This is a genomic window from Desulfovibrio sp. JC022, assembly GCF_010470665.1.
In the GTDB taxonomy this organism is placed as follows: Bacteria; Desulfobacterota; Desulfovibrionia; order Desulfovibrionales; family Desulfovibrionaceae; genus Maridesulfovibrio.
The window spans coordinates 403,700-461,370 of record NZ_VOPZ01000001.1 but is presented as its reverse complement, the minus strand read 5'-3'; the positions used below and the strand labels follow the sequence as shown (position 1 = coordinate 461,370).

The following is a 57,671-nucleotide window of genomic DNA, read 5'->3' as shown; positions in this document are numbered from 1 at the left end:
CAAAATCCAATCCTTCAAGGAGGGCGATTTTGTAGGAGCACTTTCACTCATCGGGGATTCCAAACGTTTATTCACCCTCAAGGCTACTTCCGATTGCGTATGCTTTCGGCTGACCAGCGACAAATTCAAGAAGGCTCAGGAACAATATCCTGTAATCAGCAATAAATTCTTGAAAGCCACTGTTGACATGATAAGTAATTGGGAAGAAAGATTCATTGCAAACTACAACTCAGGATGCTCCGGTTGCACTACCGGAATAGGACTGACTCTCATTTAGATACGGCCATCGGCCTGACAGGAATGATTATATGAAAAAAGCTTTATCTTTAATGTTACTGCTCTGCCTGCTGGGAGCATCAAGTGCTCTGGCTGCGCAGAACGCCCCTGAATCCGTAGCCGGGATTACCATTGGAAACAATGTTTCCACTGTCCGTTCTCTCCTTGAGATGAACTCCGAAACCTCCCCCTGGCAGGAGGAATACATCAGACGGATCGGTCTAAAAGACATGGAAGGCTATAAAGGCGGATATATTGTGGTGGGTAATTGCAAACGCAAGGACATTATCCTGCGCATGAAACTCAAATACGCTGATGGCAGCATGTCATTTTTCAACAAGCTTTACGGCAAAATTGAAAAACAATTCGGAAAGCCTAACGACTGGCGCGGAAACCCATTCGGCACCCTCAAGGTATGGAAATGGTCCCTCGGTGATGCAGACGGCAACGTAAGCCTCATTCTGCAACACTTCAGCGGGGAGGACGACTCCATCACCAGAGGAAACTCCATTCGCCTTTCGCGTCCATCATGGATCGAACAGGAAATGGAATGCTGGGACATGACCCACCCACCAGTGAAAGAAAAGCCTATTCCTGCCAAAATGGAAGGCATGAAGTGGTTTATGCCTTACTAGTTTGAACTTTGATATTGTGAAATAGAAAGCCTCCCTGCGCCAGCGGGGAGGCTTTTTTGATTCAAATATCTTAAAAATTAATTGTCAGCTTTCAATGCTAGTCAACGCTGTAAGGAAACAAGCTCATTTTCAATAACTTTTTGATCCACTGAATCCTCTCTTCAAATTTGAACGCACCAAACGATTCCTTAAAGGCTCATAATCTGCCTGTTCCAAAAGCATACGGTTTGCAGTTTTTGCAAGAATGCTTGAGGACTGACCAATTAAAATTTCACCCTTTGTTAATATCTGTTGAAAAAGCAATCCATGACAAGTCGTAAGGTCAATCAGGTCTACTTCGCGCCCTAAGTTACGACTTAAAAAAGCACGAAGCTCCATCCTTCGCTCAAAAGAAAGAGGGGCAGAACCTTGCACAGCAATATCAATATCACTATCAGTCCTAATGTTACCAGACACCATTGAGCCGAAAACAATACCGACTATCAAGTCTTCTTGCTCGCTCAATAAACTGAAAAGTTTCTCTTAAATCCTTATCCATACTCATAATAATTCTAACATACCAGCCAGCATTATGATTTTCCAGCGTTAAATCCTATACGAAAACCTCACTTCCCAAACACCAAAGAAAAGGCCCCACTCTTACGAGCGGGGCCTTTTAACTTACTTTAGCAACCAGCTAAATACTACTTCTTGTTCAGCTTGAGTTCCTGAGGGAACATAGGCAGATAGCGGTAGCAGAGGCTGAGCACCAGAGCACCGTATGCGCAGATCATGAGCGAAGTTGCCCATTCTGCCCAGTTGGGTACATAGATTTCCCAGTTATCGAAAGGCATAACAGGGATAGCGATGGTCTGAACGGTGAAGACGTAACGGTTGATGGATACGCCGATGCAGTCCAGAATCGCTGCGGTGTACAGCAGGCTGGGGTTGTTCCTGATGGACGGAGTGATCAGCATGATAGCGGGAACGATGCCGCAAAGCACGAGCTCAGTCCAGAGCAGCCACTGACCATAGACGTTGCCGTAGAACATCTGGTCGAAGGTCAGGCCGACGGTGGGCAGGTAACCTACAGCCCAGGCCCAGGTGTCAATGATCTTGAAGAACATGTACACGCAAAGCATGGTACCGGCGATTTTACCCATCAGGGCTTTAACTTTGTATTCCACCAGCTTTCTACCAGTCATTTTCTCCATGAGGGTACAAACCAGAACTGTGAAAACAGGACCGGAACCCACAGCGGAGAGAACAAAGAGGAAGAAAGTCCAGGGCCAGATGAAGAAACCTTCACGGAAAGCGTAAGGACGGCCGAACATAACGCCGTACATACCACCGAGAGAACCCTGGTGAAAGGTGGACAGGAAGGTTCCGATACCTGCGAACAATGCCATATTCACGTGCAGGTGATGGGCAAAGTGGTGCAGGAAAGGAATCTTGTTCAGCTGCTTCTGCTCGAGAATCAGCGGAATGAATTCAATGATCAGAACAGTGCAGTAACAGGTAATACAGAAGATAACTTCTGTGAGCATGGAGTGCACGTTGGGGTGCCAGTAACCGAACCATGCGCGGATAGGCTGCCCGATGTCCATGGTCAGAATGAGCATGGCGCCGGAGTAGCACAGGAATCCTAAGACTACTGCAAGGTTGATGATATTTTTAAGTTGATCGATCTTGAGGATATACTTGAGGAAACCGGTGAAAAAAGCACCGGCACCAAGCGCGATAACCGCAAGGTCAAAAGTAATCCAGAGGCCGAACCCGAAGTAGTTATCAAGGCCGGTAACGCCGATGCCGTAGTAGAAAATCTGTCCGGCAGCGTAGGCTCCCCAGAGCAGAATAGCGGCAGGAAATGCCATCCACAGCAGGAACTTGGGAAGTCCGCAGCGTTTTACGCCTTCGGGGAAGAGATTGCTATCCATTGTAAACCTCCCTCCTAGTGCTTGTCTTCAGCGACGTGGTTATCACTCTGCTCACGAACCCAGTCACGACGGCTGATGTAGTAAACCTGAGGATCCATACCGATAGATTCCAGAATGCGGAAGGCATTGGGACTCTTGATCAGTTCATGGACTTTGTGTTCAGGGTTCTTTGCATCACCGAAGGAAATTGCCCCGGTGGGGCAAGCTTCCAGACAGGCAGGCTGATACCAGCCGTCGGGCAGCTTGTTGGGGTCCAGACCTTCGTTACGGGCACGCTGGCGTGCATCAAGCAGTCTGGAATGACAGAAGTTACACTTCTCAACAACACCGCGAGGACGGGTGGAAGTTGAGGGAGATAACGCCTTGTCCATACCGCCGGGCCATACCGGATCGAGCCAGCCGAAGTAGCGGGCGTGGTAAGGACATGCCGCCATACAATACCTGCAACCGATGCAACGGGGGTAAATCTGGCTGACGATTCCGCCTTCTTCGTCCTTGGTAGTAGCAACTACGGGACAGACGGGAACGCAGGCAGGATGTCCGCACTGCATGCAGGGTCTGGGCAGGTAGGCAACTTCCCTGTTGGGGAATTCCTTACCATTGTTGAGTTCGTATACAAGCATCCAGGTGAGGGTCTTAAGCTTGTTGGACCCTTCTTCCATGGGAGCTATGTTATTTTCTGCCTGGCAGGACACCATACAAGCACCGCAACCGGTACACTTGTCGACATCTACTACCATGGTCCATTTAGTATCAAATTCCAATTGTTGCATAACGTGAATCCCCTGACTTTAATTTAGGCGATGCTCACGAAAGAACTGGTCCACACGGACAAACCGGTGCCGGACTCAGTACCAACGGTGAGAAGTTTGGAGATGTTTTCGCCCTTACCGCTGGAGTAAGCATCCCATGCGGTGTGACCGAATCCAAGAGGTGCGGCGATAACATCGTTCATTACGCCTTCATTAATGTGGATTCTTACAGCGCACTCTCCACCTGCTCCGGCCAGCTTGACCTTGGAACCTTCAGACACGCCGAGTTTCTTGGCGGTCTTGGAGTTAACCTGAACCATAAGGTCTTTACCCAGAAGCTCATATTTACTGATAGCAACCACGTTCATGGGCGGAATAGCCACAGTGGGTGTACCAAAAATAAGCTTGGAATAGGGAGCGAGAGCAATTTCGCCGCCCTTGGGCATGGCCACAGCCTTGGACAGAACAGATGCAGCAAACTTGATGGATCCGGATTCAGTAGAATCGGAAACATAAGCAGCACCTTCTACAAGGGAATCCCAGTCTGCGCCTGCTTTTTCGGCTTTAGCCTGATAAACAGCGTCAGCGGATTCGTATCCAAGGTCAATACCCAGTCCGGAAGCCACGCCGAGAACTACGTCTACAGTGGGCTTGCTGTTGTAGAGAGGCTCTGCAACAGGAGCACTGGCTGCGAGCATTGCAGAGCCGACACCGTAAGGAGTCTGTGCATCTTCAAAACGCTCGTAGCTGGTGGGGTTGGGCATAATCAGGTCAGCTTTGGAAGCTGTTTCATCCATGAAAGTGCTGAAACTTACGAGGAAACCAGCTTTTTCGAACGCCGGTGCCAGAACTGTGTTCTGAGGCAGTGCGAAAACCGGGTTGGCTTCGTAAGCCATCATAACTTCAGGAGCTGCAACCTTACCTGCGGCAATACCTGCGAGGTAACCGACAAAGTCTTTAGCTGCGAGTTCTGAACGTCCTTCAGCTGCATCAACAGCCTTGGGCAGTTCAGGGAGAATCTTCATTCCGCCGTCTTTATTTACACGCCCGAGCAGCATGTTGACTGCGGCAGCGGCAATAACGTCAGCTGCGCCTGCGCCCTGAGCGAACTCGGAACCGGCAACAACAACGGGAGCTGAAGATTTCATGATGCGCTTGGCAATAGCGGCCATTTCCGCTCCTGCAACGCCGGTGGCTTTCTCCACTTTATCGGGAGAGAATCTGGACATAACCAGAGTCTTAAAGTCGGCGAAATCGGAGGCGGAAGCGGAAGCTCCGGCCTTAAGCATATGATAGGCGAGACCGAGGCAGAAGATTGCGCCGGTGCCGGGAGCAACCGGAACCCACTTGTCTGCGGCGGCTGCCGTACTGTTCTGGAAAGGACCGGCGTAGACATAAGTAGTCTTGATTTCTTCACCGGTGGGACGGCTTGCGGAGTAAACACACTGGTTTCTCACAACCGATCCCCATGAATCCATGGCATCCGCGCCTACGAAAAGCACGAAATCGGAATTTTCCAGATCATAACCGATCTGGCCTTTTCCGCCCATGCTTGCAAGAGCTGCGGCTGCGCCCTGCTCATCGCCGGGCATGAGGTAGCATTCAGCACCCATGCCGGCAGCAAAACCGGACAGAACTTCGGTAGCAGTACCGGTGGCGTCACCGGAAACAACTGCGAGTTTGCCTTTCTGTCCTTTAACTGCGGCGAGTTTCTCGGAAAGAATCTTTTCAGCTTCTTCCCAGGAGATGGATTCGTATTTGCCTTCCGCGGTCTTTTTCATAGGACCGTTCACGCGGGAAGGACTGTACATGAGCTGGGGACCACTGGCGCTGACAGGATCAACACCGCCCTTGCTCATTTCGTTTTCTGCGTTTCCTCTGGTGAGATAAGGACTTCCACCTACGGACTTAACAATCTCCGTACAGGGAGCTGCGCCAAATTTGGCAACAGAAGCCTGCTCGGTGATTGCACCGTATTTCAGTCGGGGAATCCAAGACCAGTTCTGCGACCAGATAGCTGCATCATCCAGAGATTTCCAAATTACAGGGGTGAAGAGTGAACCAACAACACCACCTGTTACCAATTGAATAAAAGTTCTGCGATCAATACCCATTGCAGTCCCTCACTTACTTATGGCAGACGTAACATGCGTTGCTGGTACCAACTTCCGCATGACAGCGTTCACACTGCCACATCTTCATGGTCTGCTTGCTGTAACCGCTGATTCTGTTTTCGTAATACGTCGGCAGCGTGTCGCTGTTGCCTACGTCGGGATGGCAATCTGTACACTCGAAGCCTTGGTGTGCCATGTGCGAAAAGTAAACGTTATCAGGCTGGTACTGATAAACCAACCAGGGAACTTCCACACCCTTCTGCAGGTACTCGGTCACGTAAATTTCTTCGGCTTCTGATTCACCGAGGACATCTTCGTGACACTCAGCACACTGCTCGTTGGAAGGCAGTCCTGCAAAGGAGCCATCTTCCAAAAACATGTGACATGACTCACAGTCCATACCCTCATCTTCAACATGGACCTTGTGACTGAAATCGATCGGCTGAGTCTTCTGGCTATAAATAACCTGCGGGAAAACCCACCAGCCGACGATCAGGCTCGCAAGGACACCGATGAAGAAAGGAAGAACTCCTCCACACTGCTTCGATGTTCTTTTTTCCTCCATAACCTCGCCCCACTACTCCTTAAGTTTTGTGAAACATAAACAACCAATTAACGCCATTTCTTCTAAAATAGAGTATCTTTCCATGTCAAGAGAATATGAAACTTTTCACAAACTCCTCAGCACAGAAAAAACCCTACTTCTAAACAAAGGGGTGCGAAAAAGCATCAACAGACCGCTTTCCGCAATTCATCTTAAAACTCGAACGGCGAGTCAAACTCGGCCAACAACGGAAGCTCACGATCCTTATCGGAAAGTACCGGATTTCCGGTCTTCCAATCGATTTCAAGCTCCGGGTCATCCCATCTGATCCCAGCCTCACTACCGGGAGAATAGCCGGAATCAACCTTATACATGAACTCGTTTTCATCGGTCAGAGTCTCATATCCATGCGCGAATCCCTTGGGAATGAACAGCCTGCGAAAGTTCTCCGCAGATAGTTCAATTTTGAACGATCTCTGATAAGTCGGAGACCCTTTACGCAAATCAACCACTACATCGTTTACTGCGCCCCTTGTAACCCAGACAAGCTTTGCCTGAGCATACGGGGGCATCTGTAGGTGAAGACCACGGATAACGCCTACACCGGATGAATACGCATGATTATCTTGAACAAAATCAGTAGGCAATCCATTTTCCGCAAAAACTTTTTTATTAAAGCTCTCCAGAAAAAAACCGCGCCTGTCTCGGAAAACCTTGGGCTCTACAACCACAAGTCCGGGAAATTCCGTCTCGATCAATTTCACGCATACACTCCAGACATGAACAAATAGGTCCTGACAAGTTAAAACATTTTCCCCCAAAATTAATCGAGAATTACCTGAGATCAGCAAATGACACAACCTCATTTTTCACTTCATTGTCATATTTTTTATTATTTTCAAGGTGATTCACGATATTCACTTTTCCTCTGGGGTCTGCTACTCTCCCACTATATCTTTATTTAATAAGGCTTCATGCGGAGTTCGCGCATTTTTTCACAAACATCAATATTTAACGGATTTCAGTATGCAAACAGCAGGTTTAGCCCTTAATGCGCTGGATATAATCTTGATAGTGATTGCCGGAGGCCTGATTTTCAGGGGATTACTACGCGGAATAGTCCGGGAGGCTATTTCCGTTTTCTCTTTAATCTTCGGCTTTTATCTGGCAGCCAAGTATCATCATGAACTGGCCCCGTATTTCCAGACTTTTTTTGACGGCCCCGGAACAGTCAAAGCGTTCAGCTATCTTTCAATAATTGTAGCCACCCTTTTTGTGGCCTTTCTTGTCGGGGTTACCATCAAAAAGGTACTCACCGTTTCCATGCTCAGCTGGGCGGATCAAGTCCTTGGCGGAATACTCGGATTTGTTGAAGCGATCATTGTCGGCGGTATTATTATAGTAGTGCTGAACAGCTTCACCCCCAACTCGGAATTTCTGACCAAATCAAAACTGGCTCCGAAAGTAATGTCCACAGCAAGCTTCTTTATCAGCTTTGCGCCCGAAGACGTCCTCGATTCATTGGATATCCAATCCATGTTTCCTGATCATTCTGAACTCACCAACCCTTTAAGCGATACAATTTAAAATGAGCGCAAAATCTATTGAAAAACTCAAAAATGTAATTTCCAACCTGACCGCACCTGATGGCTGCCCTTGGGACAAAGAACAAACCGCTAAAACACTTTGCGATTCTGTTATTGAAGAAGCTTTCGAGCTGGTGGAAGCAATTCGCGCTGACGATAAACAGGAAGCAATGGAAGAGCTTGGCGATGTCATGTTCCTGCTGCTCTTCATAGCCCAACGCTACGAAGAAGAAGGTGCTTTCACTTTTGCTGATGCCGTGGAATCCGGTGCAGCAAAAATGATCCGCCGCCACCCTCACGTTTTTGCTGATGTAAAAATTGAAGATCAGGAAGAACTGCTTCGCAATTGGGAAAAGATTAAAAGAAGCGAAAAAAAGGACAGCAAAGGAATTTTTGATTCTCTACCCAAGGGACTGCCGCCGATGCTCAAGGCTTACCGCATCAATTCAAAATCCGCTCGGAGCGGATTTACCTTTGAATCCGATGAACAATGCCTCGGACAACTCGAAAGTGAATGGAAGGAATGGAACAGCGCGCTGGAATCCGGCGACAAAGATGCCATAGCCGAAGAATTCGGGGACTATCTTTTCACTCTCATTGAACTGGGACGCAGAAAAGGTATCAAAGCCAACAGCGCACTGGATATCACCAACAACAAGTTCCTTGAAAGATTCGCAAAAATGGAAGCCCTCGCCAAAGAACAAGGTAAGGACATCTCCGAAATGAATCTCATTGAGCAGAACGAACTATGGGAACAGGTTAAGAAATAAACCTCCCCGGCTGAGCCGACAAAGTCCCCGCTTTCATCTACTGATTGCGGGGACTTTTTTATTTTTTTATTAAGTATTATCAGCAGTTAATTAATCAGGATTAATTTTTCTTATTTTTACTCTAAAGTTTTTTAGATATCTACCGATTCGACAGATAGGCGCGTATATTGCCCTTTTTCGGGAGGGGTTTTATGGACGTATCAGCAATCAGTTCAGCCATTAATACCGCGCAAGTGGTAAGTGACAAGCAGCTTTTCGGAGCTCAGGTTGTAACCAAGACACTTGATTACATGAACTCCGATCAGTCCGGTTCTTCAACCAACAATGATTATGATTTCCAAAAAAGCGTACTCAGTGCCGCTTATTCCGGCGTTGGGACTATAGCTAACACGAAAGCCTAAACGGGCAGTCCGTGCGCCTGAAAAGTAAAACCCGGCCATTTAAGCCGGGTTTTATTATGTGCTAAAACTTCCAGCCTGACGATCTTTAACTGACACCTCTTCTCTACAATTTATTCTCCATCCTTCATCGCATTCAATATTTCCACAGCACGAGTATTTCCGTTTTCCGAAGCCCTTTCCAGAAGACGAATCGCCTCTGATTTATTTTTATCTGCATCCTCATATAAAAGTTTTCTGGCGAAATCGACTTGGGCAACTGAGACATTTAACTCATCCAACTCTGCATAAAGTTCTTTTGCTTTACTCCTATCCTGCTCAACCCCTATTCCACGGTAATAGTAATCTGCTAAAACCAATCTCCCGCCCAAATTACCATTCATAGAAGCTCGTTCTGCCCAATCAAAAGCTTGGCTATAATCCTTTTCACTACACTCTCCCAAATAGTAGTAAGCAGAAAGAACCGTCATTGCAGCGGCATATTTTTTATCTGCGGACTTTTTAAACAATGTGAAAGACAAAGAACAATCTTTTGGTACGCCTAGACCTTGCAAATATAGTACTCCCAATTCAAATGCTGCCTTTGCGCTACGTTGCTTTTCTGCAAGTGCATACCACTCTGCTGACTTCACATAATCAATATCTCCTCCAATGCCTTTTTCATACATAGCTCCCAAACGGAGTTGTGCGTAAATATTCCCTTCTCCCGCTATTCCGGATAAAGACTCACGCTTAGCAGAATAATCCTTCATTATATTATAGAAACTGTCGTAGACATAAAACTCAACTAAATCATATTTTACTTGTGATGCACCAACAGTAGACAGAATAATTAAAACACAAGAAACAACGAAGTTAGGTAAAAACTGATTATTTCTAGGAACAGTAAAGTCCATATCAAAAAAAAGATGAAATGAAGTCTTCAACTTCTTCGCTAGTTCTCTTCTATAAGTACTTATTTTACACCCAGAAAATTCATCGCAAAGCAACCTTAATACGAAAACAAAATAATCAAACAAAAAAAGCACAGGAAAGACGACAAATACAAATACCGTTGTATGAGAGCCAACATTCCAACAAAGATAACATAATGTAAAAACTAAAGACAAAATTGAAAACAACAATCTAGATAACACTTTAGGGATATTCATCTTTATAACTCCACCACAGCAGCAAAACGACCACTTTTAACTTTCATCCCCTCGCAAAACGACAAAAGAAAGAAGACAAGCATGAGCCTACCTCCTTCCTCTTATTCATCAAGACAAACTTCACAGGACCAATCCTCGACCTTCTTTAGATTTTCTAGCCCCTCAGCGGAACCGTCTATTCCAAAGTAAATCCAAACTCACCCTGCCCTTCCTGCTTCTTAACAACCTTGGCAGTCCCGTCAGCACCTTTAACCTTGCCGTAGACGCTCATGGCAGTACCGACCATGGAGGCAACGTTTCCGGCTTCTGCGGGCAGAATCAGGGTTGTTGATTCCTTGGCAAGCCCTTCAAAAGCTTCTACGTAACGTTCAGCCACCCTGAGCGATGCTGCATCTGCGCCGCCTGAAGTATTCAGGGTTGCACCGACGGTATGCAAGGCCTTGGCAGTGGCGTCAGCGACCGTGGTTATGGCTTCGGCTTTACCTCTGGCTTCGTTCATGAGCCTTTCACGTTCACCCTCACTTTTAAGGACTTCATCGAGCTTTGCCGCCTCAGCCTTATTGATTGTAGCCTGCTTTTCACCTTCACTGCGGGCAATGTCCGCGCGCTTCTTGCGTTCGGCAATCATCTGGGTTTCCATGGCCGCCTTCACGCTTTCAGGCGGGGTGATATCCTTGATTTCATAGCGCAAAACCTTAATTCCCCAAGAAGTTGCAGCGGCGTCAATAGCCTCAACAACCTGCGCATTAATAGAATCACGTTCTTCAAAAGTCTTATCCAATGCAAGTTTACCGACGCAGGAACGAAGTGCTGTCTGAGCCAGCTGAGATGCTGCAAATCGATAATTGTCGATCCCATAAGCCGCAGCCTTGGAATCCTGAACTTCTATAAAGATGAGACCGTCCACCACCACACTTACGTTATCACTGGTGATACAGGTTTGCGGCAAAGTATCGAGAGCCTCTTCCTTAAGCGAAAATTCGTATGCCACTCGGTCGATAAATGGAAAAAGAAAATGAAATCCAGCACCCAGGGTTACCCGATACTTACCGAGTCGTTCCACGATGGCCTCTGTCTTCTGGGGAACGATGCGTATGGATTTTATTATTATTACGACCAGAACCAGCGCAATGAAAATTACAGCAATCAAACCGGGAGCCATATCTTTACCTCATCTGTCAAAGTTTTTTAACGAAAAACGAAGTCTTACTTTTGTCAGTCCATGAAACAATCCTGACCTTGTCACCAACGCTAAACTTGTGACCATTTTCCGAAACAGCCTTCCAGAATGAGCCCCGATACCTTATCTGGCCATAACCGTCTGAAGTAAAGTCCTTGCAAACTTCCGCAAGAGCACCTTCAGGAGAACTATCGTACCCGTCATCGACAATGTCAGTGACTTGACCCTGAAACCAGCCCATTAATGTTTTACGCAAGATCAGTAGTGAGCCAGCCGAGACAAGGCAAAAAACAAGAATCTGCAAAACCAACGCATCACGAAGAAAATACGCGGTTGCCGCTGACAGTAGACAACCGAGGCTGAAGAAAATCAGAATCATTCCTGGCACAGCAAGCTCAAGCAATGCCAGAACAAGCCCCGCACCCAGCCAAATCAACCAAAGTGGAAGTCCCTCCACACTCAACTCCTTGGATTCAAATACATTTTGACATTCAATCAACGCAAACCTATATAGATCAATTATCACAAGATAAACACTTCATTCAACAAAAAACAATTATTTATATCATTGTGCTCTTTCCGAAAAAAAACAAAGGATCAATATTCATAGAGACTCCGTTGAGTTTCATAAATTAAATTTAAGCGGACTTTGGAACAAAGTTTGCTTATATACTTTATTATTGCCATTTGATTGACATGAGATCTGTTATGCATGATCTCAATCTGGCAACAGGAAGTGGACAACTAAAAGGTGCATCACATGAAAAGCGTAATCTGGATTGTAATCGACTCCCTCAGATCGGATATGCTGGCTTCCTGCCTTTCCGATACAGCCGTATATAATGAAATTGACGAAGTTATTGAACAGGGTGCTCTGTTCACAGATGTCATGACCAGCGGTGGCTCAACACGCATATCAGCTCCATCCTATTTTTCAGGTTTGCGCCCCGGTCTAACCGGAATGATTACCCATGAAGTACAGTCCATCCGCAACCTTAAAGACGATGTTCTAACAATAACTGACTACTTCAAACACCACGGTTACCAAACCTTCCGCTGGGCCGACAGCAGCTTAGATTCCTGCCAGCCCAAACACGGTTTTGACGTATTTGAAGCTGGGTATCCGACTCTCATGCATACTCCAAACCTGGATTATAATAATAAGAAACGGAATAATTTCATAAAACGGGTCCGCCAAAGCAAAAAACCATTTTTCGTAAATTTCCACCTTTACCATATCCATGACTTTGGCGGAACCAAGAAAGACCGCTGGACGACTGATGAATACCTGAAAGTCGTTGCCAAGCAGGCCATTGACTTCAAAGCTCTTTGGGACAAACTCGCACCCGGCCCGGATGATATTGTCGTTATTACTTCCGACCACGGCTGCATCCTCAATGAAAACTACATTGAATACGACAAAAGCATGCCTTGGGGATTTGCCAATAACAAGACCCGCGTCTTCGCATCTTTTCTTGGAGAAGGAATTGCTCCAAGCAAAAAACATGAACTGATCAGGGCAATGGATATAGCACCAACCCTTCTCGATCTTGCTCTTGGTAAAGACATGAAAGCACAAGGCATCAGCCTTAAATCTGTCCTTGAAGGCAAACCTGTACCTGAATTGATCGGGATTTCTGAACGTAATGTAGGGCTGGAAGTAAAAAGCATCCCCGACTACGCTTGTGTAAGGAAAGATAATTGGTCCTTGTACTTTCATCATGGTGCCACCATGGCCCTCTATGATAATGCTGAAGGAACAAATGTCACCGACCACTTGGGCAAGGGCTTAAATATTGAGGAAGAACTGCATCATTTTTACAGAGAACTGGCCCTGCAAGGACCTCAGACTGCGACTGAATTTTATGAACATGCAGGACTGTCCATTGATGAAATAAGAGGTAAGATTGAAATCAGTATCCTGCTCCCTGTCTATAAATGGAATGATGAAACCAGACTATGTATTGAAGCTCTCATTGACCAGATCCTGCACACTGAGCTTATCCTGCTCGATGCTGATGAAAGCGGCGAAGTTGCATCAAACATAAAAGAAAAATACAAGGACCGCCTGTACATACGCCACGTGGATGCTAAACAGCTTTCGCTTCACGAAATGTTGAACAAAGGCCTTGAACTCGCAGCAGGTCCATTCACAGCTACAGCCACGCCGGACTGCCAGTACACGGAAAATTTCTGCTACAGCCTGCGGGACATTTTTCTGACCAAGAAAGACACTGTACTCAGCTACCCAAACCTGAAAAGACTTATCAGCGACAACCGGGAAATGGAATATATCGGCAACGATGATTGCTTTGATGAGATTATGTTTTCCCGCCTCGGCTCCGGATTTGAACATAAGGCAAATACAGCTGCATACTCCCTGCCCCATTTCAACGAGGTTGGTGCCTGCGCCATGTTTGAAACTGAGACCTTGCGCAATGCCGGGGGATTTGCTCACAGCATAGCCGACATAATGGGCAAGACATGGCATAAACTGAACAAACATGGCAGGATAAGACATGTGAACAAAGGATTGGTTATTTCCAAAGATAAAACCATCCTCAGACCGATCATGCCCCAGCCTGAGAGAAATCACGACTTCAAAATAAGCGTCCTCGTTCCTCTGAAAGAAGCTGCTGAGCTAAAAATGCTGCCCATATTTCTGAACATGCTCTCCAAGCAAACCGAAAAATCTTTTGAACTGCTGCTACTTAATCAAAGCGGACAAACAGATTTTATCAATGCACTTGCGGATGGTTTCCCCACCCTCAAGATCAGATCCATAAACCGTTCAAGCGAGTTTCATGAACTGCTCAACAGCGGTCTTTTCGCAGCCCGTGGAGAATATATCTTCTGGGCGGACATTTCAGATAAACTTCTGCCGCACTGCCTTTCGACCTTACTGAAACAAGTTGAAGGCAAAGACGATATTACGGCAGTCAAATGCGGTCATTTCCTGCATGACGCGGACAGCACAGCAAAAACAGTACAACCCATTGCACAAGTCCGGGAAATGTTCTGTCAGATCTGCGATCTCAGAGGGCTGCTCTATAAACGCAGAATGCACAACGATGTGGGCATTTTCAGATCACCCAACGAAAATGAACATGGCTGGGATATGTGCGTACGGCTGGCCCTTGTGGAGCCTTTTACAATCATTGAAGAGCCGCTGATAATTGCCGGCAGGACGTATCAATTCAACATGCTGCCCAGCATGGAATCCTACCACCGAATTCTACGCAGCTCCATTAATTCCATGGGCAATGCGGTCGATCTGGTCAGACTGTATGAAGATGATTTCCGCAGACACAAAGCTGACCGGGCCCGTTACATCCTTGAGGATGAGATGATGGTCACCCTGAAGCTGATTAACCAGAGCGGCATCAATTCCGGTGCCCTGCTGAGAGTGCCCAAGACCCATCTCATGAAATAGACCGTCCCTGAAAGATTTACATAAAAACAAAATCCCGGATCAGCTTATATGCCGATCCGGGATTCAAATATGCTTAACGTGGAATCTCCTTCCCATCCTTATGGACAGGGTACTTGTACCCGCCTTTCAGGAAATCAACCTTTGTTTTCAGAAGCTCTTTATAAAGTTCAGGCCTGCGGTCTTTCAGGTAATAGTAATCCTGTTCAGGATGGGTCGCACCATAATATTCAGGAATTACGTCAGCAATGAGCATGGTATCCTGCTGGTGTCCGGCCTTGACGATCACATCACCGTGGGGACCGATAATGATGCTGTTACCCCGATAATGCCATTCCCCGGTTTCCCGTTTTTCATATCCGGCGCGATTGCTATAGGCATAAAAGACATTATTGGCATAGGCGAATGCAGGCAGGAGCAAGGTTGAAATATCAGGATAGGGAACATCACTGCGCTTGCCGTTGGGCATGGTATAGTAGCAGTCTGCGGCAGTAGGACCCACAATCAGCTTGGCACCCTGCAAAGCGAGTGAACGCACCAGTTCGGGAAATTCATTTTCATAACAATTCAGCACTCCCACCGGAAAACCTTGAACATCTTGGGCGGAGTATCTCCGAATGCCCAGTTCGCCCGTTCCTGCCCGGCATAAAGCTGGACCTTGCGGTAACTGTCCAAAAGTTCGCCATGCTCATTGATAATGGCAATGGAATCAAAATACTGCATACCTACTTTGGTTTTCGCCTTTTCAGCATAAGGAACAATCAGGGCCATGTTCAGTTTTTTTGCAATGGCACAAGCACGGCTGATGCTGGGGCCATCCTTAAATTCTGCGACCTTCTTAGCCTGCTCCGGGCTTAAGGTGTATCCGGTCACGTATAGTTCAGGAAAGGAAAGCAGCTGCACGCCGCGTTTCTTGGCCAGTCCGGCAACCTTTTCCAGCCGGTCCATATTCTTGACAGAAGCACCGGGACCGCAATCCGCCTGTGCCTGATAGACACCCAGCCGTATCCCCTTGCCGGCTTCCGGAAGCTCCCCATAAACCGAATCTTTAAACATCAGCTTACGGTAGCTGTCCATAACTGTATTCCCATATTCCGGGGAACAGCAGTCAGGGCAGGGCGGCCCCGCCCATACGGAAGAAGCCAGAACAAACAGAATCAACAGACTGAAACTAAATATCTTTCTCATTTCATCCCCCTTTAAATAAATTCACTGCCCTTAGAAGTTCCGGGCAGCTCAGAAAGGAGGATAACAGAAATAAGATACCGGGGCACGGGGAAAGATAAGTTGGGACTAGCACACGAAAAAAGGCCCTGACTTTTCAGTCAGGGCCTCATAGCATTCTGGCGGAGAGGGAGGGATTCGAACCCCCGGAGGGCTCGCACCCTCAATAGTTTTCAAGACTACCGCGTTCAACCGGACTCTGCCACCTCTCCAAAACGTGAGAAAAGAACTTTCCCGAACTTGCCTCGAATGTCAATCTTTTTTTGAAAATAATTCATGAAATTTTGTATTCAAAACATGCGTATCACTAACGGACCTTACTCAGAACCTTATAAAGCTGCGTTCCCGACTCGAAATCCGCCCGGCAGCCCTTTTTAGAGATATATACCATTATCCTTGAGTTCTTCACCGTAAGCCTTAAGTTCCGTCTTAGAACGCAGACCGAGCTTCCTCATGAAGTTGGAACGGTGCTTCTCTACAGTCTTAATACTGATAACCAGCAGGTCTGCTATTTCCCGGTTCTTGTACCCGGCAAGAACCTGCTTCAGAATCTCACGTTCGCGTTCCGTAAGAGAATCCAAGCTGTCGTTACTTTTGGTTCTTTTCTTTTGCAGGAACCCTTTGGCTACTTCAGCGGAAATATCCGGGGCAAGATAAACCTTACCTTCCATAACCGTTTCAATAGCCATGACCAGTTCCTTGCTCGATGAAGTCTTAAGTACATAGCCGCTGGCCCCGGCATCAAGTGCTGAAAAGACATGGTCAGACTCTATATGCGCAGTTAGAGCCAAAAATTTTGTCCTGCCTTCACCGGAGAGTTCCTGAATGGCCTGTACTCCGCTTTTAACAGGCATGGAAAGATCCATGAGGGCCACATCCGGATTCAAACGCCTGCACAGACGTACAGCCTCCTCACCATTCTCAGCTGTACCGAGCACACTTATTCCCGGCTCAGACATAAGTATTGTCTTCAGCCCTTCCCTGACCAGCGCATGGTCATCAGCAATGACAACTTTTACCGAATTTAGCATTAAGCACCCGAAAAACAACTGGTAATAAAAAAAAATCCATTACAGCAACGGAAAATAATTATTAGCAGGAAAACAAGCTAAATAGCAACCTGCCCCCCACCGACAAACATCAGTATCATTACGCATAACTGCGAAACGCATATAAGCAAAAAGGCAGCCGGATAACTCCAGCTGCCTTTAGACTTTCATGTGGCGGAGAGGGAGGGATTTGAACCCTCGATAGAGTTTTAAGCCCTATACTCGCTTAGCAGGCGAGCGCCTTCAGCCGTGCTCGGCCACCTCTCCGTATATGTGGTGAAGAAGCGTGACCCGCTTCACTCACTCAGGAAGCGTTGTAATATCTCCGCCCCCTTGGATTGTCAACAAGAATTTTAACTTTTCTACAATTATTTATGAACTATGTCTTCTTTCTTTCTAAAAGTTGAGCGGAAGACGACATTAAGCGGTGCATTCTTCACATTCAGAAGCTTTCTGAGCCTGTTTTCCAGAAAACGGTGGTAAGTAGGCTTGATCAGCTTCTCATCGTTAATAAAGAAAATAAAGGTTGGCGGCTCTTCATCCGCCTGAGTGATATACTTAAACTTGGCTCTTCTTCGTTTCACGACAGGAGGCTGATGCTTCTCTACAATATCTTTCATTATCCGGTTCAACTGCCCGGTAGAGATACGGATGGAGCATTCTTTTTTCAACCGACTGGCAAGAGCCAGAATCCCGCCCAGACCGGACTTGGAAATACAGGAAGTATAAACAACAGGGACGTGATGAGCCATACGCAGTGCACGCTCGAAACCTTCACGCAATGCGGTCCGTTCCTGCTTGGAAACAAGGTCAATCTTATTCACGGTGATAATAAAAGGAACAGCTTCGCGCAGCAGATACTCAAGCAGACGCTTGTCCTGCTTGGTAATCCCGGCAATCGCGTCCACGACCATGATGGTGATATCGGCCTTGGTACTGCTCCTCAACGCACGGACAACACTGAATCGCTCGATAGTATCGGTGATATTTGTCCGGCGGCGAACACCGGCAGTATCTACAAATGTATAAACCTTGCCGCCGCTCTCAAAAGTTACGTCCACGCTGTCACGCGTAGTCCCGGCAATATCACTTACAATAACTCTGGTTTCACCAGTAAGCGCATTGACCATGGATGATTTACCGGCATTGGGACGACCAAGCATGGCAATCTTGAGGCCTTTGGCTTCCTCATCTTCCTCGTCTTCGGGTTCAATCCCGGTGGCAAGGGCCATGTCGGCTACTTTTTCACGCAGTTCAAGAAGGTTAAAACCATGTTCTGCGGAAACAGGCATGATTTCAAAACCGAGGCAATGGAAATCCGCAGTGCACTGCGCTTCAATTTCAGCACCGTCAACCTTGTTGACCAGCAAAAGGATAGGCTTGTTACTCTGGCGGATATAAGCAGCAACCTGCTCATCAAGAGGAGTCATCCCGGTCCGTCCATCAACTACAAGGATAAGAGCGTGGGATTCCTCAATGGCCTCGCGAGCCTGATCGAAAATATCACCCTGAAATTCTTCTGAATCATTATCGCTTTCCATGACCAGACCGCCGGTATCGATCAAGGCGTACTGCACGCCGTTGAAATTACCTTCAGCGTAAATACGGTCACGGGTAATGCCGGGCATATCGTGGGTGATTGCCCTTTTCTTTCTCAATAACCTGTTAAATAAAGTGGACTTTCCTACATTAGGTCGTCCGATAAGTGCAATAGTTGGCAGCATGGCTGGCCTCCGAAAAAATATGAGCATGCGGTCCGCTGGAATTCCAGTCTCCGTGAACAGCACTATATATCAAAAAAAGCGGGAAGACATCCGCTTCCCGCTAATAAAATCTTCTTAAAGGAGTCCTATGTCACAAGGTTTAGGGGCTGTAAAGGTTTTATTAGGGGTTATTAGCAGCCATATAAAAAAACGCAGCATCTTCCGACACTGCGTTTTTATTTTTATAACAAACTACTCTTCTTCAAAAAGCTTCTTAATAGCCTCAGTGTAAGGAGGTCTCAGAACGCCCTTTTCGGTGATGATCCCGGCGATGAGTTCGTTGGGAGTCGGATCGAAAGCGAAGTTGAAAACTTCCACGCCCTCGGGGGTGATGCGGTGATCGCCCACGTGGGTAACTTCGGTGGGGGTGCGGTCTTCGATGGGAACATCGTCACCGGTGGGTGTTTCGGGATCGATAGTATAGACCGGGGCAGCAACATAGAACGGGATACCGAATTCACGGGCCAGCAGAGCTACGCCGTAGGTTCCGATTTTGTTCACCGCGTCACCGTTGGCGGTAACACGGTCCGCGCCGACAACTACCTTCTGTACCAGCCCCTTCTTCATCAGCAGTGCGCAAGCGTTATCGCAGGCAACCTTTACCGGGATGCCATCACGATGCAGCTCATACGCGGTGAGGCGTGCACCCTGAAGAAAAGGACGGGTTTCGTTGGCAATAACGGAAACCTTCTTGCCCTGATCAACCGCGCCGCGCACAACACCAAGTGCAGTACCGTAACCGGCGGTAGCCAGCGCACCGGCATTGCAGTGGGTCATGATGGTGTCGCCGTCATCCATGAGTTCGCCGCCGAACTTACCGATGTCTTCACACATGCGGATGTCATCCACATGAATTTCCTTGGCCCGCTTCAGCCAGATAGCGCAAAGCTCATCAAGTGAAACATCTCCGGCTTCTTTCCAGATACGTCTCATTTCACGCACAGCCCAGCGCAGGTTTACTGCGGTAGGACGGGCATTTTCGATCTTATCGAGATTCTTTTCCAGATCGGCTTTCCAGTCCGCACTTCCGGTAACTTCACGACCGGCAAGGTAGCAGCCGTAAGCAGCAGTCACGCCGATAGCAGGAGCACCGCGCACAACCATAACGATAAGTGCTTCAACTATATCGTCGGTGGTTTTGCAGTCGAACCAGTCCTCGCGGGTGGGCAGGTAACGCTGGTCCAGCAGTACGAGGGCATCTTTCTCAGATGAAAATTGAATATGTTCGGTCATCTATTCTCTCGCTTGGTTAGGAAAGTTTTTCGGAAATCATCTTGCTGACCATACCGGGGTTGGCCTTACCCTTGGTATCGCGCATGATCTGGCCCATGAAGAAACTCATCAGCTTTTTCTTGCCGCCCTTGAAAGCTTCAACCTCATCCGGGTTATCAGCCAGAACTTTATCGACCACAGCCTCAAGGGAGGAGCTGTCGGAAATCTGAACAAGACCTTTGTCTTTGACGTACTTTTCAGGATCAAGACCTTCGCTGAATACATCGCTGAAAATGTCCTTACCGATCTTAATGCTGATGGTATCTTTATCTACAAGCTGAATCAGCTTAGCCATCATTTCCGGCTTAAACCTACACTCAGCCACAGTCATTTCAGACTGGTGAAGTTCGCGTAAAAAGTCCCCCTTGATCCAGTTGACGACCTTCTTGGGAGCATCATGGGTCTCAAGAACAGCTTCAAAATAATCTGCCACATCTTTTTCAGAACTGATAAGTTCCGCGTCATCTTCGCTGAGTTCCATATCATCGATGAAACGGGCTTTACGTTCTGCGGGCAGTTCGGGAAGAGAAGCCTGCCACTCGGCCATCCATTCGTCAGCAATGACCAACGGTACGAGATCCGGGTCCGGGAAGTAGCGGTAATCGTGTGCTTCTTCCTTGCCGCGCATGGAGTGCGTGGTGCCTTTGTCCGCATCGTAAAGGCGGGTTTCCTGAACAACCTTCTCGCCGTCTTCGATGAGATCGATCTGGCGGGCAACTTCATAGCGGATGGCTTTATGAATGTTGCGGAAGGAGTTGATGTTCTTAATCTCCGCGCGGGTACCGAATTCTTCCTGACCCACGGGACGAACGGAAATGTTTGCATCACAACGAAAGGAACCTTCTTCAAGGTTACCGTCACAAATGCCGAGGTAAAGCAGGATGGAGCGCAGGGCCTTGAGGTAAGCAACAGCTTCATCAGCATTGCGCATATCCGGCTCACTTACGATCTCGATGAGGGGCACGCCAGTACGGTTCAAGTCCACGAAACTGGCATTTTCCGCAGCGGAGTGAATATTTTTACCGGCATCTTCTTCCATGTGGATACGGGTAATGCCGATGCGCTTTGCAAATTTTTCGCCGTCAGCATCTTCATAAGCGATATCGAGATGACCATGCTCGCAGATGGGCAGGTCAAACTGGGAAATCTGGTACCCTTTGGGCAGGTCAGGGTAAAAATAGTTTTTACGGGCGAAGATGGATTTCTGGTTCACGGTGCAATTGGTAGCCAGCCCCATCTTAGCGGCATATTCCATGACCTTTTCATTAAGAACCGGAAGCACACCGGGCATGCCGGAACAGACTTCACACACATTCTCGTTAGGGTCTTTACCGAACTGGGTGGAACAACCGCAGAAAATTTTAGTCTTTGTCTTAAGCTGGGCGTGAACCTCAAGACCGATTACTGTTTCAAACATAGTCATTATATATAAGCTCCTTATGAGATGCCTTCGGCGACCCTGCCGGGGCCTTAAACTCTTTTGCAAAAGGGTTTAAGAATCCCAAAACCTTTTATTACGGCTTCGCCGGGGTTGGCGTAATATTTTCTGTTAAATATGATTTATCTGCGCAGGGCAGATTTACTTATCAATAAATATACAGGCACATGGGTTTTCAAATGATGCGCCGGATACTTAAATTGGTTCCCGGTCCCGATGTAGTAGTCGAGCCGTGCCCCTTTGATTGCCTTCCCGGTATCCTGTGCCAGCCCTACACCATTAACTCGGCGGGAGGGGCGGCCCCGTTTTGGATAGATATCCGTACGAAAGCCCACAATGGAACCGAGCGGAATCAGCTTAGGGTCCGTGGCAAGGCTGACCATTGATTTGAGTGACTTGCCGATGGCGGCCTGCGGCTGCCCACGGGTCACCTTAAAAAAGATATAACTCTCGTTCTTGGCCATCAGCTCCCACATCTGCTTGGGATGCTTAAGCAACCATGCCTTGATTTTTTCACGGGACAATTGACTCTTCTTGAGCACTCCGCTGTGAAGCATGATACTGCCCAGTCCCTTGAAAGACCTGCCGTTGCTGCCGCTGAAAACAGCGGTACGCAACCTTCCGTCGGGAAGACGCAAAACACCGCCCCCCTGCACATGCATATAGAACAGATCCACGGGGTCTTTGAGCCATGCGACTTCAAGTCCACGCCCGGCGAGAACCTTATTCACATCAATTGCCCGGCGGGAATGATACGGGAGTATCTTGCCGTTTTCAACCCGGTAAGCCTTGCGTAATTGCTCCGACCACGGATGAGTCTGCCCCGGACGCGCTTTACGCAAATCGGGAGGAAGCCTGTATACCGGATATTTATATGGGCCTTTTTTGGTCAGGCTGGCCTCAATAACCGGGGTATAATAACCGGTCATCTCGGCGCCGGACTGGAGTTCATACCAGACAAAATACTTGCCAAGCAACTCCGGGTTTCGGTCCAGACGGGGCAACAACCTTTCAAGATCTTCCAATGACTTACGCAGCTGTCCCCAAGTGAGCCTGAGTTCTTTACGCCTAAGGGCCAGACCGCCGGAAGGATTGCGCTGCACATATTCAATAGACTTACGAATCTGCGGACCGAGATCGCGCCATGTACGCATACTCTGGCTTTTTATGGATAACCTGCGTGCAGCCAAGGTTGAAGACTGCTCCGGCAATTTGGAATAGCGCACCGGCCCGGCGACAAATTTTCCGCTGTCCTTTTTGCTTTTCCAAACCTTGGTTTTTGTACGCTGTGAAACAACCCGCTTTTTAGGAAGAGTGCTGACCTTGGTCGCGCACCCGCAAAGCAATGCTGAAAACAGGCAAAAAACCACCAGTAACCTAATGATGGAAATATTTTTTTTCATTTTGATTTAAGACTCGATGACCACGTCGCTGAATCTTCCGACTCCGTATTCGCGTCGTCTCAGAAATTTATCAGAACCGGGACCGATAATCTGTAACTCGCGGTGTCTGCGCTGGACATCCTGCGCAATATGCATTTCCTTGGTGCACCCGGTGGAATATGTTGAATCCTTGCCCGCCCATACCGGGGGAACTTTTTCGCCCATAAGTTCAAAGCTCTTCTCGATATCAGCATAGGTCTGGAAACGCCAGATAGTTATAAAGCCGCTACGCTGAACTTTTTCCCACATGAACATGAGATCATCGGCGTCCATGCCTTCTTCAAAATGTTCCGCCGGATTGATGATATAAGTATCGGCAAGCCGGTCACGCAGATGGCCCACAAAAGTATTCAAAACCTTAATGGCCGTATCAACCTGACCGGGAATGCTGCCCACGATGGCACTATAAAACATTACCGCTTTGCGTTCACTGCGGGCCTGCTGCATTTCGGCAATTATTTCATTGGCCTTGGCGGAAATACCCGCCTCGGTAAATTTATTGACCTTAGGCGACTTGGCCTTGAATTCAAGCTTGAATTCGCCTTCAAGGTTGCGATAATAGCAAATAATATCACGGGTAAAAAGATGGGTATTACCGATAAGTCTGCGCCTGTTGCCCCACCCTTTGGCAATAATCAGGTCGGATTCCTTCCATGCCCTGGCAAAAGTAACGCTGCACCGGATCAGGTTAAGCCGCTCCCGCGTGCCGTCAGATATGACCACAAACGGATTCTCCCGCAAACTGGCAAGTAGATCATTCTTGGAGATTCGCTCTTCAGAAATAAACCGGGCATCCTTGAGGGCTTCTGCCAACTGGTGATTACTCTCACGATCCCAGAATGTAGGTGAATCAAACCAGAAACCTTCTTTCAGGGACAGAATAACGCTATGTCCCTGCCGCAGTAAAGATTTGATCATCAGCAGGTCGGCCATCAAGCCCCCGGTTTCATCCGGGACAAAAAGAATTTTCAGACCGCCTTCGTTACCGTGAAAAACCTGACGCACCGGAGAAAAATCAATCTTATCCCGCGAATACATCTTTGAATAAAGCTTGTAATCTTCCCCAAACAGGGCCTGACTCCACTGGTCAGGAAGACTGGAAAGCCGGAAAACCCGTTCCAGTTCAATCATATCCAGCTCAAAGCGCATATCCGCGAGATTTTCGCATTCCGGCACCGGGTAAGGGCAGGATTCCATGGCCTGTTTGAAAAAGTCACTCTCAACAAAAGCCTTGCCCCGGCTGAAGAGCAATTCCTTGCGGTTACGGTAAGGATCATCCAGACCGCTGCGTGAAAGAAAAATAGTGATCATGTTCTTGAGCAGGCGCAGAGGAATCATGATGGATGAATCAAGGGCCTGCCTGAACTTGTGGCGGCAAAGATTAAGAATCAGCCTGCGCTGGTAACGGTCGGAAACATGATTTTTGACCAGCTTGACCAAAGCCCGCCAGACAAAAACATACACATCAAGCAAATCCTCTTCCAGCCCCGGAGTGACCAGCCTGTTGAACTGCCAGTCCGAGCAGGGGGCAAAAACCTGATTATCATCAAGGGCAACCATAAAGCGCAATTGTTCCGGAGATGCGTTTTTAACCGGATCAATAATGGATTCCAAGTGGTTGGCGGTCATAAAATGAAGAAGCCAGGCATCAAAAACCGGATCTTCCCCGTACTCGAGATCTTTAATAGATGTAAAATCAGGCAGGATACTCACTGATGGGTTACTCCGTAAGAAAGCCTTTGCTTCTCAATTTTTCAAAAAAAGTGTTGCTGCGAATACGGGCCAGTATGAGGTCTTTCTTATGTTTGGAAATAATCACCCGGTATCCCACACTCAACGGGTAAGGCACACGTCCGTCCTCGGTCAGGTAGACGTCACCGGATGTTTCCCCGATGTCAATGGTCAACGGGGTATCCACAGGCAGGACCATGGGCCGGATACCATTAAGAAATGGACAAACCGGGGTAACACACATGGCTGCAAGTTCCGGGTGAACAAGCGGCCCCCCGGCGGATACGTTGTATGCTGTAGACCCTGTCGGTGTAGAAACAATCAGCCCGTCAGCGCGCAGATTCCTGATCCACTGCCCCTTCTGACCGATATCAAGAGAAATAATTCTAGCTACAGCACCACGGGAAATCACCAGATCATTGATGGCTACCCCGCGGGCAACAATACCGTTTCCACGCTGGACTTCGTAATCAAAGGCGGTTCGCGGAGAAATATCCAGTTCATTGCTGAAAAATCTTTCCAGCGCGGTTTCCCAATCTTCAGGAAGGACCTCGGCAAGAAATCCCACCCGGCCATGATTGATGCCCAATACCGGAACTTCCCAATCAATAACATTACCGGCAACGCTGATAAAAGTGCCGTCTCCGCCAAGAACCAGCACCAGCATGGTATTTTCCCGGTATGCGGAAACATTGATCCGTGCCGGGGGGTAAGGATGTTCGACAATATCGGAATCCACACCACGCAAACTGAGCCAGCGTGCGATTTCCCCACCCAGTTCAGCTGCGGAGCCTCCGCCGGACTTGGTAACTATTAATACAGAACCTTGACTATCTGACATAGATAACTCTCCTATTAGAAAGAGGCCCAAGATTCAACTGTTTGCTGCTTTTTAAAAAACAAAGAAAATAATCAGCCCCCACTATACTTTTTCTGGGACCAATTTTAAGCTTATTTTTCTATCCACTCATAACTATCTGAAAAATGTATAAAATATATTTATTTTTTTTCCTAAACTCCCCTAAAGAATATATTGAAACCAGCCGATAAAGGGTATGAGGAGGATTATGTACAGTGGCTCAATACCCTGCTGAAATACGAAATATGCTGCGCACCTATGGAAAGCAGCTGACCAGTGCCAAGCGACTGGCCCGATTCAGGCGTGCCCTGAAGAGGTCCGAGTCTCCTGACACGGTCACTATTTCACGGCAGGCAAGGCGTCGCGAGCTGGTAGAGAAAGTTTCCCGGGAAATTATCGAAAATCTCATCGTCTCGGGTAATGAAAATCCGGTAGTGTCCGATATATTAGAACAGCTGGAACTTGATTTCGGTGATCGCTATGTTTTCGAGTACCCTCTCGACGGTAGCGATGTGCAAGTTCTAAAAGAAACCCCGGAAGGTGTTTTTGATTTACCGCGCGATGAAAAAGCGCAGGTCATGAACAGACTCTGGGAGATCACACTGGACAAGGTAGACCGGACCATGCTCTGATGCATCCCGCTCAACATAACCTCAAACAATTGTAAATTTGGTAACCCCGGGGGGGATTATGAAGATTAACCAGTATAGCCAAACCCCTCTCAAGGCCTACTCTGACAACCGGGCAAAGGATGTTGCTGGCAAGACCCAGAACCAGCAGCAGAGTTCCACCGCCACCCGTGACGTGGTGAATGTCTCGTCGCAGGCAAAGCTTCTCGGCACAGCACGTCAAGCTGCCACCGACAGCCCGGACACCAGAGAACAAAAGGTAAGAGAACTGAGAGAACAGGTACGCTCAGGTACATACAAGCCGGATATCCGCAAGACGGCCATGAACCTTGTACGTGATGAAGTTGATTTTTTAAGATAAAAAGAAACGGTGAAACCCGTTTAAGGATTCCACCGCTCAAGTGTTTTAAATATATGGGAACTTCCCCACACAGCTGCCCCGGCAACGTTTCTACGCAGATTAATCGTTCGCCGGGCGGAAGTGTGTCGGATACTTGGAGTCCACCTGCGGAATCTGCATGCCGCGCCTTGCCTCGGAGTTAATGACAATCGGTCCACCGAGATTAAGAGTCGTTTCGTTGGGTCTTCCCGGAGGAATGGTAACTGTTACCAACACAGCAACCTGACGAACATTTTCCACTCTTAAAATTCTTTTCTCCGCTTCGTTTAAACGAACTTCGTAATCGTCCATGAAGCTATAGGGATCAGCCACCAGCAGCCCAAGGCCCGGATCTTCGAGACTCTGCAACAGGAGAAAGGGAGAGTCCTCGCTAAGCTGAATCAAAGCGAAATCCCTCTTATCGTCAAAGCCGATCAATCCACGGGAAAAGTAAATGATACCTTCTTCGGTAATCTCTCTTTCCCCGATACGGGTCCTGATTATTTTTTGTCTTTCTTTTGCCATAACTCGGTCGCAGCAAGAAGGTCCTGCTCTGTGTTTTCAAGCGCCAAACGGTTCTGTTCTTTAATCTTGAGGTAAACCTCTTCCCTGTAGACAGTAGTTTCAGCCGGTATTTCAAGGCCCAGCTTAACCTGACGGCCTTGCACGCTTAATACCGTGATCTTTATGTTGTCATCCAGGTAAAGGGCTTCCCCCGGTCTCCGGGTCAAAATAAGCATATCAATATGTGTGTAAATAATCCTTTTGGATCGTTTCTGCTTTAATCGAAAACATCCGCCACCATGGAAAACATTTTCAGCACTTGGTAACTAGTAGCGCAAGATAGCCCCTGCGGGCAAGCACAACTATCTACATTTAAATAAATTTTTTATACATAATTGAGCAGGTTCATCTTCATGATCATGGAAGAGCTCTTAAGCACAGCCTCGTATACGATCTGCTGCTGGGAAAGCTTGGTCATGAGTTCTCCCACATCCACATCCTCAATATGCGAGATACGTTCCTTTTCGTTCAGTTCAAGACCGGAAAGGACCTGATCCGCGACCGCAAGCCTGTTCTCCCTGCCACCCACATCAGCAGCCTTGGTCAATACGTGCTTATGGGCTAAATTCAAACTGTCAATACACTCCTGTACGCCGCTCTGGTTGTTTGTCTCCAGAAAGGCCACAAGATTACCCATGGTTTCAAGCAGGTTCTGTGTAGACGAGCTGCCATCACCCGTGAGCGTACTGTTATTGTTAAAAACAACACTGGCCCCGGTTGCGCCGGGCTGCTGGTAAACACCGCCGAAAATATCCTTACCGACATCGTTGATACGCACAAATTCATTTTCCTGAATCTGCACATCCATTGCCGCAGTATCAGGATGAACCAGAAACTGTGCCCCTGATCCTAAAGCATTTGAGCCACCATTTGAGTGGATGGTCAGGGTTCCGCCGGGAATGGTTAATACCGCATTGGAAGTAACACCGTCAGCAGGCTTAACATTACCGCCGACCCAGCTGACTCCACCATCGAGACTGTAGGAATACTCTATCTGGCTGGCCAGATCAGTGGTATTATCAATACGGACAACCACATCTTTGGTAAAATCACCTTCAGCCTGATTCAAAGGACCGTTCAGGGCGGTATTCAATCCGACAACATTAGTTTCGTCTGCATCATCCCCCATGTACTGGGCTGTGGGACGGACCCACATCCATGTACCGGAAGAATCGTTGGTATTGTCAGCTGCGTTGGCAACCACCGGAATATTGACCGCAGGAGTACCGAGATCAAAATCCATGGTCACGCCGTCAAAATCCAAAGAAGTCGCACCTGCCGCCAAAGTCTTGGTGGTGAAAGTCTTTCCGCCGTCCTTGGAATAGCGGTAATCAAGATCAGCACCGCCGCCGATATCGCCGGAGTCAAGAAACTGGACAACTATGGTCTTATCCGCACTTCCGGTAATGCTGAAATTACGCGAAGAAACATTGGAATCATTGGTGGTCATCCAGAGCTTTTCAACAAAGGCATTGTCTTCCACCTTGTGCCCGGCATAAATACTCTTGCCTTCGTATTCTGTGTTAGCAAGAGACACCAGCTGCTGAAAGAGCTGCCTGGCTTCGTAACTGATCTGTTCCCTGTTGTCAGCGGTGATGGTTCCTGAAGCACCCTGCTCCGCCAATCCCTTGACCCGGGTAATAATAGTTGAGACCTGAGTCAGAGTGGAGTCTGAAAGAGAAAGCCAACCTTTGGCAGTATCAATATTATCCCGGTACTGCTTAACTGTAGCCAGAGTTTCGCGATGATCAAGAATACGGGCCATGCCCACAGGATCATCCGAAGGCCTGTTCACCTTCTTCTGAGTCTGTGCCTGAATATTGGTATCCACCAGATCGGTCAATGACCTGTTCATATTGGACACATATGTGTTGAAAAGCATTTGCTGCGATACTCTCATAGCCTTTCTCCCTCAGCCTTTTAAAATAAACCTTAGTTCTTCATCCCAAGCAGGGTCTGAAGCATCTGGTCAGCGGTTGTGATCAGCTTTGCAGCAGCAGTATATGAGTGCTGGAACTTGATCAGGTTACTCATCTCTTCATCAATATTCACACCCGACACAGCCTGCTGCTTATCATTAAGATCCGATGCGAGTGTTGTTTGAAAATTCTTATTGAACTTTGCAGTTCCGGTATCAGCACCTACAACAGCCACTGTGCCGTCGTAATACTCAACCAGAGTCTGCTTGGTGGTACCGTCAAATGATGTGGTGATATCCAGATCGGTCATCCCCATTTGCTTCATCTTAAGGGCATTGGTGTTGTCACCTTCGTTAGCCTCACCAGCACCGTTAACATGCCCGGCATTGATAAAATCGATATCTCCGTTGACTCCGCCGTTAACCGCAATGTCCGATGCTTGAGAACCGGTGAAGTAGGTGTTCAAGCCAAGAGCCGCAGCCAGACCGGAGGTATCGGTTCCCATCTGAAAATTATATCCGTTTTTAGCGGTAATATGCAGTTTATGGTTCACGATGGAAGCATCCACATAAGTACCGAAACTATCATTGATAGCCTGCTCAACATCCTCAAGAGAATGGGTTGCAGGATCAAAAGGCTGCACCCCGGCAGTACCGGAATCAAAATCGATTGGGCCGGAAGTTTCCATGGCTCCGGTAGTGGAGTTATAAAAATACATCATGCAGTTACCGGACTGGAGCCTGTCCGCAAAAGGAAGACCGGAGGTACCGCTGCCAAGGGCCGCGCTATCTGTGGTGACCCCGTAGGTTCCTTCCAAAGAAGTATGGGCCTTGAGTCCGGCACCCTGTGAGTGGATACGGTTGGTCTGCCAGACGAGTTCCTTGGTCAGGGCGTCCATGCGTTCCTTGTATCTGCCCACTGCGTTATCACGGAAGTTGAAATATCCGGACAATGAACCGCCGGTAACTCTTCTGGTGTTGTCCTGCCCTGCGAAGTTGATCTGCGGAGTGATATTCTCCTTGGTGGAGGTATTTTCAACCCAGTACAAAGCACTCTTGGGCACGATGTTAAACTTATCACCCACGGACATATTGTTAGCGGGCGTAGCAGCAGCGTCTGAACCGGTTCCGAACCAGATCTTAAGATCGTCGACCTGAAGGGCTCCGGTCTCAGCATTGGCGGCAAAAGTTTTTACGGTACCGTCGTCATTTTTAAGCCAGGTTGTTCCGCCGTCAAGGGAGACCCTGTATTCAGCAGGGGTTGCACCGCCGACACCACCCGCTGTGACACATTCCAAAGTGTATTCAAACTCGCTGGTGCCGTCGAAATATGCCTTACCGTCAAAATTGGAAGCCGGGGTCAGGTTATTCTGGCTCTGCGGTCCGTCGTAAGAAAGACTGAAGTGCTTATCGCCGTCCACCAGAGTCTGTCCAGCTCCGGTGGTGATGGTGATATCGCCCCTTCCGTTATCGATCATCTTGGTATCCATGATCTCGGAAAGATCACGGATCAAAGTGGCCCTTTCATCATAAAGGGCATTGGGATTGTTCTGCCCGTCAACCTGCTCCACATTGATGCGCTGGTTGATCTCGGCGATACGAGTCATAATATCATTAGCCTTGCTCACATCCTGCTTGATGTAATCCTCGACCTGCTGCTGATAGCGGGTCATGTCGTTCTGCATGGAGTGCAGGGAATTGACAAGGTTAGTGGTATCACTAAGCAATTGCTGACGGGAAGCAGCATCGTTAGGACGCTGACTGAGCTCCTGCCAGTCATTGAAAAATTTGGTCATGCTTGAGTTAAGGCCGTATCCTTTGGATTCATTAAAAAGGGATTCCACACTGCTCAAAGTGTTATAAAGGGTATCCCAGCGTTCACGCTTGGTGGCCTTATCATTGTAGCTGTTCTCTACAAACTGGTCGAAGTTGCGGTAAATTTCAGCAGCACGAACACCGGTGCCGATCTGGCCCGGATTGTAGTTGATGCTGACCCCTTCCTCAAGGCGCACATTACGGCGGGAGTAACCTTTGGTGTTAACATTGGAAATGTTATCACCGGTTACTGAGATAGCCGACTGCGAGGCAAAAAGGGCCCCTGTGCCCAAATTCAGAAGAGAGTTAACACCGGGCATTACAGCCTCCCGTTAATTAATGTAGCCTGAGGCTTGGGATTGGAGTAGCGACCACGTGCCGAGTAAACATTCTTTTCCTTGGGAGTTATTTCCTTATGCAGAAAATCCAGCATGGAAGAAGACTGTTCAAGCAGGGCCTGAGCCAGCTGATGATTCTTGGTGGCCTGAATGCCGCATTTCTGTTCGTGATCATCAATCTTGGCAAGTAACTTTTCAATATCTTTACGCTGCCCATCCTCGATGGCGGGGAGAATCTGACCGAGCCTTTGAGCCGAAGGGTCAAATTTTTGAACAAAAGATCTCATGGACATGCGCTCTGCGGAGATCTGTCTCATAAGCTCCTGAATTACCAGTTCAACTCCGGTAACCCCGTGCGGATCTTTGTTCATAAGCAGGGAAAATTCTTCCTGAAGAAGCATAGAGAGCAGCAGGACCGCCTTTGACTGCCTGTCAAGATTTGCCTGTATAAGCTTGATCATTTCCCTCTCCTCCCTACTTAATAACCTGATATTTATTGAATTTTATACTTTTCTAAGACTTCTTAACAAAACTTTAATTATATACCAGCAAGTTTCCTGCCAATTTCCTCAGCAGTTACGCCCTGCACATAAACTTTTTTGTCATGTTCCTGCTCAATCTTACGGGCCAACTCTTCAATCTTAGCCATAGCCTCGGTCCTGCTGATGGGAGCGGATGGCGCAGAAGTAGCGGAACTGGTAGGATTCTCACGGGCTGCTTTACGTTCCACACGCTGCTCGAAACCGAAATCCTCATCTTCAAGAGATATTCCGGGTTTAGGCAGAGGAATCCCAGGAACTCCGTTCGCACCACCAGCGTTAACGGCAGCCAGATGAGTACCGCGGACGGACCCCTGACGCCCTACCTCATCAAGAGTTTTCAATGCAGTGGAATTACCTGTTCCCGGCAGGGTGGCTTTGCTGGCATTTTCAAGCTTGGCGCGCAACTGGTCATAGAGCATGTCGCCCAGTCCTATACCGCCGCCCTCAGCCAGTTTTTCAGAGAAATCCTTATCGAACATGGCAGTGTACTGCTGCTCGTAACGATTGCTAAGGTAACCGCTCTTGGGTACGTTTTTACGCATCTGCTGCCAGATCTTACCCATAAAGACTGCTTCGAATTTCTTACACGCATCGCGCAGGGCCTTTTCCTGATCATCACCACCTGAAAGGCGGTCATTCAGGGAATTAAGCTTACGCTTGAATCCCTGCAATTCCTTGCTTTCTGCTTTGGCCTGTGCGTTGGCAGTATTCATTGTGCTGTCTATCATCTAAAACAACCTCCAGTTAATACACGGCCTGAGTCCTAACGACTGTCGCAACCGCTTTGAATCCATTTTTGCAAATTGCGCACCACATACAACATACAACTGAAAACATTGACTTAAACACTCATCCCACAAACCTAAATTCTTATAAAAAGTCGACCTTCACCCTGCCAAGTCAGGACTTTGACTGGACTGCTGTAAATTAAATCTTTTCTAAATAAAAAAGCCCGGCAGGTTAATGCCGGGCTTAAAGTTGATCGGTAATGCCGTTTTAATTAAAAACCGAATTTTCTAAAAACAACAACACTTTGCTTTTTTGCATCATGCGCCAACTCTGCTGAATGTTCTTTGTAATGACTGATCCCTTTCACTTGTAACGCATTATACTCCCGGAGCGTTGCGTCTAGTTCCTTTGAGACATATTCTGTCAAGGCTTTCCCTATCTCTGCTTTGTCGCCGGTAAGCTTAGCAGCGTATTCTTTTACCTTCATCATAGTTTTAAATTCCCGCACAATCTGTTCCATTCTGGAGACATCTTCCATACCAGAATAGGAAGTCTGCACTTTAGACCCCTGAGATGTTAATCCAATTGAACTTGGAGTGTATGTTGTGCCGACGACATAACAATCTACACCTTCTTTAATGCCATTAACAGGCTCTGCGCTTCCTATAGAAACAACATCGAAAGAAAAATACGAAGAATCTTTCATTACAGACCCTGAATAAATATTTCTAAGATTAGGAGTTCCATCCTTTTCAAAATACCCGGAACTATGAGCACCGTCATCTTCTGTTGATTCTTCACCCAGATCAGACCTTTCATCTCCGTCAGGACCACCTACTTCAGATCTAAAGGAACCGTCATCGCTAAAAGAACCATCCCAATCAGCAGGAACATCTCCATAAGATTCAGTCACCCAAGCACTCTTGCTAAACCCCTTCAACTCTTCCAAGCTTGGGTCACGCTGAAATAAGGCTCTATATAAAGATCTCAACTTTTCAAGTTCTAACGTTTTTAAACCATCGGCAACGAGATCCTCTTTATCGTCCTTTGTCACTTCGTCCCAAGGCAGGCCATCGTAATAATCATCGCCTTCATCAAAAACCTTATCCTGAATATTTACTTCACCCTTTGTGCTGACAACAACAGTTGTAGCAGTCAGCGACTTATCAAGTCTTTCAACTTCACTTTTGAGTATCTCATCCATAACTTCATAATACTTTTCTTCGGACATCGGCTCCTTGCCGACAGTTTCAAAGTTATAGCTCGGCTGCTCACCTTCATACTCTTCAGCAGAAAACTCATGACCCTGAAGCGAAATCAACAGAACCGCTCCCGAGATATCGTCAGTGAAAGAACTGTATATATCCGCCAAAGCGACTTTGGGATCAGCTTTGGTCATGGACGGGAGAGCCAGAAAAACACTCAGACACAAGCATACAACGAATATTATTTTTTTCATGGCGAGACCTCCTTCTTCAGCACTGCCTCAAACTCGGCAATGCGAATGTTGGTAAGCCCCACAAGCAAAGCTATCTGATCATGAAGATTTTGCTGCAATACCTTCTTTGAACGACGGACTACCGTTGACTTGAGACTTCGCCATCTGCGCTTACGTTTCACGTCATTCTGGACCTTCCTGAAATACGAGTTGAAAAGATCACTATGCTCATCCTGAGCGTATGTGACCGCTTCCGAAACGGTCTTGAAATCATATGTTCCGCCGAATTTTTCCACGGCCGTATCCATTACCGCATTAATGTAAGCGGCCAGCTTTTCTTCCCGCGCATCACTGGCATTCGCCATTCCGAACGCCAATAAAAGCACGGATACGACTGCCAACATTAAGACAACTCTTTTCATGGCTCATCCTCCTTGTATTTCAATACAAAACCCACAAGACCAGATTTCCTGTCAGGATCTTTCACAACCGCCGCACCTTGACTTAGATACATAATCACCATTAAGTCATTTCAATAATATTTCCAATTAAAAATTGACCCTGAAGAAAAGTAAGATCAAACAAAAACCCGGAGAACACTTCTGCTCTCCGGGTCGGTTGATTCAATTTGCAGTCCGTTAGGACTTTACGAACAAGATGCCTTATCTAGATCACCTCGAGTTCTGCGTGCAGTGCTCCTGCTACCTTCATTGTTCTCAGGATAGAGATCAGATCGCGCGGAGTGGCACCGATGGCATTAAGGCCGTCAACCAGCTCCTGCAAGGTTGCGCCTTCAACAAGCATCAGCCTGTTGTTGTCTTCCTCAACCTGAAGGTCGGTTTCGGGAGAGGCCACAGTCTCTGCACTTTCAGGAGCAAAAGGACCGGGCTGGCTGACGTCCACGCTTTCTGCGATGACGACCTGCAAGTTACCGTGGGCAATGGCAACCTTGGTGAGGCGCACATTGCGACCGAGGACAACGGTTCCGGTTTTCTCATCGACTACGACCTTGGCCTTGGTATCGGGGGCAATTTCAATATTCTCAAGAGAGGCCATAAGTGGAACCATATTGCCTCTGAAATGTTCAGGAATAGCCAGATCAACCGTGGAAGCATCAATTGCAGTGGCATAAGAACCGCCGACCACATTATTTATTCTCTTCACAACCTGCATGGTCGTTCCAAAATCGGAAAGACCGAGATTGATGGTAATTTTTTGCTGGCGGTTGAAACTAAAAGGAACAGATCTTTCAATGGTAGCACCGGAAGGAATACGGGCCACGGTAACCACGTTCTTGGATGCACTTGCAGCTTCTCCGCCTGCGGAAAAACCACCTACGGTAAGCGCGCCCTGAGCAAGGGCATAAACCTTACCGTCAATACCTTTAAGAGGAGTCATCAGCAGTACGCCGCCGAACAGAGACTTACTGTCCCCGATGGATGAAACAGTAACATCAAGGGGAGCACCGGGCCGGGCTGAAACAGGCATCTTTGCGGTAACCATAACTGCGGCAACGTTCTTCGGCTTGATGGAAGCACGGTCAACCTGAACACCCATTTTTTCCAGCATGTTGATCATGGAGGTGATTGTAAATGCGGAGTTGGTTCCGTCACCTGTTCCCGAAAGACCGACAACCAGACCGTAACCGACCAGATCGTTGTCACGGACGCCGCTGAAAGAGGAGATATCCTTCAGCCTGACCGCTTCAGCGGGCTGCGCGCTCATGAGTACGATGAACAACAGCAATGCGGCTGCCGCAAGCCCTGCTGTTGTGATGTTCATCCTGTTAACGAATTTCATTATTACCTCCATGTATGCCTCCGGCGGCCCTTTCGGGGAGTCTACCGACGGTCCCTCCGGGGGCTTAAACCCTTTTTGTAAAAGGGTTTAAGAATCCCAAAAACTTTTATTATGGCTTCGCCGTTTGAATTTATTAATCTTCTACAACAACTACTTTCTATCTTAGAAGGGCCAGACATTATCAAGAATTCTGGAAAGCCATCCGGGTCTCTGCTTGTCGGCAAGAATACCGCGCCCGTAGACTTCGATGTGTGCATCAGCAAGATAGCTTGATGCCACGGTGTTGCTGGGACCGATATCACGATGACGAAGCAGGCCGCGTACGACCAGCACCTGTGTTTCATCGTTAATGCGCACCTGACGCGCCCCTTCAACCTGCATTACATTACCGGGAAGAACCCTGACTACCCTGCAAGCAACCGAAGCAGTAAGGGTCGATTCATTCTTGGTTTCACCGGTACTTTTAAATTTGTTGGACTGTGCGGAACCGATAAGCGGCGTATTCCCGGCACCACCTTTCATATTAAAAGGATCAACGGCAGTGGCAAGACCGGCACTGAAATTGGACACGCTCAAGTTCGTGGTGTTCTCTTTTTCAGCCTTTGAGTTCGAGGTATGCTTACCTTTACTGGTCTCGGTCACAGTAACCACGACGATATCGCCGATGCGCCGCGCCCTGTTGTCATCAAAAAGATATTCAGAATCTGTAGACGCAAAAAGAGAACCGGGATTATTCATGGGTTCCGGTTCGTACTGGGCAGGCGGAGTCATAACCGGCATGGGAGTCGGTGCCTGTTTGGCAGGAGAACACCCAGCGCATATGGCTGAAAGAAACATAATTGCCAGCATTGATTTTTTCATTTTATTCATTCCTCCGCTTAATTACTTAACCTGAACTGTCTGGGCATTGACAACCGTCGCAACCACTTTACGTTTACTTTGCAAATTACGTACCGTGATTGTCTGACCGACACCGCCATCTTCAAGAGCTTCCACCGGAACAGTAAGCTTCAGGTGTTTGCTTCTAAATAAAAGAGTAACCTTGTCACCCCTTGCGATAACGGGTGCGGGCTCAATGGATGAACGCATGATGGGCTGCCCGGTCCCTATGGGAATTTTAACGCGCCAAGGCCCGCCCTTTCCATCCCAGACCCGATTGCCCAGATGAGCCATATTCTTACTCTTCCAAGTAATTAAATCAGGGGTCACTATCTCTTTCCGATTCAAAGGACGAACCGGACAGGGAACAGGCTTCCAGATATCCACGAAAACGGAACCGGACAATTGCCGCAACACCCGTCCGTCCACACTGACCACCTCCATCCTGAAACTATTGCTACCCGGTTTGAGGGCCCGGGGGATTTGAACCCTCAAACTATCCATAGAATCATTAAAAAATAGGTGGGTGGGAATTCTGAATTCCCTGAACTTCTGATCTCCACCCAAGGCTGCTGCCTGGGGAGTCAAGACTTTGACAACCGCTCTTTTAAGCTGCTCCTGGGTCATGACCTTACCGCCGGTCTGCATAGTCAGAGTGGCGGGGATAATACAATTACCGACCAGCTCACCGAGATAGTGCTGCAAGATAACCCTCAGCTTACTACGGTTCACTGTGACCGGCTTGCGCCCTCTGGCAGGGGCATTCCATAGTTCAACCTGTGAAAGGTCGGCCTTGGTCTGTGCCGGGAGGTCTCCGTAAAATTCGGCAACATCGCCAAGCACAACTCTCGGACCTTTGACCACGGCGGCAGACTTGATCTTGATCCGCCAGTTGGTGTTCTGCTTTGTAGCCGAAGCCGGAGCAGCAGCAAAAACAGCCACTCCTGCCGCAACAACAAACATCAGCGCAAACCTGCGAACCATATTTACAAAATCTGCCTTAGTCATGATAAACCCGTCCTGTCAGCTACTTGCTATCGTTTCACGTTAATGGCGGTCTGAAGCATGGAATCTGAAGTGGTGATGGCTTTGGAGTTAGTCTCATAAGCCCTCTGCCCGACAATAAGTCCGACCATTTCATCCACCAGCTCAACGTTGGAGCCTTCAAGATAACCCTGGGCAAGAGTACCGAAACGGTCATCACCGGGAGTTCCTTCGACAGGAGCACCGGAAGCTTCGGTTTCCAGATAAAGGTTTTTACCTGCGGCATTGAGCCCGGCTTCGTTAATGAAATCATAAATGGGAATATCAACAGCAGCCAGCTCAATACCGTTTTTATCCAGAGCGGCGAAATGGCCGTTTTCAGAGATAACTACGTTCACGGCTTCCGGCGGAACAATAAACTCAGGCTGCAAAGCATAACCATTTGAAGTAACTACGCGACCTTCGTTGTCGAGCTTGAACGCACCGGCGCGGGTGTATGCTTCTTCGCCGTTACGGTCGATGCGGAAAAAGCCCTGTCCTTCAATGGCGACATCAAGAGGGTTCCCGGTACTTTCAAAAGAGCCCTGACTGAAGAATTTATGAATGCTGACCTCTTTTACACCCATACCGATCTGCATACCTGTGGGCAGCTTGTTACCGCCTTCGGTTTCAGAGCCGGCAATTCTCATGGTCTGGTACATGAGGTCTTCAAATTCCACCCTGCTTTTTTTGAACCCCTGAGTGTTCACGTTGGCAAGGTTGTTGGAAAGAACATCGATGTGAGACTGCTGGGCAACCATACCTGTGGCCGCGGTCCAGAGTGAGCGCATCATAATAGTATCCCCCTATTTTAATTTATTACATCATTGCACGACCAACCTGCTGGATAACCTTCTGGTCAAGCTGGTCGGTGGTGGTAATCATTTTCTGGTACATTTCAAAGCTGCGCTGACACTCGATCATCGCAACCATTTCATTGACGACTTCAACATTTGATTTCTCAATGTAGCCCTGCACAACCTCGCCTTCAGCGGGAATTTCGCCCCCTTCATTCACGAAAAGATTTTCCCCGTTCTTTTTAAGATCACGGTAGTCTGCGGGCTGTACGAAATCGAGTTTGGCAACTTCCTGACCGTCAGCGTAAATCACACCTTCCCCGTCAACCACGACATTGGAACGCGGAGGAAGATTCACTTCTCCACCGTTTGCCATGATCGGGTAACCCTGCTCGGTTATCAGTGTTCCTTCAGGAGTAAGGGTAAAGGCACCGCTTCTGGTAAGATAGGTTCCGTCGCCTTTTTGGACCTTGAAAAAACCGTCACCACGGATGGCGAGATCCAGAGGATTCTCGGTTTTCTGAAAAGATCCCTGAGACATGTCGATCACTTCTTCGGAAAGTCTGGGACGGGCCATGATTTTGGCTTCCGGCAGCATATCTTTATCTCTAAGATAAGTTTTGGCATCGACGGCGCTGTCATGGGCGAACCTGATAAACGTGTCCTGAAAAGCGCAGTTGTCACGTTTAAAACCAGTAGTATTGACGTTCGCCAAATTATTGGCGCTGATATCAATCCTGTGTTCGTTGGACATGGCCCCGAATAGGGCACTGAAAATACTGGATCGCATGTCTTTTTCTCCTGAAAGAGGATTTACTCTGCATTAGTTGCTGCACCTACCTTTGCAAAGTACAGGCCAAAAGACATGGAGACAAAAAAAGAATCCCGGTCAAGCAGCAACTTGACCGGGACATATTCAATTATATCGGTATTTAAAAACTAAGCAGTATGATGCACCACTACTCCAACCCTGAGCTCAGGGACAATCCCCTGGGTCACATCAGGAGAGACATAACCAATTGTGGCATCCTCAACCTCAAAAGCAACAGTTGCATCAAGGCTGCGTATTCCCTGAGTCGCAGTGCTTATCTCTACATGCCCGGCCGGACCGGGAACAGTAGACCCCGCCGGACCGGCACTGAAGGTCGCCGCCGGAGCAGCCTGAACGTGCCCTGCGGGTCCTGCAACTATATTGTCAGTAAGTACCGGCATTTTCTTTATCCTGTTTTAATGTTCCGTATAATTAAATGATAATTCCGGAACGTGATAAGTCAAATCTACCTGTATGAGCAGGCAAAGTCAAAGCTTACCGAGCTTGCGGGTGTTATAATATAATGATACTCATTTATGAATCCGTGACCGAAATCAGTTGCGAATCGTTTTACCCTTTCCCATCTCAAACACTCATTCAGCACTTGACATTGATTCTGGTTACGCCTAAGTTGCTGAACTCGGTGCGGGTGTATCTCAGTGTTCCCAACGGGTATACATCTTGACTTTATGAAGTTTCAGGCGAGCCTCATACATTCGCATCAGCCTCAATTTGCAACCTTTCGTTGGGTTAAGATGCTGAGGTGGGCCTTTTTCGGGTCCACTTTTTTTTATTTTGTCCGCCTGAAAACCAGAAACACGGGGTAAGTCGTGGAACAGGGCTCATTAGCCAAAAAAGTTAGCCAGTTCGTGGAACCTACCATTGAATCAATGGGGCTGACCCTCTGGGGCGTGGAAGTGACTTCCGCCAACCGTCCCGCTGTCATCATTTATATTGATGGTGAAAAAGGCGTAAGCATCGACCAATGCGCAGAAGTAAGCAGGGACGTAGGTCTCATGCTTGAAGTCGAGGAAGTAATCGACAGCGCATACGTTCTTGAAGTTTCCTCTCCCGGACTGGAAAGAAAATTTTTCAAACCGGAGCAGATGTCCGCTTACATCGGTAAGAAAATGGACATCACCCTCGTATTTTCCATTGAAGGCCGTAAAAAATTCAAAGGCCTCCTTCAGGAGACTGACGAGGAAGGGCTCCTGCTCAAGCTGGAAGATCAGGAAGATCCCATCAAAATAGAATGGGATAGAATTAAGAAAGCAAAACTCATCCACGAGTTTAAATAAATTAATAAGGCAGTCATTCGGCTAGCCGGCACAGATTATGTGCCATGGAAATTGTGCCGAAGCGGAGGAGCGATATGGGTTCTGAACTCAAAAAAGCGATTGACCAGATCAGCAAGGACCGTGGGATCGACAGAGACCTGCTCATCGATACCCTTGAAGAAGCGGTACGTTCTTCAGTGGCCCGCAAATATGGCGACGCCATGGATATCGAAGTCAACTTCAATGAAGATGCCGGTGAAATAGAAGTATACCAGTTCAAGGTAGTTGCCGAGGAAGTTGAAGACGAGATCAGTGAGATCACCCTCGAAGAAGCAAAGGCGCATGATCCCAACGTGCAGCTTGATGATGAGATGGGCTTCAAGCTCAAGATCGAAGATCTGGGCAGAATCGCCGCCCAGTCTGCAAAACAGGTTATCATCCAGCGTATGCGCGATGCGGAACAGGAAATCATCTACGATGAATTCAAAAACCGCATGCATGAGATCGTCAGCGGCATCATCCAGCGTCGCGACCGCACCGGTTGGATCATCAACCTCGGACGCACTGAGGCTGTCCTGCCCAAGGGTGAACAGATTCCCCGCGAAAGATACAAACGTGGCGACCGGGTTCAGGCTTTCATCATTGATGTACAGAAAGAATCCCGTGGACCTCAGATCACAGTATCCCGCTCCCACCCTGACTACATGAGCTCACTTTTCAAACGTGAAGTTCCCGAAGTGGATGACGCAACCGTAAAAATTATGGGTGTTGCCCGTGATCCGGGACTGCGCGCCAAAGTGGCAGTTAACTCCGTTGACCGTGATGTCGATCCTGTCGGCGCATGTGTCGGTATCCGCGGCTCCCGCATCCAGAACATTGTTCAGGAACTGCGCGGCGAACGCATCGATATCGTTGTCTGGAGTCAGGACATCGCCATGTATGCCCAGAATGCACTCTCCCCTGCGGTCATAACCAGAATCGCAGTGGATGAAGACGAGAAAACCCTTGAAGTAGTTGTTCCCGACGATCAGCTCACCGTTGCAATCGGGCGCAAGGGACAGAACGTAAAGCTCGCTTCAAGACTGCTGGGTTGGAAAATCGACGTATTTACTGAAAGCCGTTACGGCGAAATGAACGCCGCAAGCAAAGGCCTTGACCAGCTGGCAAGTGTTGCTGAAATTCCGGTGGACAACTTTTTCTCCGCCGGCTTTGAAACCGTCAGTCAGGTAGCCAACGCTTCTGAGGAAATTCTCATGTCCATTTCCGGCATGACTTCCTCCAAAGTATCCGACATGAAGTCCGCAATCATGCTGCTTGGAATCGGCGACATTGAAGATGAAGAAATAGAAGAAACAGAAATCGAAGCTCCTGTGGAAGCAGAAGATTCGATAGAAGAAACTGAAACCGAAACTTCTGCACAGGTGGAAGAACAGGTTGAAGATTCTGTCAACGAAGAGTCTGAAACTCAGACTTCCGAAGATGAATAATATACTCCGGGGGAAACCCCGGAGACTCAATAAAGGCAGTTGTATTTGACCGGAAAGGACAGCACAGAAAAACATGTACCCACGAGGTCATGTGTCATTTGCAGGCAGCGTTTTGCCAAAGAAGAACTGTTCAGGTTCGTTGTGGGCAAGGGGGCTTCCGACAGCGGGCTTATTCCGGATGAAAAAAAGGTAATGCAGGGTCGCGGTTACTATATCTGCGACAATGAAAAATGCCTTGAAAGATTTAAATTTTTTCGGCCACGGAAGAAGAACTTCAGGGGGTAGCACCATATGGCTTCAAAAATCAAAGTAAAGGAATTAGCCGCCGAGCTCGGGGTTAATACCAAAGACATCCTTCAAAAACTCCGCGAACTCGGTGTACAGGCAAAAAGTACTGTAGCCAACATTGATGCGGAACAGGCAGAGACCATCCGCAAGGAACTTTCCGGTAAGCCCGGCAAAGTCGAACAGCGTGAGGTACAGCCCGGTGTAATCGTACGCCGTCGCAAAGCCAGTCGCGGCAAGGCGAAAGCCGAAGAAGCGGAAGCAACAAAAGAGGCTCCCGCAACAGAAGAAAAAAAAGAAGAGAAAAAAGAAGCTCCTGCGGATAAAAAGCAGAAAGCTGAAGAGAAAAAGGCTCCTGCAAAGAAGAAGCCTGCCAAAAAGGCTCCCGCCAAAAGCGAAAAGCCTATGGTTAAAGTGATCAAGCCTGAAGAAATTGAAAAGAAAGAAGACGCCCCCGTAGTTGAAGAGCCCAAAGCATCCGAAGCGGACACTCCCCCCGCCGCAAAGGAAGCTAAAGACAAAGAGCCCGTGAAAGAAGCTCCGGCTGAAAAAACCGCTAAGGCAGCTAAAGAAAAGCCCGCTGAAGAACCTAAAGACGAAGCGGACAAGAAACCTGCCGGCAAAGCTGAAGCAAAAAGCGAAAAAGCCAAAGAAGCCGAGCCTAAGAAGAAAAAGCGCAAGAAGAAAAAAGAAGTTGAAGCGCCCAAAGTAAAAATTATTTCCAGACCTGATCCCAACCTTCAGGCAGCACAGCGTGCAGCAGAAGGTCCGGGTGGAGCAAGACGTCGTCCTACCGACGGTGACAGACCCTCCGGTGGTCGTCCCGGTGGCGGAAGACCCGGTGGTGGTCGTCCCGGCGGCGGCAGACCCGGTGGACCTGGTGGTCGTCCCGGCGGACCCGGCGGAGGTAGACCCGGCGGTCCCGGCGGAGGTCGTCCCGGCGGCGGTGGCGGAAGACCCGTTCCCGGTGCACCGGCTCCCGGTAATGATCAGAGCAAAAAGAAAAAATTCAAAAAGGACAGACGCGTCGTTGAGTTCGGCAAAGATCGTCGCAAGACTGATCAGGAAAGAGAACTTGAAAGTAAGTTTCGCGGCAAGAAAAGAGGCAAGAAAGGCAGGAACCGTATTGAACAGGCTCCTGTTGTACAGAAACCTCTCAAGGCTGCAAAACGTAAAATCAAGTTCAACGAGGCTATCCGCCTTTCCGACATGGCCCACCAGATGGGACTTAAAGCTCAAGAACTCATCAAGACCCTTTTCGGTCTCGGTGTAATGGCGACTATCAACCAGTCCTTGGACCTTGATACCACTACCCTGCTGGCCGCAGAGTTTGAATACGAAGTTGAAAACGTATCCTACTCCGAAGAAGAACTGCTTGTGCCTACCAGCGAAGTGGATGAAGAGAAGAATCTCAAACCCCGTCCGCCCATCGTTACCATTATGGGTCACGTTGACCACGGTAAAACATCACTGCTCGACGCCATCCGTCACAGTACTGTTACCGATGGTGAAGCAGGCGGCATCACCCAGCATATCGGTGCGTACCACGTTTCCACTGAACGCGGTGAGATCGTATTCCTCGATACTCCCGGTCACGAAGCGTTTACCACCATGCGTATGCGTGGAGCACAGGTAACTGATATCGTTATCCTCGTTGTTGCAGCTGATGACGGCGTCATGGATCAGACCCGTGAAGCTATCAGTCACTCAAAAGCTGCCGGCGTTCCCATCGTTGTTGCTGTCAACAAGATGGATAAGGAAGGAGCCAACCCCGAAAGAGTTCAGCGCGAACTGGCCGATTTCGATCTCGTTCCCGAAGACTGGGGCGGCGACACCATGTTCGTTCCGGTTTCCGCAAAACAGGGTACCGGTCTCGACTCCCTGCTTGAAATGGTTCAGTTGCAGGCTGAAGTTCTCGAACTCAAGGCCAACCCCGATAAGTCCGCTCGCGGTAACATTGTTGAAGCAAAGCTCGACAAGGGCCGTGGTCCGGTCGGTACCGTACTCATTCAGGAAGGTACCATCAACCAGGGTGATCCTTTTGTCTGCGGCCTCTACCACGGTCGTGTCCGCGCCATGTTCGATGACCGCGGCAGGAAGATCAAAACCGCAGGTCCGGCCTTCCCGGTCGAGATTCAGGGTTTTGACGGTATTCCCGAAGCCGGTGATGAGTTCATCTGCGTAGCTGATGACAAAATCGCCCGCCGCATTGCTCAGGAACGTAAGCTCAAGCACCGCGAACGCGAACTGGCAGGAAAATCCAAGGTTACCCTTGAATCCTTCCTCGCTTCCAAGCCGAATCAGGAAGTACAGACCCTTAACGTGGTTCTCAAGGCTGACGTACAGGGCTCACTTGAAGCGATCAACGAAGCTCTTGCCAAACTGGCTACCGATGAAATCAAGGTTGAAGTCATCCACGGCGGTGCCGGTGCGATTACTGAATCCGACATCCTGCTGGCTTCCGCTTCACAGGCAATCATTATCGGCTTCAACGTAAGACCGACTGTGAAGATCAAGGAAATCGCAGAGCGCGAAGAAGTGGAAATCCGCTTCTACGACATCATCTACAAGCTGGTCGGCGAAATCAAAGACGCCATGGGCGGCATGCTCTCTCCGGACATCAAGGAAGAGTACCTCGGCCAGGCAGAAGTTCGCCAGACCTTCTCTGTACCCAAAGTCGGTGTCATCGCCGGTTGTATGGTTGCGGATGGCAAGCTGACCAGACATGCTCAGGTTCGTCTGCTGCGTGACGGCGTAGTAATCTACACCGGAACACTGACCTCGCTGAAACGTTTCAAAGATGACGCCAAAGAAGTTGCCAAGGGCTACGAATGCGGTGTCGGTCTTGAGAAGTTCAACGACATTAAGGAAGGCGACTTTATCGAAGCCTTCCAGGTTGTGGAAGTAGCAAGAACCCTCGAATAAGAATAAAACATCAGGGGCGGAACATTGTTTCCGCCCCTGATTTATAAATTTGATATGATAATCGGCGTACTGTCACTGGAATTCAGACTGCACGGAAACAGATCTCTCAAGGGAAAACGCAAAATATCCCTCAGCCTGAAGCAGAAGCTTCGAAACAAGTTCAACCTCTCCGTATCTGAAGTTGAAGCAATGGATTCACACGAAAGGCTGATACTCGCCGCAGTGACCGTAGCCAATGAGACACGCAAAGTGGAAAGCAGACTATCCAAGGCTCTCGCCATGATTGAAGCCATGGCCCCGGCTGAACTTGTCCACTGCGAAACAGAAATTTTCAGTTCCTGATCTTTATGATCAGGAATATTTTTTTAGAGGATATATAAAATGAAGACTTCTACATCACGCCGTTCCGTTAAAATGGGCGACCAGATCATGCGCGAAATCGCGACAATGCTCATTGAAGAGATTGCCGACCCGCGCCTTGAGATGGTTTCCATCAGCGGAGTGCGTATGAACAAAGATAATAACATAGCCGAGGTGATGTTCACCATGGCTGGAGACAAGGATAAAATCACTGCTGCGATCAAGGCCCTGGGCAAAGCCAAAGGGTTCATCCGCAGTAAACTGAGCAAACGTATCCGCGTCCGTCAAATCCCCGAACTCAGGTTCGTGCACGACAACTTTCTTGAGGAGATGGTTTATGGAAGCTCGACTGAAAGAGATATGTCGGATTCTTAAAGAAGAAGACGACTTTCTCGTTGCAGCCCATTTTAATCCGGACGGTGATGCATTAGGCTCCACCGCCGCCATGGGCTATATCCTTGAAAAGCTAGGCAAGCGTTACCGTCTCTACAACCAGAGCGGTAAGCCCGAAGCTATGGATTGGTTCGAGACTCCCTCCCCCATCCTCACTGAAATCCCTAAAGGATTTGAAGGCTGGTATATCATCCTTGATTGTGGCGATGCCCCGCGCATGGGTGAAACACTTATGAACGCCATGGATCAGGAAAGATCCATCAACATAGATCATCACATGGGTAATTCCGGTTTCGCCGCCGTTAACTGGGTAGACACCAACCGCCCGGCTGTAGGCGAGATGGTCACCCTTATTGCCCGCGAATTTAATATTTCCCTCTCCGGCAAGCTTGGTGAGTCCATTTACCTGTCCATTGCCACTGATACAGGATTCTTTACCTACAACAACACCAAGCCTGAGACCCTTGAAATCATCGCTGATATCATTCGCTATGGTCTTGATTTAGGTGATTTTGTACCCAAAATCCGCAACCAGTGGACCATGAAACGCATCAACCTCTGGGCCACAGCACTGGGCAAGGTTGAAATGCATCATGACGGGCAGACCGCCATGCTATTCATCCCGCAGGAAATGCTCGACGAATCCGGTGCAGGCGGCCCTGATTGTGAAGGTCTGGTCAGCTTTATCCTCCGCATTCAGGGAGTACGCGTTGCCGTACTTATCCGTGAAGACAGCCCCATGCGCTACAAGTTCAGCCTGCGTTCTCAATCCCGCGATAACGTGCAGGTTGTGGCTTCCCTCTTCGGAGGCGGAGGACACAAGAACGCGTCCGGCGGACTTATTGAAAACACCCCTGATACTGTTAAAGAAAGATTGATCGCCGCTATCGGTGATAAAGTGATGAGTTAGTTTTTTATGGGAAGAAAGCCTAAAAAAAGTCCATTTCAGAAGCACGGTGTACTTGTTTTACATAAACCGTCCGGTCCTACTTCAACCGACTGCCTCAATTCTATCAAACGTGAATTGAAGCAATACAAAATCGGTCATGCCGGGACTCTTGATCCTCTGGCAGAAGGCGTATTGCTGGTCATGCTCGGTCAGGCCACAAAGTTAGGGCCTTATCTGCTGGGACATGATAAAGTATACACTGGCAGCCTGAGTATTGGTAGAACTACAGACACTTACGACATTCAGGGTGCTGAGACTTCCACCGGGGACATTTCCGAGATCACGGAAAAAATGGTGGAAAACGAAATTTTACACTGGAATGACTTGACTAGTCAGGAAGTTCCTGCCTATTCGGCTGCAAAGCATAAAGGCAAACCGCTCTATGAATTGGCCAGAAAAGGGGAAGAAACCCCGGTCAAAATCAAGAGCATTGAAATATTTGATGCAGAACCGCTGGAAGTGAATCTGCCACTGGCCCGTTTCCGGGTTGGGTGCTCTGCCGGCACCTACATACGCTCCCTGGTCCATAGCTTGGGGTCGCGGCTCGGATGTGGCGCGGTAATGGAATCACTTAGGCGCGAAGAAAGCCGACCTTATCGGCTCAGTGAAGCGCACAACCTCGATGAGGTTCTTGCCGATCCTGAAGGATTCGAGGCACGGATCATTCCGCTTGCGGAAGCCCTGCCTCACTGGCACAGGTTTACCGTTTCGGAAACCATGTCAGGAGCCATCAAGAACGGAACAAGAATTCCTGTTGAGGATGTAGCTGCTGATCAGAAAGTTATCGAAGGTGAGAGGGCTATGTTCCTTGATACTGACGGTACAGCTCTGGCTCTGATGGAGACAAAGCAGATCGACGGCAAGCTTCTCTGGGTAATACTTCGCGGCCTGTGGGGCTGATTCCCCGCGGGAATTTCAACTTCCGGCACAAACTAAACATTCGCGTTCAAAACGTGAATTGGAGGATAACGCTATGGTTATGACTGCTGAAGACAAGGCAAAAGTAATTGAAGAATACCAGACCAAGCCTGGTGACACCGGTTCCCCTGAAGTACAGGTTGCTCTTCTTACCGCAAGAATCAAATACCTGACTGACCACTTCAAGAGCCACAAGAAGGACTTTCACTCCCGCACCGGCCTGCTGAAAATGGTCGGCCAGCGCAGAAACATCCTGAAGTACCTGAAGTCTAAAGACATTCAGCGTTACCGCGATCTTATTGCAAGACTTGGTCTGCGCAAATAAGCAGTTTCGGGGGAGGGCTTGCCCTCCCCTTTTTATTATATTCACACATTTGTGTTTTCATCTGACTTCACATCATATAGATGGTAGTTAGAATTGATTGAACGAAGGGATCCGTGCTCTCCTGCAATGGATTTTTAGTTGGCTGAGGAAGGGGTTCATACCCGCTAATGAAATCCTCCCTTAGCCGGCTGGAAAATTCGGACAGCATCGGGTTCCATTTATACAACTATTTTAGTGAGGAATCTAAATGTTAGTACCTTTTGAACCCCAATCCGTAACCGGTCGTGTCGGTAATCTCGACATCACACTGGAAACCGGACGTATGGCGAACCAGACCAACGGAACCGTTCTGATCAAGTCCGGCGGCACCGTTGTTCTCGTTACTGCCGTAGGCATGGCCGCAGACGGTCCGCGCGACTTTTTTCCGCTGACCTGTAACTACCTTGAAAGAACTTACGCAGCGGGCCGCATCCCCGGTGGTTACTTCCGCCGCGAAGTTGGCCGTCCTTCCGACCGTGAAACTCTGGTTTCCCGTCTCATGGACCGCCCCGTCCGGCCCATGTTCCCCAAAGGATACCGCGACGAAGTTCAGGTTATCGCAACCGTTCTTTCCGCTGATACCGACACCAACCCCGATGTTCTGGCAATGACCGGTGCATCCGCGGCACTGCACATCTCCGACCTTCCTTTCAACGGTCCTGTTGCAGCAGCACGTGTTGGTTACGTAAATAACGAATTTGTACTCTACCCCACCTACAAAGGTGTGGCTGAGCAGAGTGAACTCAACCTTGTCTTCGCCGCAACCCGCGACGCAGTAATCATGGTTGAAGGTAGCTCCCAGTTCCTGTCTGAGAACACCATTGCTGAAGCACTGGAATGGGGTCACGAACAGATGGCTCCCATGTTCGACCTTCAGGACTCACTGCGCGAAAAAGTCGGCCGTCCCAAGATGGAAGTGGCTGAGCCTGTAAAGGACGAGGAAGTTATCACCCTCGTTACTGAAAACTTTGCTGACGACCTCGACAAAGCCCTGACCATTCCCGCTAAGATGGAACGCAGGGATGCCAAGTCTCAGGTTAAAGCTAAAGCCAAGGCACTGGTCGAGGAAAAATTCCCCGAAGAGCCTGCAAGAGTTAAAGCTGTCGGCGATGTAATGGGTGACCTTGAAAAGAAAATCGTGCGTAAGCGCATTGTGGACAACGGCATTCGTATCGACGGTCGTGACCTGACCACTGTACGTAATCTTTCCATGGAAGTGGGCAGCCTGCCCATGACCCACGGTTCCGCCCTGTTCCGCCGCGGTGAGACTTCTGCTCTCGCTGTCTGCACACTGGGTTCCACCCGTGATGAGCAGCGTTTTGAAACCCTGATCGGTGAAGACACCAAACGTTTCATGCTCCACTACAACTTCCCTCCGTACTGCGTTGGTGAAGCAAGATTCCTGCGCGCTCCTTCCCGTCGTGAAATCGGCCACGGAACTCTGGCTGAACGTGCTCTTACTCCGGTACTGCCCGCAGCTGAAAAGTTCCCTTTCACCATGCGTGTAGTTTCCGAAGTAATGGACTCCAACGGTTCTTCCTCTATGGCTTCCGTATGCGGCACCACCCTGTCCCTCATGGACGCCGGTGTACCCATCAGCGCACCTGTTGCAGGTATTGCCATGGGTCTCTGCCAGGAAGGCGATGAATACTACGTCCTCACCGATATCCTCGGCGACGAAGATGCTCTCGGCGATATGGACTTCAAGGTTGCCGGTACTGAAGAAGGTATCACCGCAATCCAGATGGATATCAAAATCAGCGGTATCCCCGCTCAGGTTCTGCGCAATGCACTCGGTCAGGCTAAAGAAGCCCGTCAGATCATCCTTGATGATATGAAGAAAGTCATTGAAGCACCCAGAGCTGAACTTTCCGTTAACGCTCCGCAGATGGAAGTATTGCAGATCAACCCCGAGAAAATCCGTGATCTCATCGGACCCGGTGGTAAAAACATCAAAGCAATCACTGCTGAAACCGCAGCCGACATCGATATCGAAGATTCCGGTAAGGTTTCCATCTTCGCACCCACCCTTGAGTCCCTCAAGAAAACTGTGGAAATGGTTCAGTACTACGACCAGACCGCAGAGCTGGGCAAAAACTACGTGGGTACTGTTAAAAAGATTCTCGAAATCGGCGCGATTGTTGAAATCCTGCCCGGTCTCGAAGGCCTCCTGCACATCTCCCAGATTGACGTTGAACGCATCGCTGAAGTTACCGATGTTGTACAGCTCGGTCAGGAGATCACCGTCAAGGTTGTTGAAGTACAGCCTAACGGACGTATCCGTCTTTCCCGTAAGGCATGGCTCATGGAGCAGGCTGGTCAGGAAGTCGATCTTGATTCTTTCAAGATGGGTGGCGGACGCCCCGGTGGTCCCAGAGGTGGACGTGATGGCGGTCGCCGTGACGACAGACGCGGTGGCGGTCGTGACGACAGGCGTGGAGGCGGCGGACGCCGCAGGTAGTCCCTGCCTCAATAAGTCTATTCAAAGCCGCCGGGTGATTCACCCGGCGGCTTTTTTTTATCTACTGTAAGGCCCCTGACTTCTTGACCCTCACAAAAAGAATGAATATAAAAAGATTATAATTTAAAGAATCACACAGCTACACACAAGCGAGAACCATAATGAAATCACAGAAAAAACATCTGAAAAACAAACACTTATCTTGGTACATCAAGTTATTGTCGGTAATTTTATTTTTCCTCTTCCTGCTCAATATCAGCACCGCAAATGTTCAGGCAGACATTGATTTACCGTTAACAACTACCTCTAAAGATGGAAGTACAATTTCTTATGAAATATACGGTGAAGGTAAAATACCGCTCATCTTTGTTCATGGCTGGTGTTGCGATAGTAGATACTGGAGGATGCAGGTTCCCTTTTTCTCCAATAAATACAAAATAGTTCTCGTTGACCTCGCAGGACATGGACACTCTTCTGCTAAACGTTCGAACTATACAATGGAGTCATTCGGTGAAGATGTTGCGGCAGTCATCAATGCTATCAATTGCGAAAAAGCAATCTTGATCGGCCATTCGATGGGAGGCCCAGTTATTGCTCAAACTGCGAAAATAATCCCGGAGAAAGTCATCGCACTGGTGGGGATAGATACGTTTGAAAACATCGAATATCCACTCGATGAAAAAGGAAAACAGGAATTCCTTGCCCCTCTGGATAAAGATTTCCCCTCCGGAAGTCGCATGATGGTGAACAGAATGTTTTCAAATTCTACTTCACAGCGCATCCGTGAATGGGTGACAGCTGATATGTCATCCGCCCCGCCAGAAGTTGCACTCAGTGCCAACCATGCATACTTTGATCAATATGTGACAGGAGAGGCTGCTACAATTTTTGACGAAGTACGCCAGCCTGTTTATTGCGTAAGTGGCGAATTATGGCCCATTAATTATGAAGCCAACCGCAGGCATATGAGTTCCTTCGACGCAGTAACGTTGAAGGGCGCAGCACACTTTCTTATGCTCGCTCGCCCTGACGAATTTAACAGTGCTCTAGATAAAACAATAGAGACAATACTCGCGAATAATAAACTAAATTAAGACTCCACGGTAAATTCATCTACAGATGAACGCTAAACCCAGCAGGTAGAATCTCAGCTGGGTTTAGCGTTTCCTTTTACGGGCATCAAAAATACTTGTCCGTGACTTTCAAAAACTCTTTTCTTGACGGCCCCCCCCTTCTAGCGATAATGATTTTCATCCCCACTCTCATAAAACAGGAAATCATATGAATAAATCATCTCAGCAACTGGTCTCACCTTCCGGCAAAGGCAGGGAAACCATGTACGTACTTTTTGCGGCAATTCTTGTGGCTGTTACATGCGCAACACTCATATTTATCAATCAGAAACAGGCTGAAGTGGCAGGACTGGAAAATTTTCAAATCAGGGCATTCAGTGACCTGAACGACAAAGAACTGGCAGTTTTCAACGGCCTTTATACTGCGGCGGTTGAAATCAATGGAATACATGATGATGAAGAGGAATGGTTGACTGTGAAGCAGTTGGAGGAAGAACTGATGCCTCCCTTCACAAAGGACGCTTCGTGGAAGAAGAGCGGAAAGTACACTTGGGACCGGACCCTACGCCCAGCCGGGTCCATGGACATAGCCCTTTACACCGGACATCCGGAGAAAGGCAAAAAGATGGGGTCCTTCATTCTGCTTTTCCTTCACGACCACGCAAAAAGACAAGGGAATGCGCGCACAGAACCAACGCATGCCCCTTATGAAATCTGGTATCACCCAGCCCCTGACAAGGCTGCACCGCAGGTCGCCACAGATCAGGGTTTCATCTCCGCAGGCTGGAAGGAAGTAATCGCCTACAGCGGTGAAGATGAAGTTAAAAGAGTAAAAGGATAAATCATGTCACGCATAAAAATATTTTTATTAGCTGCCCTGCTGGTCATTTGTATCTCAGCGCAGGCTCTCGCACAGACCCAAGCCCAAAAACTGGTCATCGGCACCACTCTACATCCCTATTACAGCTTCGTGACCAACATTGTTCAGGACCGCGCCATCGTGCAACCGCTCATCGGTGAAGGATTCAACCCTCATAACTACCGCCCACAGCCTGAAGACATTAAACGGGTCATGAATCTGGATGCACTGGTGGTCAACGGCATAGGTCACGATGAATTTGCCATGGAAATCCTTGAAGCAGCCCAGATGAAGGACAAAATACCTGTAATTTTCGCAAACAAGGATGTTTCACTCATTCCCGTAGCCGGAAACATGGACGATCTTAAAATCGTTAACCCGCATACCTTTATTTCAGTGACCACCTCAATCCAGCAGATTTACACTATTGCAGCCGGATTAGCTGAAATCGACCCGAGGAATGCAAAATCATACAAAAAAAATGCACGTAAATATGTACGAAAATTACGCAAACTCAAAGCTAAATACATGCAGCGTCTCGCCGATCTGCCTGATGTGGAATTCCGCTGTGCCACTATCCACGGCGGTTATGACTATCTGCTGCAGGATTTCGGTCTTCAGGTAACTGCGGTAATCGAACCCAACCACGGCCTCAAGCCCACCGCCAACCAGCTGGCCAAGACCATCAAGAAAATCAAGGCTCTCAATGTTGATGTGATCTTCACTGAAATGCACTTCCCGGACAAATACGTGGAAACCATCCACGATGAAACCGGAATTCGTATCCGCCATCTTTCCCATCTAACAGGCGGATCATATTCCCCTGAAGACTTTGAAAGGGGAATCGAAGCAAACATGAAAGCCCTGACTGACGCCCTCATTGAGGCTCACCAGATCAAGGAAGGATAATAGATGAATACCATGCCTGAAACAAAATACGGACCTTCCATCAGCTTTGAAAATGTAAGCCTGACCTTGGGCAATACGGATATTCTCAAGGACCTGAACTTTGAGATATATTCCGGTGCCCTGCACTGCATCATCGGCCCCAACGGCGGGGGCAAGACCTCCCTGCTGCGCTCCCTGCTGGGTCAGATGCCCCATTCAGGAAACATCAAAATCGACTGGCAGAAAAACCGAACCATCGGTTATGTACCCCAGACCCTGAACTTTGACACCACCCTTCCGGTCACCGTGGAAAACTTCATGTCCATGACCTCTCAAAGCAGGCCCGCGTTCATGAATCCGTCCGCAAAGGACCGGGATGCAATTTATACAGCTTTAGAACGCGTCAATATGGCAAAAAAAGCAAATCGCATATTCGGGCAATTGTCCGGCGGAGAAAGACAACGAGTGCTACTGGCCCAAGCCCTGCTCCCCGATCCTTCCCTGCTCATCCTTGATGAACCCACCACCGGTCTGGATAAGGCCGGAGCAGCCATCATGCGTGGACTCCTGAAAGAACTGAAAGCAAAGGGTGTGACCATCCTGATCATCCATCATGACCTCATGGAGGTGAAGGAAATCGGAGATTGCGTGACCTGCATCAACCGCGAAATCCTTTTCTCAGGATGCCCCACAGAAGAACTCAGCGCAGACCGCATCCTGAACATCTTCAGCTCAGCAAGGCAGGCAGCATAATGGAATTCATCTACGACCTCATCAGAACCCCGCTCATGGAAATGGGTAAAAGCGGTGCGCTGCCCGACTATTTTCAATATGCTTTTGTCATCAACGCCTTGATCTGCTCTCTGCTGGCAGGACCGATCCTCGGCGGCATCGGAACCATGGTGGTTGCCAAGCGGCTGGCCTTTTTCTCACAGGCAGTGGGACAGGCGGCCTTGACCGGAGTGGCTCTGGGGATCGTACTAGGTGAACCCTACACCGCGCCTTACGTATCCCTGTTCGGTTTCTGCATCCTTTTCGGACTGCTCATGAACTACACCCGCAACCGAACCCGTATGTCCTCGGATACAGTCATCGGGGTATTCCTCTCCATATCCCTTGCGGTGGGTGCCTGCGTGCTGCTCTACGTGACCGGAAAAGTCAACATGCACGTACTGGACAACATCCTTTTCGGTTCCATCCTGACTGTGAACAATACCGACATAAATGTACTGGCTATCATCTGCACGCTCTGCGTGGCTATCTGCCTGCCCATGTTCAATAAAATCCTGCTGGCCAGTTTCAACCCCAGTCTGGCCCATGTTCGCGGCATCAATGTGAAGCTGATGGATTACATGTTCATCCTCATTATCACAGTCATTACCGTGGCAGCACTGAAAATTGTCGGCGCAGTGTTGGTGGAGGCATTGTTCATCATCCCGGCTGCGGCAGCACGTAACATCAGTAAATCCATGCGCGGATTTTTCTTTTACAGCATGATCTTTGCCACCCTCAGTTGCCTGCTGGGTGTGCTGATTCCCATGCAGTATGAAATTCCCGTGCCGTCCGGCGGGGCAATCATTATTGTTGCTGCGGTATTTTTTGCACTGACTTCCCTGCTGCGCACGGTTCTCCCTGCTTTTCGGGAAGCAGCAATTTAGGAATTTGGATGCGCTATCGCGCTTTAAATTTAAAGATTTCGCCTCCGGCGGCTTAAGGAGCTAAGCCCCTTAATAATCCCTGTTATTGCCTTTCGGGCAAGGGGTTTAATTTATAGGATTCTGTTATGAAAAAGATACTACCGTTAATTCTGCTGCTCAGCCTCATGGGATGCGCCAAGCAATCAACCAACTATTCGCAAACTTCAGGCATGCAAATACTGACTTCTCTTGAAGCCACCAAACTGCTCACTCAAACTTTGACTAAAGGAACCGGGATTAAAACTATCCTGACCGTACCTGCCACATATTCCATGAATTCCCACGCCCGGTACTTCAAAAAAAATGTGAACAAATTCAGTGAACAGGCTTCTAATGCAGCTGCATGCGTGACCATCCGCTCCGTCTGGCAGCATGATGATCTGTATCCCTACGCCAGACGGACCAATGTACGCATCGTCGAAATCGACGGTTCCGCACCTGTGGACAAAACTCAGGCCGGGGTCAAACTGATCAAGGAAAAAGTGAGTGGACAAATATCTCCCTTCATCTGGCGATCACCGGGAAATCTTACCAAAATGGCGGACTTCATAGCCAAAGACCTCATAGCCCTTTACCCGGATCATGCCCCAAAAATATACAACAACCTGAAATCACTGAAGCAAAATCTGTTCAAACTGCGCACAAAATATGAATCCAAATTGATTGATCTTGAATCAACGGAAGCTATCAGCCTAACCAGTGATTTCGATTATCTTATTTCAGAATTCGGTATTGAGGTGGTGGATAGTTTCCTGAAACAGCAGATTGATTGGAATGAATCTGATATTGCGATCTTGAAAGAATCTATCCGCGAAAATGATATCAAAGCAGTGCTCTGCAACCGTATGCCGCAAGGCAAAATATATGAAGCGATTATAGAGAACGGAGCGCAGCCAATTGTCCTAAGCACGTTGCTTACATCGAAATCAACAGGCCAATCTGCGGAACAAAAACTGCTGGGATTGTATTCGGAAAATCTTGATAGGATATATGAGGGGTTAAAATAAAACATGGCCAAATCCAACCAACGCGTTTTGAGGGGGTTGGGGATTCAAAAGGAGAAGGGGGAACTTTTTGGCGGTAGCAAAAGTTCCCCCTTCCCCTTTTGCCGCCGGAGGCAGCTATAAATTAACCTCTTTCGTCAAAAACTCGCTTGGTCTTGGCGAAGCTTCTTGGAAGCAGGCCGGGCTTGAGGATTTCAACATTGGCTCGCACGAGGATGAATTTCCTGATCTCATCACAGATGGCCTTGGCGAGGTTGGCGTCGTTGGCTTCGGAAACTCCGGCCTTACGCTCAACCTTAACGGACATGTGGTCCAGACCTGCGCGGCGTTCAAGATAAATCTGGTACTCGGAGCTTGCTTCGGGGAAAGATTCCAGCACAGAAGCAATCTGACCGGGATAAATATTGACCCCGCGAAAAATGAACATATCGTCACTTCTGCCGGAAATTGTATCGTGACGAGGCATGGCGCAACCGCAGGAGCACTCACCGGGAATGATTCGGGTAAGGTCACGAGTGCGGTAACGAACCAGCGGCGAGGCTTCCTTGTTCAGGGTGGTAACTACAAGCTCGCCAACTTCGCCGTCAGCTACAGGCTTAAGGGTCACCGGATCAATAATCTCTGCGATATATTCATCACCCCAATAATGAATGCCCTCGTGAGCATTACATTCTATGCCCGCACCGGGACCGTAAAGTTCGGTCATACCCGAAATATCATGACTAGATTCAAGCCCGAGGGCTTCCTCAAACTGCTTGCGCATCTTGCTGGAACAGGCTTCACCGCCGAAAATACAACGTTTAAGCTTAAGCCGTTCCACTATACCCGCTTTCTGTGCTTCCTCGCCAAGCAAAAGAGCCATGGAAGCGGTGGAACAAAGACAGGTAGCCCCGAGGTCTTCCAGAATCTGGAGCTGAATTTCAAGCATCCCCGGCCCTACAGGCAGAGTCATGGCCCCGAAATGTTCCGAACCGAGCTGAAATCCAGCCCCGGCAGTCCACAGGCCATACCCCACACAGACCTGTACCCGGTCAAGAGTGGTCAACCCGGCAAGCTCGTAGCAACGGGCAAACATGTTTTTCCATGTTTCGATGTCCTTACGGGTGTAAGATAAAATCTTGCGCTTCCCGGTGGTTCCGCTGGAACCGTGAATGCGCACAACATCCTCTTCGGGCACGGAAAGCAGCGGTAGCGGATACCCTTCCTTAAGGTGATCGGCAGTGGTGAAAGGAAGCTTCTGTAAATCGTCAAGAGACTTGATATCGCCCGGTTCAATTCCCTGCTCTTTATACTGCGACTGATAGAATGGGCTGTTGACGGCGGTATGCGCTACGGTCCATTTCAATCCTTCCAGCTGTTTATCTGCAAGTTCCTGTGCACTGAGTTCCGGTATGAATCTATATTTGCCACCCATTTGAGTCTCCGTAGAAAGCTTGTTCAATTATCTTAAGTGTCGTATCCACTTTTTTACTAATAAGTCAGACGCAACTGCTTTGCAGAGACACCCTAAATCTTCAAGTTATCCAAGGTCAACATGCA

Annotated in this window: 57 protein-coding genes, 2 tRNA genes and 1 pseudogene (2 of these 60 running past the window's edge); 25 read left to right on the top strand and 35 right to left on the bottom strand. The window is 48.4% G+C overall.

All coding sequences use genetic code 11. The annotated features are described in order from the left end of the window. Both FMS18_RS02030 and FMS18_RS02025 read left to right on the top strand, forming a co-directional pair. Positions 1 to 277: the 3' portion of a cyclic nucleotide-binding domain-containing protein gene (locus FMS18_RS02030; protein WP_163292087.1), read on the top strand. It extends 221 nt beyond the left edge of the window; only the last 277 of its 498 coding nucleotides appear in the window; its start codon lies beyond the left edge, outside the window; it ends in the stop codon at positions 275 to 277. A gap of 31 nt (positions 278 to 308) precedes the next feature. After that, positions 309 to 911 carry a hypothetical protein gene (locus FMS18_RS02025; RefSeq protein WP_163292086.1) on the top strand — a complete coding sequence of 201 codons (603 nt, stop codon included), beginning with the start codon at positions 309 to 311 and terminating at the stop codon, positions 909 to 911. Between the two features lie 129 nt (positions 912 to 1,040). On the opposite strand, the pseudogene FMS18_RS02020 reads toward FMS18_RS02025, so the two are convergent. The 6 genes and pseudogenes from FMS18_RS02020 to rfbC all read right to left on the bottom strand — a co-directional run. Next, positions 1,041 to 1,421, bottom strand: a pseudogene (locus FMS18_RS02020) (nucleotidyltransferase domain-containing protein); the annotation flags it as partial. 173 nt (positions 1,422 to 1,594) lie between these two features. After that, positions 1,595 to 2,827 (bottom strand): menaquinone reductase integral membrane subunit QrcD, encoded by a 1,233-nt coding sequence (gene qrcD / locus FMS18_RS02015; protein ID WP_163292084.1) that lies wholly within the window; start codon positions 2,825 to 2,827, stop codon positions 1,595 to 1,597. A 14-nt stretch (positions 2,828 to 2,841) separates the two neighbouring features. Beyond that, positions 2,842 to 3,600 (bottom strand): menaquinone reductase iron-sulfur cluster-binding subunit QrcC, encoded by a 759-nt coding sequence (qrcC, locus tag FMS18_RS02010; protein WP_163292083.1) that lies wholly within the window; start codon positions 3,598 to 3,600, stop codon positions 2,842 to 2,844. A 23-nt stretch (positions 3,601 to 3,623) separates the two neighbouring features. Further along, on the bottom strand, positions 3,624 to 5,693 hold the full coding sequence (gene qrcB, locus FMS18_RS02005) for a menaquinone reductase molybdopterin-binding-like subunit QrcB (RefSeq protein ID WP_163292082.1): 2,070 nt from the start codon (positions 5,691 to 5,693) through the stop codon (positions 3,624 to 3,626). A 13-nt stretch (positions 5,694 to 5,706) separates the two neighbouring features. Beyond that, a complete protein-coding gene (gene qrcA, locus FMS18_RS02000; RefSeq protein WP_163292081.1) occupies positions 5,707 to 6,258 on the bottom strand; it encodes a menaquinone reductase multiheme cytochrome c subunit QrcA in 552 nt (183 codons plus the stop codon). Positions 6,259 to 6,449: 191 nt separating this feature from the next. Then, positions 6,450 to 7,001: a dTDP-4-dehydrorhamnose 3,5-epimerase gene (gene rfbC / locus FMS18_RS01995; RefSeq protein WP_163292080.1), complete on the bottom strand. Its 552-nt coding sequence runs from the start codon at positions 6,999 to 7,001 to the stop codon at positions 6,450 to 6,452. Positions 7,002 to 7,263: 262 nt separating this feature from the next. Between rfbC and FMS18_RS01990 the strand changes: the two genes are divergently transcribed. The 3 genes from FMS18_RS01990 to FMS18_RS01980 all read left to right on the top strand — a co-directional run bounded on the left by FMS18_RS01990 (position 7,264) and on the right by FMS18_RS01980 (position 8,994). Next, complete coding sequence (locus FMS18_RS01990; protein ID WP_163292079.1) at positions 7,264 to 7,824, top strand: CvpA family protein; 561 nt, start codon at positions 7,264 to 7,266, stop codon at positions 7,822 to 7,824. Between the two features lies 1 nt (position 7,825). Further along, positions 7,826 to 8,593 carry a nucleoside triphosphate pyrophosphohydrolase gene (gene mazG / locus FMS18_RS01985; RefSeq protein WP_163292078.1) on the top strand — a complete coding sequence of 256 codons (768 nt, stop codon included), beginning with the start codon at positions 7,826 to 7,828 and terminating at the stop codon, positions 8,591 to 8,593. 191 nt (positions 8,594 to 8,784) lie between these two features. After that, positions 8,785 to 8,994, top strand: a complete 210-nt coding sequence (locus FMS18_RS01980) for a hypothetical protein (protein ID WP_163292077.1) — start codon at positions 8,785 to 8,787, stop codon at positions 8,992 to 8,994. 110 nt (positions 8,995 to 9,104) lie between these two features. On the opposite strand, the gene FMS18_RS01975 is transcribed toward FMS18_RS01980, so the two are convergent. The 3 genes from FMS18_RS01975 to FMS18_RS20845 form a co-directional block, all read right to left on the bottom strand. Next, entirely contained in the window at positions 9,105 to 10,142 is a 1,038-nt protein-coding gene (locus FMS18_RS01975; protein ID WP_163292076.1) for a tetratricopeptide repeat protein, read from the bottom strand. A 175-nt stretch (positions 10,143 to 10,317) separates the two neighbouring features. After that, a complete protein-coding gene (locus FMS18_RS01970) occupies positions 10,318 to 11,304 on the bottom strand; it encodes an SPFH domain-containing protein (RefSeq protein ID WP_163292075.1) in 987 nt (328 codons plus the stop codon). Positions 11,305 to 11,320: 16 nt separating this feature from the next. Then, positions 11,321 to 11,779, bottom strand: coding sequence for an NfeD family protein (locus FMS18_RS20845; RefSeq protein ID WP_163292074.1), 459 nt, complete (start codon positions 11,777 to 11,779; stop codon positions 11,321 to 11,323). Positions 11,780 to 12,082: 303 nt separating this feature from the next. Here FMS18_RS20845 and FMS18_RS01960 point away from each other — a divergent pair, with 303 nt between their 5' ends. After that, entirely contained in the window at positions 12,083 to 14,755 is a 2,673-nt protein-coding gene (locus tag FMS18_RS01960) for a sulfatase-like hydrolase/transferase (RefSeq protein ID WP_163292073.1), read from the top strand. A gap of 73 nt (positions 14,756 to 14,828) precedes the next feature. On the opposite strand, the gene FMS18_RS20840 is transcribed toward FMS18_RS01960, so the two are convergent. The 11 genes from FMS18_RS20840 to FMS18_RS01905 all read right to left on the bottom strand — a co-directional run bounded on the left by FMS18_RS20840 (position 14,829) and on the right by FMS18_RS01905 (position 25,512). Next, entirely contained in the window at positions 14,829 to 15,326 is a 498-nt protein-coding gene (locus tag FMS18_RS20840) for a nitrilase-related carbon-nitrogen hydrolase (RefSeq protein WP_163292072.1), read from the bottom strand. Next, positions 15,320 to 15,940, bottom strand: a complete 621-nt coding sequence (locus tag FMS18_RS20835; protein ID WP_163292071.1) for a nitrilase-related carbon-nitrogen hydrolase — start codon at positions 15,938 to 15,940, stop codon at positions 15,320 to 15,322. Before FMS18_RS20835 ends, FMS18_RS20840 begins: the two co-directional genes overlap by 7 nt. 156 nt (positions 15,941 to 16,096) lie before the next feature. Further along, positions 16,097 to 16,188, bottom strand: a tRNA-Ser gene (locus FMS18_RS01945). A 162-nt stretch (positions 16,189 to 16,350) separates the two neighbouring features. After that, entirely contained in the window at positions 16,351 to 17,007 is a 657-nt protein-coding gene (locus FMS18_RS01940; protein ID WP_163292070.1) for a response regulator transcription factor, read from the bottom strand. A 190-nt stretch (positions 17,008 to 17,197) separates the two neighbouring features. Then, positions 17,198 to 17,292: transfer RNA gene (locus FMS18_RS01935), tRNA-Ser, on the bottom strand. A 101-nt stretch (positions 17,293 to 17,393) separates the two neighbouring features. Continuing rightward, complete coding sequence (gene der, locus FMS18_RS01930) at positions 17,394 to 18,749, bottom strand: ribosome biogenesis GTPase Der (protein WP_163292069.1); 1,356 nt, start codon at positions 18,747 to 18,749, stop codon at positions 17,394 to 17,396. Positions 18,750 to 18,980: 231 nt separating this feature from the next. Next, positions 18,981 to 20,021, bottom strand: coding sequence for an S-methyl-5-thioribose-1-phosphate isomerase (gene mtnA / locus FMS18_RS01925; protein ID WP_163292068.1), 1,041 nt, complete (start codon positions 20,019 to 20,021; stop codon positions 18,981 to 18,983). Positions 20,022 to 20,037: 16 nt separating this feature from the next. Continuing rightward, entirely contained in the window at positions 20,038 to 21,483 is a 1,446-nt protein-coding gene (gene gatB, locus FMS18_RS01920) for an Asp-tRNA(Asn)/Glu-tRNA(Gln) amidotransferase subunit GatB (protein WP_163292067.1), read from the bottom strand. 137 nt (positions 21,484 to 21,620) lie between these two features. Further along, a complete protein-coding gene (locus FMS18_RS01915) occupies positions 21,621 to 22,901 on the bottom strand; it encodes an MltA domain-containing protein (protein ID WP_163292066.1) in 1,281 nt (426 codons plus the stop codon). A gap of 6 nt (positions 22,902 to 22,907) precedes the next feature. Continuing rightward, a complete protein-coding gene (locus FMS18_RS01910; protein WP_163292065.1) occupies positions 22,908 to 24,653 on the bottom strand; it encodes an ARMT1-like domain-containing protein in 1,746 nt (581 codons plus the stop codon). Between the two features lie 7 nt (positions 24,654 to 24,660). Then, positions 24,661 to 25,512, bottom strand: coding sequence for an NAD(+)/NADH kinase (locus FMS18_RS01905; RefSeq protein ID WP_163292064.1), 852 nt, complete (start codon positions 25,510 to 25,512; stop codon positions 24,661 to 24,663). Positions 25,513 to 25,745: 233 nt separating this feature from the next. On the opposite strand from FMS18_RS01905, the gene FMS18_RS01900 reads away from it, so the two are divergent. Together FMS18_RS01900 and flgM are read left to right on the top strand one after the other, a co-directional pair. After that, the gene (locus FMS18_RS01900; protein WP_163292063.1) at positions 25,746 to 26,162 is read left to right on the top strand and encodes a DVU0524 family FlgM-associated protein; all 417 of its coding nucleotides are present in this window, start codon (positions 25,746 to 25,748) and stop codon (positions 26,160 to 26,162) included. 58 nt (positions 26,163 to 26,220) lie between these two features. Continuing rightward, on the top strand, positions 26,221 to 26,520 hold the full coding sequence (gene flgM / locus FMS18_RS01895) for a flagellar biosynthesis anti-sigma factor FlgM (protein ID WP_163292062.1): 300 nt from the start codon (positions 26,221 to 26,223) through the stop codon (positions 26,518 to 26,520). 99 nt (positions 26,521 to 26,619) lie between these two features. Here flgM and fliW read toward each other — a convergent pair whose 3' ends face one another. The 14 genes from fliW to FMS18_RS01825 form a co-directional block, all read right to left on the bottom strand. Continuing rightward, on the bottom strand, positions 26,620 to 27,063 hold the full coding sequence (gene fliW / locus FMS18_RS01890; protein ID WP_163292061.1) for a flagellar assembly protein FliW: 444 nt from the start codon (positions 27,061 to 27,063) through the stop codon (positions 26,620 to 26,622). Beyond that, positions 27,039 to 27,278, bottom strand: a complete 240-nt coding sequence (gene csrA / locus FMS18_RS01885) for a carbon storage regulator CsrA (RefSeq protein WP_136673030.1) — start codon at positions 27,276 to 27,278, stop codon at positions 27,039 to 27,041. The genes fliW and csrA overlap by 25 nt, the downstream gene beginning before the upstream one ends. 149 nt (positions 27,279 to 27,427) lie before the next feature. Beyond that, entirely contained in the window at positions 27,428 to 29,002 is a 1,575-nt protein-coding gene (gene flgL, locus FMS18_RS01880; RefSeq protein ID WP_163292060.1) for a flagellar hook-associated protein FlgL, read from the bottom strand. 32 nt (positions 29,003 to 29,034) lie between these two features. Next, positions 29,035 to 31,155: a flagellar hook-associated protein FlgK gene (gene flgK / locus FMS18_RS01875; protein ID WP_163292059.1), complete on the bottom strand. Its 2,121-nt coding sequence runs from the start codon at positions 31,153 to 31,155 to the stop codon at positions 29,035 to 29,037. Further along, entirely contained in the window at positions 31,155 to 31,634 is a 480-nt protein-coding gene (gene flgN / locus FMS18_RS01870; protein WP_163292058.1) for a flagellar export chaperone FlgN, read from the bottom strand. Before flgN ends, flgK begins: the two co-directional genes overlap by 1 nt. 77 nt (positions 31,635 to 31,711) lie before the next feature. Beyond that, a complete protein-coding gene (locus FMS18_RS01865) occupies positions 31,712 to 32,443 on the bottom strand; it encodes a rod-binding protein (protein ID WP_163292057.1) in 732 nt (243 codons plus the stop codon). A 272-nt stretch (positions 32,444 to 32,715) separates the two neighbouring features. After that, on the bottom strand, positions 32,716 to 33,903 hold the full coding sequence (locus tag FMS18_RS01860) for a hypothetical protein (protein WP_163292056.1): 1,188 nt from the start codon (positions 33,901 to 33,903) through the stop codon (positions 32,716 to 32,718). Next, complete coding sequence (locus tag FMS18_RS01855; protein WP_163292055.1) at positions 33,900 to 34,304, bottom strand: hypothetical protein; 405 nt, start codon at positions 34,302 to 34,304, stop codon at positions 33,900 to 33,902. Before FMS18_RS01855 ends, FMS18_RS01860 begins: the two co-directional genes overlap by 4 nt. A gap of 244 nt (positions 34,305 to 34,548) precedes the next feature. Continuing rightward, positions 34,549 to 35,682 carry a flagellar basal body P-ring protein FlgI gene (locus tag FMS18_RS01850; RefSeq protein ID WP_163292054.1) on the bottom strand — a complete coding sequence of 378 codons (1,134 nt, stop codon included), beginning with the start codon at positions 35,680 to 35,682 and terminating at the stop codon, positions 34,549 to 34,551. A gap of 162 nt (positions 35,683 to 35,844) precedes the next feature. Continuing rightward, a complete protein-coding gene (locus tag FMS18_RS01845; RefSeq protein WP_163292053.1) occupies positions 35,845 to 36,543 on the bottom strand; it encodes a flagellar basal body L-ring protein FlgH in 699 nt (232 codons plus the stop codon). Between the two features lie 21 nt (positions 36,544 to 36,564). Then, positions 36,565 to 37,569, bottom strand: a complete 1,005-nt coding sequence (gene flgA, locus FMS18_RS01840; protein ID WP_163292052.1) for a flagellar basal body P-ring formation chaperone FlgA — start codon at positions 37,567 to 37,569, stop codon at positions 36,565 to 36,567. 26 nt (positions 37,570 to 37,595) lie between these two features. After that, the gene (gene flgG / locus FMS18_RS01835; protein WP_163292051.1) at positions 37,596 to 38,378 is read right to left on the bottom strand and encodes a flagellar basal-body rod protein FlgG; all 783 of its coding nucleotides are present in this window, start codon (positions 38,376 to 38,378) and stop codon (positions 37,596 to 37,598) included. Positions 38,379 to 38,403: 25 nt separating this feature from the next. Beyond that, positions 38,404 to 39,171, bottom strand: coding sequence for a flagellar basal-body rod protein FlgF (flgF, locus tag FMS18_RS01830; RefSeq protein WP_163292050.1), 768 nt, complete (start codon positions 39,169 to 39,171; stop codon positions 38,404 to 38,406). 149 nt (positions 39,172 to 39,320) lie between these two features. After that, positions 39,321 to 39,593: a hypothetical protein gene (locus FMS18_RS01825; RefSeq protein ID WP_163292049.1), complete on the bottom strand. Its 273-nt coding sequence runs from the start codon at positions 39,591 to 39,593 to the stop codon at positions 39,321 to 39,323. Positions 39,594 to 40,022: 429 nt separating this feature from the next. Between FMS18_RS01825 and rimP the strand changes: the two genes are divergently transcribed. The 16 genes from rimP to FMS18_RS01745 all read left to right on the top strand — a co-directional run bounded on the left by rimP (position 40,023) and on the right by FMS18_RS01745 (position 56,135). Further along, on the top strand, positions 40,023 to 40,490 hold the full coding sequence (gene rimP, locus FMS18_RS21010) for a ribosome maturation factor RimP (protein WP_163292048.1): 468 nt from the start codon (positions 40,023 to 40,025) through the stop codon (positions 40,488 to 40,490). A gap of 74 nt (positions 40,491 to 40,564) precedes the next feature. After that, complete coding sequence (gene nusA / locus FMS18_RS01815; RefSeq protein WP_163292047.1) at positions 40,565 to 41,956, top strand: transcription termination factor NusA; 1,392 nt, start codon at positions 40,565 to 40,567, stop codon at positions 41,954 to 41,956. 39 nt (positions 41,957 to 41,995) lie between these two features. Continuing rightward, positions 41,996 to 42,241: a YlxR family protein gene (locus FMS18_RS01810; RefSeq protein WP_306774070.1), complete on the top strand. Its 246-nt coding sequence runs from the start codon at positions 41,996 to 41,998 to the stop codon at positions 42,239 to 42,241. A 6-nt stretch (positions 42,242 to 42,247) separates the two neighbouring features. Further along, complete coding sequence (infB, locus tag FMS18_RS01805; protein WP_163292046.1) at positions 42,248 to 45,166, top strand: translation initiation factor IF-2; 2,919 nt, start codon at positions 42,248 to 42,250, stop codon at positions 45,164 to 45,166. 54 nt (positions 45,167 to 45,220) lie between these two features. After that, positions 45,221 to 45,508, top strand: a complete 288-nt coding sequence (locus tag FMS18_RS01800; RefSeq protein WP_163292259.1) for a DUF503 domain-containing protein — start codon at positions 45,221 to 45,223, stop codon at positions 45,506 to 45,508. Between the two features lie 39 nt (positions 45,509 to 45,547). Further along, on the top strand, positions 45,548 to 45,901 hold the full coding sequence (rbfA, locus tag FMS18_RS01795) for a 30S ribosome-binding factor RbfA (RefSeq protein WP_163292045.1): 354 nt from the start codon (positions 45,548 to 45,550) through the stop codon (positions 45,899 to 45,901). Then, positions 45,864 to 46,829, top strand: coding sequence for a bifunctional oligoribonuclease/PAP phosphatase NrnA (locus tag FMS18_RS01790; protein WP_163292044.1), 966 nt, complete (start codon positions 45,864 to 45,866; stop codon positions 46,827 to 46,829). Before rbfA ends, FMS18_RS01790 begins: the two co-directional genes overlap by 38 nt. Positions 46,830 to 46,835: 6 nt before the next feature. Beyond that, positions 46,836 to 47,768 carry a tRNA pseudouridine(55) synthase TruB gene (gene truB, locus FMS18_RS01785; protein ID WP_163292043.1) on the top strand — a complete coding sequence of 311 codons (933 nt, stop codon included), beginning with the start codon at positions 46,836 to 46,838 and terminating at the stop codon, positions 47,766 to 47,768. 73 nt (positions 47,769 to 47,841) lie between these two features. Then, the gene (gene rpsO, locus FMS18_RS01780) at positions 47,842 to 48,111 is read left to right on the top strand and encodes a 30S ribosomal protein S15 (RefSeq protein WP_163292042.1); all 270 of its coding nucleotides are present in this window, start codon (positions 47,842 to 47,844) and stop codon (positions 48,109 to 48,111) included. A gap of 247 nt (positions 48,112 to 48,358) precedes the next feature. Continuing rightward, positions 48,359 to 50,611 carry a polyribonucleotide nucleotidyltransferase gene (gene pnp, locus FMS18_RS01775; protein WP_163292041.1) on the top strand — a complete coding sequence of 751 codons (2,253 nt, stop codon included), beginning with the start codon at positions 48,359 to 48,361 and terminating at the stop codon, positions 50,609 to 50,611. A 161-nt stretch (positions 50,612 to 50,772) separates the two neighbouring features. Next, a complete protein-coding gene (locus FMS18_RS01770; RefSeq protein WP_203544485.1) occupies positions 50,773 to 51,705 on the top strand; it encodes an alpha/beta fold hydrolase in 933 nt (310 codons plus the stop codon). A gap of 187 nt (positions 51,706 to 51,892) precedes the next feature. Further along, complete coding sequence (locus tag FMS18_RS01765; RefSeq protein WP_163292040.1) at positions 51,893 to 52,525, top strand: hypothetical protein; 633 nt, start codon at positions 51,893 to 51,895, stop codon at positions 52,523 to 52,525. Between the two features lie 3 nt (positions 52,526 to 52,528). Further along, the gene (locus tag FMS18_RS01760) at positions 52,529 to 53,452 is read left to right on the top strand and encodes a metal ABC transporter solute-binding protein, Zn/Mn family (protein WP_163292039.1); all 924 of its coding nucleotides are present in this window, start codon (positions 52,529 to 52,531) and stop codon (positions 53,450 to 53,452) included. A gap of 3 nt (positions 53,453 to 53,455) precedes the next feature. Beyond that, complete coding sequence (locus FMS18_RS01755) at positions 53,456 to 54,184, top strand: metal ABC transporter ATP-binding protein (RefSeq protein ID WP_163292038.1); 729 nt, start codon at positions 53,456 to 53,458, stop codon at positions 54,182 to 54,184. Beyond that, positions 54,184 to 55,089, top strand: coding sequence for a metal ABC transporter permease (locus FMS18_RS01750; protein ID WP_163292037.1), 906 nt, complete (start codon positions 54,184 to 54,186; stop codon positions 55,087 to 55,089). The genes FMS18_RS01755 and FMS18_RS01750 overlap by 1 nt, the downstream gene beginning before the upstream one ends. A gap of 125 nt (positions 55,090 to 55,214) precedes the next feature. After that, positions 55,215 to 56,135, top strand: a complete 921-nt coding sequence (locus tag FMS18_RS01745; protein WP_163292035.1) for a metal ABC transporter solute-binding protein, Zn/Mn family — start codon at positions 55,215 to 55,217, stop codon at positions 56,133 to 56,135. A gap of 121 nt (positions 56,136 to 56,256) precedes the next feature. Here FMS18_RS01745 and FMS18_RS01740 read toward each other — a convergent pair whose 3' ends face one another. Further along, the gene (locus FMS18_RS01740; RefSeq protein WP_163292033.1) at positions 56,257 to 57,546 is read right to left on the bottom strand and encodes a phenylacetate--CoA ligase family protein; all 1,290 of its coding nucleotides are present in this window, start codon (positions 57,544 to 57,546) and stop codon (positions 56,257 to 56,259) included. Between the two features lie 120 nt (positions 57,547 to 57,666). Here FMS18_RS01740 and FMS18_RS01735 point away from each other — a divergent pair, with 120 nt between their 5' ends. Continuing rightward, on the top strand, positions 57,667 to 57,671 hold the 5' portion of the coding sequence (locus FMS18_RS01735; RefSeq protein ID WP_163292032.1) for an A24 family peptidase. 778 nt of this gene lie beyond the right edge of the window; 5 of the gene's 783 nt are visible here — the first part of the coding sequence; the start codon lies at positions 57,667 to 57,669; the stop codon falls past the right edge of the window.

Bases quoted from the DNA above. Each gene is read 5' to 3' on its own strand.
- FMS18_RS01865 (WP_163292057.1), bottom strand. From the start codon at position 32,443: ATGATAGACAGCACAATGAATACTGCCAACGCACAGGCCAAAGCAGAA.
- flgK (WP_163292059.1), bottom strand. From the start codon at position 31,155: ATGCCCGGTGTTAACTCTCTTCTGAATTTGGGCACAGGGGCCCTTTTT.
- mtnA (WP_163292068.1), bottom strand. From the start codon at position 20,021: ATGACCGAACATATTCAATTTTCATCTGAGAAAGATGCCCTCGTACTG.
- FMS18_RS01760 (WP_163292039.1), top strand. From the start codon at position 52,529: ATGTCACGCATAAAAATATTTTTATTAGCTGCCCTGCTGGTCATTTGT.
- FMS18_RS01980 (WP_163292077.1), top strand. From the start codon at position 8,785: ATGGACGTATCAGCAATCAGTTCAGCCATTAATACCGCGCAAGTGGTA.
- qrcA (WP_163292081.1), bottom strand. From the start codon at position 6,258: ATGGAGGAAAAAAGAACATCGAAGCAGTGTGGAGGAGTTCTTCCTTTC.
- qrcD (WP_163292084.1), bottom strand. From the start codon at position 2,827: ATGGATAGCAATCTCTTCCCCGAAGGCGTAAAACGCTGCGGACTTCCC.
- FMS18_RS01860 (WP_163292056.1), bottom strand. From the start codon at position 33,903: ATGAAAAAAATAATATTCGTTGTATGCTTGTGTCTGAGTGTTTTTCTG.
- mazG (WP_163292078.1), top strand. From the start codon at position 7,826: ATGAGCGCAAAATCTATTGAAAAACTCAAAAATGTAATTTCCAACCTG.
- FMS18_RS01960 (WP_163292073.1), top strand. From the start codon at position 12,083: ATGAAAAGCGTAATCTGGATTGTAATCGACTCCCTCAGATCGGATATG.
- FMS18_RS01765 (WP_163292040.1), top strand. From the start codon at position 51,893: ATGAATAAATCATCTCAGCAACTGGTCTCACCTTCCGGCAAAGGCAGG.
- rbfA (WP_163292045.1), top strand. From the start codon at position 45,548: ATGAAGACTTCTACATCACGCCGTTCCGTTAAAATGGGCGACCAGATC.
- FMS18_RS01975 (WP_163292076.1), bottom strand. From the start codon at position 10,142: ATGAATATCCCTAAAGTGTTATCTAGATTGTTGTTTTCAATTTTGTCT.
- der (WP_163292069.1), bottom strand. From the start codon at position 18,749: ATGCTGCCAACTATTGCACTTATCGGACGACCTAATGTAGGAAAGTCC.
- flgG (WP_163292051.1), bottom strand. From the start codon at position 38,378: ATGATGCGCTCACTCTGGACCGCGGCCACAGGTATGGTTGCCCAGCAG.
- flgF (WP_163292050.1), bottom strand. From the start codon at position 39,171: ATGCGATCCAGTATTTTCAGTGCCCTATTCGGGGCCATGTCCAACGAA.
- flgN (WP_163292058.1), bottom strand. From the start codon at position 31,634: ATGATCAAGCTTATACAGGCAAATCTTGACAGGCAGTCAAAGGCGGTC.
- FMS18_RS01740 (WP_163292033.1), bottom strand. From the start codon at position 57,546: ATGGGTGGCAAATATAGATTCATACCGGAACTCAGTGCACAGGAACTT.
- FMS18_RS01745 (WP_163292035.1), top strand. From the start codon at position 55,215: ATGAAAAAGATACTACCGTTAATTCTGCTGCTCAGCCTCATGGGATGC.
- rpsO (WP_163292042.1), top strand. From the start codon at position 47,842: ATGGTTATGACTGCTGAAGACAAGGCAAAAGTAATTGAAGAATACCAG.
- gatB (WP_163292067.1), bottom strand. From the start codon at position 21,483: ATGACTATGTTTGAAACAGTAATCGGTCTTGAGGTTCACGCCCAGCTT.
- FMS18_RS01855 (WP_163292055.1), bottom strand. From the start codon at position 34,304: ATGAAAAGAGTTGTCTTAATGTTGGCAGTCGTATCCGTGCTTTTATTG.
- FMS18_RS20835 (WP_163292071.1), bottom strand. From the start codon at position 15,940: ATGAGAAAGATATTTAGTTTCAGTCTGTTGATTCTGTTTGTTCTGGCT.
- FMS18_RS01845 (WP_163292053.1), bottom strand. From the start codon at position 36,543: ATGAAAAAATCAATGCTGGCAATTATGTTTCTTTCAGCCATATGCGCT.
- FMS18_RS01825 (WP_163292049.1), bottom strand. From the start codon at position 39,593: ATGCCGGTACTTACTGACAATATAGTTGCAGGACCCGCAGGGCACGTT.
- pnp (WP_163292041.1), top strand. From the start codon at position 48,359: ATGTTAGTACCTTTTGAACCCCAATCCGTAACCGGTCGTGTCGGTAAT.
- csrA (WP_136673030.1), bottom strand. From the start codon at position 27,278: ATGCTTATTTTGACCCGGAGACCGGGGGAAGCCCTTTACCTGGATGAC.
- FMS18_RS01800 (WP_163292259.1), top strand. From the start codon at position 45,221: ATGATAATCGGCGTACTGTCACTGGAATTCAGACTGCACGGAAACAGA.
- qrcB (WP_163292082.1), bottom strand. From the start codon at position 5,693: ATGGGTATTGATCGCAGAACTTTTATTCAATTGGTAACAGGTGGTGTT.
- FMS18_RS01770 (WP_203544485.1), top strand. From the start codon at position 50,773: ATGAAATCACAGAAAAAACATCTGAAAAACAAACACTTATCTTGGTAC.
- infB (WP_163292046.1), top strand. From the start codon at position 42,248: ATGGCTTCAAAAATCAAAGTAAAGGAATTAGCCGCCGAGCTCGGGGTT.
- FMS18_RS01755 (WP_163292038.1), top strand. From the start codon at position 53,456: ATGAATACCATGCCTGAAACAAAATACGGACCTTCCATCAGCTTTGAA.
- FMS18_RS02025 (WP_163292086.1), top strand. From the start codon at position 309: ATGAAAAAAGCTTTATCTTTAATGTTACTGCTCTGCCTGCTGGGAGCA.
- fliW (WP_163292061.1), bottom strand. From the start codon at position 27,063: ATGGCAAAAGAAAGACAAAAAATAATCAGGACCCGTATCGGGGAAAGA.
- flgA (WP_163292052.1), bottom strand. From the start codon at position 37,569: ATGACTAAGGCAGATTTTGTAAATATGGTTCGCAGGTTTGCGCTGATG.
- flgM (WP_163292062.1), top strand. From the start codon at position 26,221: ATGAAGATTAACCAGTATAGCCAAACCCCTCTCAAGGCCTACTCTGAC.
- FMS18_RS01970 (WP_163292075.1), bottom strand. From the start codon at position 11,304: ATGGCTCCCGGTTTGATTGCTGTAATTTTCATTGCGCTGGTTCTGGTC.
- FMS18_RS01750 (WP_163292037.1), top strand. From the start codon at position 54,184: ATGGAATTCATCTACGACCTCATCAGAACCCCGCTCATGGAAATGGGT.
- FMS18_RS01990 (WP_163292079.1), top strand. From the start codon at position 7,264: ATGCAAACAGCAGGTTTAGCCCTTAATGCGCTGGATATAATCTTGATA.
- FMS18_RS01790 (WP_163292044.1), top strand. From the start codon at position 45,864: ATGGAAGCTCGACTGAAAGAGATATGTCGGATTCTTAAAGAAGAAGAC.
- FMS18_RS01915 (WP_163292066.1), bottom strand. From the start codon at position 22,901: ATGAAAAAAAATATTTCCATCATTAGGTTACTGGTGGTTTTTTGCCTG.
- qrcC (WP_163292083.1), bottom strand. From the start codon at position 3,600: ATGCAACAATTGGAATTTGATACTAAATGGACCATGGTAGTAGATGTC.
- FMS18_RS01850 (WP_163292054.1), bottom strand. From the start codon at position 35,682: ATGAAATTCGTTAACAGGATGAACATCACAACAGCAGGGCTTGCGGCA.
- FMS18_RS01905 (WP_163292064.1), bottom strand. From the start codon at position 25,512: ATGTCAGATAGTCAAGGTTCTGTATTAATAGTTACCAAGTCCGGCGGA.
- FMS18_RS01940 (WP_163292070.1), bottom strand. From the start codon at position 17,007: ATGCTAAATTCGGTAAAAGTTGTCATTGCTGATGACCATGCGCTGGTC.
- flgL (WP_163292060.1), bottom strand. From the start codon at position 29,002: ATGAGAGTATCGCAGCAAATGCTTTTCAACACATATGTGTCCAATATG.
- truB (WP_163292043.1), top strand. From the start codon at position 46,836: ATGGGAAGAAAGCCTAAAAAAAGTCCATTTCAGAAGCACGGTGTACTT.
- nusA (WP_163292047.1), top strand. From the start codon at position 40,565: ATGGGTTCTGAACTCAAAAAAGCGATTGACCAGATCAGCAAGGACCGT.